General features: G+C 59.0%; 59 protein-coding genes and 1 pseudogene (1 of these 60 only partly in view). 31 read left to right on the top strand and 29 right to left on the bottom strand.

The window, feature by feature from the left end; all coding sequences use genetic code 11:
• Positions 1-1,597: the 5' portion of a bifunctional 5-dehydro-2-deoxygluconokinase/5-dehydro-2-deoxyphosphogluconate aldolase gene (locus tag KI231_RS11790; RefSeq protein ID WP_213028334.1), read on the bottom strand. The gene continues 341 nt to the left of window position 1, outside the view; only the first 1,597 of its 1,938 coding nucleotides appear in the window; its start codon is at positions 1,595-1,597; its stop codon lies beyond the left edge, outside the window.
• Positions 1,598-1,910: 313 nt separating this feature from the next.
• Between KI231_RS11790 and KI231_RS11785 the strand changes: the two genes are divergently transcribed.
• The 5 genes and pseudogenes from KI231_RS11785 to KI231_RS11765 all read left to right on the top strand — a co-directional run bounded on the left by KI231_RS11785 (position 1,911) and on the right by KI231_RS11765 (position 5,792).
• Positions 1,911-2,831 carry a MurR/RpiR family transcriptional regulator gene (locus KI231_RS11785; protein WP_213028333.1) on the top strand — a complete coding sequence of 307 codons (921 nt, stop codon included), beginning with the start codon at positions 1,911-1,913 and terminating at the stop codon, positions 2,829-2,831.
• Positions 2,832-2,892: 61 nt separating this feature from the next.
• Entirely contained in the window at positions 2,893-3,498 is a 606-nt protein-coding gene (locus KI231_RS11780; RefSeq protein ID WP_213028332.1) for a glutathione S-transferase, read from the top strand.
• Positions 3,499-3,500: 2 nt separating this feature from the next.
• Positions 3,501-4,606: pseudogene (locus KI231_RS11775) on the top strand (DNA alkylation repair protein).
• A 161-nt stretch (positions 4,607-4,767) separates the two neighbouring features.
• Positions 4,768-5,088, top strand: a complete 321-nt coding sequence (locus KI231_RS11770; RefSeq protein ID WP_213028331.1) for an isochorismate lyase — start codon at positions 4,768-4,770, stop codon at positions 5,086-5,088.
• A gap of 218 nt (positions 5,089-5,306) precedes the next feature.
• On the top strand, positions 5,307-5,792 hold the full coding sequence (locus KI231_RS11765; RefSeq protein ID WP_213028330.1) for a hypothetical protein: 486 nt from the start codon (positions 5,307-5,309) through the stop codon (positions 5,790-5,792).
• Positions 5,793-5,997: 205 nt separating this feature from the next.
• On the opposite strand, the gene KI231_RS11760 is transcribed toward KI231_RS11765, so the two are convergent.
• A complete protein-coding gene (locus tag KI231_RS11760; protein ID WP_103303397.1) occupies positions 5,998-6,930 on the bottom strand; it encodes a LysR family transcriptional regulator in 933 nt (310 codons plus the stop codon).
• 109 nt (positions 6,931-7,039) lie between these two features.
• Here KI231_RS11760 and KI231_RS11755 point away from each other — a divergent pair, with 109 nt between their 5' ends.
• Genes KI231_RS11755 through KI231_RS11745 form a run of 3 tightly spaced genes read left to right on the top strand, consistent with a single transcriptional unit; the run spans position 7,040 to position 9,383 of the window.
• A complete protein-coding gene (locus tag KI231_RS11755; protein WP_213028329.1) occupies positions 7,040-8,125 on the top strand; it encodes a TauD/TfdA family dioxygenase in 1,086 nt (361 codons plus the stop codon).
• Positions 8,126-8,128: 3 nt separating this feature from the next.
• Positions 8,129-8,887, top strand: coding sequence for a sulfite exporter TauE/SafE family protein (locus KI231_RS11750; protein ID WP_103303395.1), 759 nt, complete (start codon positions 8,129-8,131; stop codon positions 8,885-8,887).
• Positions 8,888-8,903: 16 nt separating this feature from the next.
• Positions 8,904-9,383: a YbaK/prolyl-tRNA synthetase associated domain-containing protein gene (locus tag KI231_RS11745; protein ID WP_150602826.1), complete on the top strand. Its 480-nt coding sequence runs from the start codon at positions 8,904-8,906 to the stop codon at positions 9,381-9,383.
• Positions 9,384-9,393: 10 nt separating this feature from the next.
• On the opposite strand, the gene KI231_RS11740 is transcribed toward KI231_RS11745, so the two are convergent.
• The 8 genes from KI231_RS11740 to KI231_RS11705 all read right to left on the bottom strand — a co-directional run bounded on the left by KI231_RS11740 (position 9,394) and on the right by KI231_RS11705 (position 15,130).
• A complete protein-coding gene (locus KI231_RS11740) occupies positions 9,394-9,561 on the bottom strand; it encodes a hypothetical protein (protein ID WP_213028328.1) in 168 nt (55 codons plus the stop codon).
• 59 nt (positions 9,562-9,620) lie between these two features.
• Positions 9,621-10,277, bottom strand: coding sequence for a DUF2931 family protein (locus tag KI231_RS11735; protein WP_213028327.1), 657 nt, complete (start codon positions 10,275-10,277; stop codon positions 9,621-9,623).
• 32 nt (positions 10,278-10,309) lie between these two features.
• Positions 10,310-10,969: a DUF2931 family protein gene (locus KI231_RS11730; protein ID WP_213028326.1), complete on the bottom strand. Its 660-nt coding sequence runs from the start codon at positions 10,967-10,969 to the stop codon at positions 10,310-10,312.
• An 11-nt stretch (positions 10,970-10,980) separates the two neighbouring features.
• Positions 10,981-11,637 (bottom strand): DUF2931 family protein, encoded by a 657-nt coding sequence (locus KI231_RS11725; RefSeq protein WP_213028325.1) that lies wholly within the window; start codon positions 11,635-11,637, stop codon positions 10,981-10,983.
• A complete protein-coding gene (locus KI231_RS11720; protein WP_213028324.1) occupies positions 11,637-13,178 on the bottom strand; it encodes a phospholipase effector Tle1 domain-containing protein in 1,542 nt (513 codons plus the stop codon). The genes KI231_RS11725 and KI231_RS11720 overlap by 1 nt, the downstream gene beginning before the upstream one ends.
• A 135-nt stretch (positions 13,179-13,313) precedes the next feature.
• On the bottom strand, positions 13,314-13,676 hold the full coding sequence (locus KI231_RS11715) for a DUF6124 family protein (protein ID WP_213028323.1): 363 nt from the start codon (positions 13,674-13,676) through the stop codon (positions 13,314-13,316).
• Between the two features lie 385 nt (positions 13,677-14,061).
• Positions 14,062-14,586: a GIY-YIG nuclease family protein gene (locus KI231_RS11710; protein WP_103303388.1), complete on the bottom strand. Its 525-nt coding sequence runs from the start codon at positions 14,584-14,586 to the stop codon at positions 14,062-14,064.
• Positions 14,587-14,767: 181 nt separating this feature from the next.
• Entirely contained in the window at positions 14,768-15,130 is a 363-nt protein-coding gene (locus tag KI231_RS11705) for a DUF6124 family protein (protein WP_103303387.1), read from the bottom strand.
• Between the two features lie 554 nt (positions 15,131-15,684).
• Between KI231_RS11705 and KI231_RS11700 the strand changes: the two genes are divergently transcribed.
• Positions 15,685-16,158 carry a DUF2059 domain-containing protein gene (locus KI231_RS11700; protein WP_213028322.1) on the top strand — a complete coding sequence of 158 codons (474 nt, stop codon included), beginning with the start codon at positions 15,685-15,687 and terminating at the stop codon, positions 16,156-16,158.
• 151 nt (positions 16,159-16,309) lie between these two features.
• On the opposite strand, the gene KI231_RS11695 is transcribed toward KI231_RS11700, so the two are convergent.
• The 7 genes from KI231_RS11695 to KI231_RS11665 all read right to left on the bottom strand — a co-directional run bounded on the left by KI231_RS11695 (position 16,310) and on the right by KI231_RS11665 (position 21,061).
• The gene (locus KI231_RS11695) at positions 16,310-16,831 is read right to left on the bottom strand and encodes a GNAT family N-acetyltransferase (RefSeq protein WP_213028321.1); all 522 of its coding nucleotides are present in this window, start codon (positions 16,829-16,831) and stop codon (positions 16,310-16,312) included.
• A 141-nt stretch (positions 16,832-16,972) separates the two neighbouring features.
• Entirely contained in the window at positions 16,973-17,452 is a 480-nt protein-coding gene (locus KI231_RS11690) for a GNAT family N-acetyltransferase (RefSeq protein ID WP_213028320.1), read from the bottom strand.
• 13 nt (positions 17,453-17,465) lie between these two features.
• Entirely contained in the window at positions 17,466-17,681 is a 216-nt protein-coding gene (locus KI231_RS11685; protein WP_103303384.1) for a DUF4287 domain-containing protein, read from the bottom strand.
• Positions 17,682-17,788: 107 nt separating this feature from the next.
• Positions 17,789-18,592: a tetratricopeptide repeat protein gene (locus KI231_RS11680; RefSeq protein WP_249412121.1), complete on the bottom strand. Its 804-nt coding sequence runs from the start codon at positions 18,590-18,592 to the stop codon at positions 17,789-17,791.
• Between the two features lie 311 nt (positions 18,593-18,903).
• Complete coding sequence (locus KI231_RS11675) at positions 18,904-19,482, bottom strand: LysE family translocator (protein WP_213028318.1); 579 nt, start codon at positions 19,480-19,482, stop codon at positions 18,904-18,906.
• A 68-nt stretch (positions 19,483-19,550) separates the two neighbouring features.
• Positions 19,551-20,390, bottom strand: a complete 840-nt coding sequence (locus tag KI231_RS11670) for an AraC family transcriptional regulator (protein ID WP_213028317.1) — start codon at positions 20,388-20,390, stop codon at positions 19,551-19,553.
• Positions 20,391-20,506: 116 nt separating this feature from the next.
• Positions 20,507-21,061 (bottom strand): cytochrome b, encoded by a 555-nt coding sequence (locus tag KI231_RS11665; RefSeq protein ID WP_213028316.1) that lies wholly within the window; start codon positions 21,059-21,061, stop codon positions 20,507-20,509.
• Positions 21,062-21,269: 208 nt separating this feature from the next.
• Here KI231_RS11665 and KI231_RS11660 point away from each other — a divergent pair, with 208 nt between their 5' ends.
• Genes KI231_RS11660 through KI231_RS11630 form a run of 7 tightly spaced genes read left to right on the top strand, consistent with a single transcriptional unit; the run spans position 21,270 to position 27,609 of the window.
• The gene (locus tag KI231_RS11660; RefSeq protein WP_213028315.1) at positions 21,270-21,947 is read left to right on the top strand and encodes a thermostable hemolysin; all 678 of its coding nucleotides are present in this window, start codon (positions 21,270-21,272) and stop codon (positions 21,945-21,947) included.
• Positions 21,937-23,418 carry an AMP-binding protein gene (locus KI231_RS11655; protein WP_213028314.1) on the top strand — a complete coding sequence of 494 codons (1,482 nt, stop codon included), beginning with the start codon at positions 21,937-21,939 and terminating at the stop codon, positions 23,416-23,418. The genes KI231_RS11660 and KI231_RS11655 overlap by 11 nt, the downstream gene beginning before the upstream one ends.
• On the top strand, positions 23,415-24,089 hold the full coding sequence (locus tag KI231_RS11650; protein WP_213028313.1) for an iron-containing redox enzyme family protein: 675 nt from the start codon (positions 23,415-23,417) through the stop codon (positions 24,087-24,089). The genes KI231_RS11655 and KI231_RS11650 overlap by 4 nt, the downstream gene beginning before the upstream one ends.
• Positions 24,076-24,885 (top strand): SDR family oxidoreductase, encoded by an 810-nt coding sequence (locus KI231_RS11645; RefSeq protein ID WP_213028312.1) that lies wholly within the window; start codon positions 24,076-24,078, stop codon positions 24,883-24,885. The genes KI231_RS11650 and KI231_RS11645 overlap by 14 nt, the downstream gene beginning before the upstream one ends.
• Positions 24,882-25,526 carry a tetratricopeptide repeat protein gene (locus tag KI231_RS11640; RefSeq protein WP_213028311.1) on the top strand — a complete coding sequence of 215 codons (645 nt, stop codon included), beginning with the start codon at positions 24,882-24,884 and terminating at the stop codon, positions 25,524-25,526. The genes KI231_RS11645 and KI231_RS11640 overlap by 4 nt, the downstream gene beginning before the upstream one ends.
• A gap of 11 nt (positions 25,527-25,537) precedes the next feature.
• Positions 25,538-26,200, top strand: a complete 663-nt coding sequence (locus KI231_RS11635; protein WP_103303375.1) for a response regulator — start codon at positions 25,538-25,540, stop codon at positions 26,198-26,200.
• Positions 26,197-27,609: an ATP-binding protein gene (locus tag KI231_RS11630; protein WP_213028310.1), complete on the top strand. Its 1,413-nt coding sequence runs from the start codon at positions 26,197-26,199 to the stop codon at positions 27,607-27,609. The genes KI231_RS11635 and KI231_RS11630 overlap by 4 nt, the downstream gene beginning before the upstream one ends.
• Positions 27,610-27,630: 21 nt before the next feature.
• Here KI231_RS11630 and arsH read toward each other — a convergent pair whose 3' ends face one another.
• The 4 genes from arsH to KI231_RS11610 form a co-directional block, all read right to left on the bottom strand.
• Positions 27,631-28,329 (bottom strand): arsenical resistance protein ArsH, encoded by a 699-nt coding sequence (gene arsH / locus KI231_RS11625; protein ID WP_103303373.1) that lies wholly within the window; start codon positions 28,327-28,329, stop codon positions 27,631-27,633.
• 12 nt (positions 28,330-28,341) lie between these two features.
• Positions 28,342-28,812 (bottom strand): arsenate reductase ArsC, encoded by a 471-nt coding sequence (locus KI231_RS11620; protein WP_213028309.1) that lies wholly within the window; start codon positions 28,810-28,812, stop codon positions 28,342-28,344.
• Positions 28,813-28,836: 24 nt separating this feature from the next.
• Entirely contained in the window at positions 28,837-29,184 is a 348-nt protein-coding gene (locus KI231_RS11615; RefSeq protein ID WP_213028308.1) for a metalloregulator ArsR/SmtB family transcription factor, read from the bottom strand.
• 195 nt (positions 29,185-29,379) lie between these two features.
• Positions 29,380-30,264, bottom strand: coding sequence for a LysR family transcriptional regulator (locus tag KI231_RS11610; RefSeq protein WP_213028307.1), 885 nt, complete (start codon positions 30,262-30,264; stop codon positions 29,380-29,382).
• A gap of 133 nt (positions 30,265-30,397) precedes the next feature.
• On the opposite strand from KI231_RS11610, the gene KI231_RS11605 reads away from it, so the two are divergent.
• From KI231_RS11605 to KI231_RS11585, 5 genes are all read left to right on the top strand, one after another.
• On the top strand, positions 30,398-32,047 hold the full coding sequence (locus tag KI231_RS11605; RefSeq protein ID WP_213028306.1) for a GMC family oxidoreductase: 1,650 nt from the start codon (positions 30,398-30,400) through the stop codon (positions 32,045-32,047).
• Positions 32,048-32,193: 146 nt separating this feature from the next.
• Positions 32,194-33,816, top strand: a complete 1,623-nt coding sequence (locus tag KI231_RS11600) for an MFS transporter (RefSeq protein ID WP_213028305.1) — start codon at positions 32,194-32,196, stop codon at positions 33,814-33,816.
• 228 nt (positions 33,817-34,044) lie between these two features.
• Positions 34,045-36,264, top strand: coding sequence for a C1 family peptidase (locus KI231_RS11595; RefSeq protein ID WP_213028304.1), 2,220 nt, complete (start codon positions 34,045-34,047; stop codon positions 36,262-36,264).
• A 14-nt stretch (positions 36,265-36,278) separates the two neighbouring features.
• Positions 36,279-36,698 (top strand): hypothetical protein, encoded by a 420-nt coding sequence (locus KI231_RS11590; protein ID WP_103303367.1) that lies wholly within the window; start codon positions 36,279-36,281, stop codon positions 36,696-36,698.
• Positions 36,699-36,839: 141 nt separating this feature from the next.
• Entirely contained in the window at positions 36,840-37,922 is a 1,083-nt protein-coding gene (locus KI231_RS11585; protein WP_103303366.1) for an SGNH/GDSL hydrolase family protein, read from the top strand.
• A 42-nt stretch (positions 37,923-37,964) separates the two neighbouring features.
• Here KI231_RS11585 and KI231_RS11580 read toward each other — a convergent pair whose 3' ends face one another.
• Positions 37,965-38,333 (bottom strand): DUF427 domain-containing protein, encoded by a 369-nt coding sequence (locus KI231_RS11580; RefSeq protein ID WP_103303365.1) that lies wholly within the window; start codon positions 38,331-38,333, stop codon positions 37,965-37,967.
• Between the two features lie 196 nt (positions 38,334-38,529).
• Complete coding sequence (locus tag KI231_RS11575; RefSeq protein ID WP_213028303.1) at positions 38,530-39,936, bottom strand: serralysin family metalloprotease; 1,407 nt, start codon at positions 39,934-39,936, stop codon at positions 38,530-38,532.
• Between the two features lie 278 nt (positions 39,937-40,214).
• Here KI231_RS11575 and KI231_RS11570 point away from each other — a divergent pair, with 278 nt between their 5' ends.
• The 4 genes from KI231_RS11570 (at position 40,215) to KI231_RS11555 (ending at position 43,696) form a co-directional block, all read left to right on the top strand.
• Positions 40,215-42,146: a DNA topoisomerase III gene (locus KI231_RS11570; RefSeq protein ID WP_213028302.1), complete on the top strand. Its 1,932-nt coding sequence runs from the start codon at positions 40,215-40,217 to the stop codon at positions 42,144-42,146.
• Positions 42,147-42,351: 205 nt separating this feature from the next.
• A complete protein-coding gene (locus KI231_RS11565; RefSeq protein ID WP_213028301.1) occupies positions 42,352-42,855 on the top strand; it encodes a GNAT family N-acetyltransferase in 504 nt (167 codons plus the stop codon).
• A gap of 45 nt (positions 42,856-42,900) precedes the next feature.
• Positions 42,901-43,191, top strand: a complete 291-nt coding sequence (locus tag KI231_RS11560) for a hypothetical protein (protein ID WP_158249168.1) — start codon at positions 42,901-42,903, stop codon at positions 43,189-43,191.
• Between the two features lie 175 nt (positions 43,192-43,366).
• Positions 43,367-43,696 carry a hypothetical protein gene (locus KI231_RS11555; protein ID WP_103303361.1) on the top strand — a complete coding sequence of 110 codons (330 nt, stop codon included), beginning with the start codon at positions 43,367-43,369 and terminating at the stop codon, positions 43,694-43,696.
• Positions 43,697-43,924: 228 nt separating this feature from the next.
• Here KI231_RS11555 and cynR read toward each other — a convergent pair whose 3' ends face one another.
• A complete protein-coding gene (cynR, locus tag KI231_RS11550; protein WP_213028300.1) occupies positions 43,925-44,812 on the bottom strand; it encodes a transcriptional regulator CynR in 888 nt (295 codons plus the stop codon).
• Between the two features lie 121 nt (positions 44,813-44,933).
• Here cynR and cynS point away from each other — a divergent pair, with 121 nt between their 5' ends.
• The 3 genes from cynS to KI231_RS11535 all read left to right on the top strand — a co-directional run bounded on the left by cynS (position 44,934) and on the right by KI231_RS11535 (position 46,391).
• Complete coding sequence (gene cynS, locus KI231_RS11545) at positions 44,934-45,401, top strand: cyanase (protein ID WP_103303359.1); 468 nt, start codon at positions 44,934-44,936, stop codon at positions 45,399-45,401.
• A gap of 81 nt (positions 45,402-45,482) precedes the next feature.
• Positions 45,483-45,719 (top strand): DUF2790 domain-containing protein, encoded by a 237-nt coding sequence (locus KI231_RS11540; RefSeq protein WP_213028299.1) that lies wholly within the window; start codon positions 45,483-45,485, stop codon positions 45,717-45,719.
• A 12-nt stretch (positions 45,720-45,731) separates the two neighbouring features.
• Positions 45,732-46,391, top strand: coding sequence for a carbonic anhydrase (locus KI231_RS11535; protein ID WP_213028298.1), 660 nt, complete (start codon positions 45,732-45,734; stop codon positions 46,389-46,391).
• Between the two features lie 155 nt (positions 46,392-46,546).
• Here KI231_RS11535 and KI231_RS11530 read toward each other — a convergent pair whose 3' ends face one another.
• Together KI231_RS11530 and glsB are read right to left on the bottom strand one after the other, a co-directional pair.
• A complete protein-coding gene (locus KI231_RS11530) occupies positions 46,547-48,049 on the bottom strand; it encodes an aldehyde dehydrogenase family protein (protein WP_213028297.1) in 1,503 nt (500 codons plus the stop codon).
• A gap of 201 nt (positions 48,050-48,250) precedes the next feature.
• A complete protein-coding gene (gene glsB / locus KI231_RS11525) occupies positions 48,251-49,159 on the bottom strand; it encodes a glutaminase B (protein ID WP_103303355.1) in 909 nt (302 codons plus the stop codon).
• Between the two features lie 139 nt (positions 49,160-49,298).
• Between glsB and KI231_RS11520 the strand changes: the two genes are divergently transcribed.
• The 3 genes from KI231_RS11520 to KI231_RS11510 all read left to right on the top strand — a co-directional run bounded on the left by KI231_RS11520 (position 49,299) and on the right by KI231_RS11510 (position 53,118).
• Positions 49,299-49,787 carry a GFA family protein gene (locus KI231_RS11520; RefSeq protein WP_213028296.1) on the top strand — a complete coding sequence of 163 codons (489 nt, stop codon included), beginning with the start codon at positions 49,299-49,301 and terminating at the stop codon, positions 49,785-49,787.
• 223 nt (positions 49,788-50,010) lie between these two features.
• Positions 50,011-52,218, top strand: coding sequence for a TonB-dependent siderophore receptor (locus KI231_RS11515; protein ID WP_213028295.1), 2,208 nt, complete (start codon positions 50,011-50,013; stop codon positions 52,216-52,218).
• Between the two features lie 102 nt (positions 52,219-52,320).
• Positions 52,321-53,118: a MipA/OmpV family protein gene (locus tag KI231_RS11510; RefSeq protein WP_213028294.1), complete on the top strand. Its 798-nt coding sequence runs from the start codon at positions 52,321-52,323 to the stop codon at positions 53,116-53,118.
• Positions 53,119-53,377: 259 nt separating this feature from the next.
• Here KI231_RS11510 and KI231_RS11505 read toward each other — a convergent pair whose 3' ends face one another.
• From KI231_RS11505 to KI231_RS11495, 3 genes are all read right to left on the bottom strand, one after another.
• The gene (locus tag KI231_RS11505; protein ID WP_213028293.1) at positions 53,378-54,664 is read right to left on the bottom strand and encodes an ATP-binding protein; all 1,287 of its coding nucleotides are present in this window, start codon (positions 54,662-54,664) and stop codon (positions 53,378-53,380) included.
• Positions 54,665-55,372, bottom strand: coding sequence for a response regulator (locus KI231_RS11500; RefSeq protein ID WP_103303350.1), 708 nt, complete (start codon positions 55,370-55,372; stop codon positions 54,665-54,667).
• Positions 55,373-55,513: 141 nt separating this feature from the next.
• On the bottom strand, positions 55,514-56,116 hold the full coding sequence (locus tag KI231_RS11495) for a MiaE family protein (protein WP_103303349.1): 603 nt from the start codon (positions 56,114-56,116) through the stop codon (positions 55,514-55,516).
• Between the last annotated feature and the right edge of the window lie 87 nt (positions 56,117-56,203).

Genomic DNA, 56,203 nt, shown 5'->3' with positions numbered 1-56,203 from the left:
AGGCGCGATAGAGCACGTCCGGATGGGCCGACGGCAGATCCTTCGGCGGCACAACCTCCAGCAGCAATTCATGCCCGCTGACCTGCGAGGCCTGGTACAAACCCTTGAGCTGCGCCTCCTGCTCCAGCCGCAACATCGGCTCATCGTCAGGATGGAATTGCACCAGGCACTTGATGATTTGCTCCTGCGGCCAGGCAATCAGATTGCTGCCAATCGAACGCCCATGTTCGAACGCCAGCGGCCGTGAGTTCTGCACCTCGACCGGCCGCGCCACCCACCAGCCGCGACCGGTGGCGGCGTTAAGCGAGTCCTGACCGAAACGCTGATCCGCCAGCAACCCGACATCCGCCTCGACACCCTGCTCGCGCAGATCAGCTTCAACGTGCTCCACCGCTTGTATGAACAGTTGCTTCAAAGCGCTGATGCTGGCGAGATCGCGCCCACCCTTCTGCGCCAGCTCGACCAACTGCCAGCGATGATCGAAGGCAAAAATGAACAGCGGTTTCCACTGTTTGCGCGGCACGCTGACCTGATGCAAGCGCTGCAACGTCTCGTCCCGATCCGGCCGGGTGATCGGCACAGGGCTGTTGAACAGATAGTCGAGTTCGGCGCGGGTCGGCATCGCCGGGGCGCAAGCGTGGCGCGACACCACAAGCCCGCCACAGGCATTGGCCAACTGGCAGCAACGCTCATCCGTGGCGTCCTCGATCCAGCCACTGAGGAAACCCGACATAAAGGCATCGCCAGCGCCGAGCACATTCAGCACCTCGACCCGCACGCCGGGATAGATCGCGCCGTCCTCAAGCCGCACCGGAATCACCCCGTGAATCACCGTGCAACCCTGCGGCCCGAGCTTCACCACCAGCGTCGCGTTGCTCAAGCGCCGCACATTGCGCAGCGCGGTGAGCAGATCTTCAGCGCCACCGGCAATCAAAAACTCTTCTTCAGTGCCGACGATCAGATCGAAACGCGGCAGGATCGACTGCACGTGCTGGCTGACATTGCGGTCAGCGACAAACCGCGTCTCGCCATCGGCCTTGCCGGCCAAGCCCCAGAGCACCGGGCGATAGTCGATATCGAGCACACGTCTGACGTTATGTTTTTCGGCGTAATCCAGCGCCTGAATGCTCGCCTTGTAGACGGACTCGGTGGAGAAATGCGTGCCGGTGATCAGCAGCGCCTTGCTGGAAGCAATAAACGCCTCGTTGATGTCCTCGGCGCGCAACGCCATGTCGGCGCAGTTCTCGCGGTAGAACACCAGAGGAAAGGTTTCGCGGTCCTTGAGACCGAGCAGGACCATCGCAGTCAGGCGCTCGGAATCGACCTTGATCGCGCTGACATCACAACCTTCGCGGGCCAGCGACTCGAGCAGAAAACGCCCCATATGATCGTCGCCGACCCGGCTCAACATCGCCGACTTCAAGCCCAACCGCGCCGTGCCGAAGGCAATGTTGGCCGACGAGCCGCCGAGGTATTTGGCGAAGCTGGAAACGTCCTCAAGCCGCGCCCCGACCTGCTGCGCATAGAGGTCGACGCCGAGGCGCCCGAGGCAAATCAGATCCAATTGACGCCCACTGGCAAAACGAGTCTGGCCCATGCTGGCTCCTGTTATTTTTATCAGCCGTGGTTTTCGTCGATACGTCGAAGAAAACACATTGAGTGGACGCAGACTAAAACGCTCCGCCAGCAATAATCAATATTTATTCTAATTATTTTTTACGTGGAATATTTTTTCCAATACACTTTCGTACGGGCGCTCCAGACGCGGTGCATCGATTCAGCATCGACCGCCAACCGTGCAAGCCAAGATTTTATTAGGGCCTACCCTGTAGACTGCGCACAGCCAACCTATTGTCAGGGCCTGCCGCGCATCACCCCAGGCCTATAAGAACAAGCCAGAAGGATTTTTTATGTCCCGCACCGATCAGCCGGCTACCGACGAGCGCCCCGCCGACAGCGACCTCGCCAGCCCCCCGATCAATGCCGAGCGTCTGCTGCAACTGATCACCGAAGAATACGAAGCCCTGCCGCGCCAGCTCAAACGCATCGCCAGCTACATGAGCCAGCAGAGCGACCGGATCATGGTCGACCGCATCAGCGACATCGCCCGCGAGTGCGAAGTGCACCCGTCGGCCATCGTGCGCTTCTCGCAGCGCTTCGGTTTCAGCGGTTTCAGCGAAATGCAGGCGCTGTTCCGCGAGGCCTACACGCACAAAGCCACGCCGGTGCAGAACTACCAGCAACGCATCCGCAGCATGATCGCCAACAAGTCGCAGAAGGCCAGCGCCGGCGACCTCGCCCGCGAATGCGTCGACGCCACCCTCTCCGGCATCGAACGCCTGGGCCAGGAACTCGACGACGCGGCGTTTGAAAAAGCCGTCGATCTGGTGGTCAACGCCGACAACATCTACGTGGTCGGCGTGCGCCGCTCCTTCGCGGTCGCCGACTACCTCGTCTACAACCTGCAACACACCAACAAACGCATCCACCTGGTCTCCGGCCTCGGCGGCAGCTACCGCGAACAAATGCGCAGCGTGCGCGCCAACGACCTCGTCATCGCGATCAGCTTCACCCCGTACGCCAAGGAAACCCAACACTGCCTGCGCATCGCCCAACACCATCAGGCCAAAACCCTGATCCTCACCGACAGCAACCTCTCGCCGCTGGCCAAACGCGCCAACACCGTGCTGCTGGTCAACGAAGGCAGCTCGTTCGCCTTCCGCTCGTTGAGCGCGACGTTGTGTTTATGTCAGGCGTTGTTTATCGCCGTGGCGTATAGGCTCGAACTGAAGGTGGACGAGATTCACGAACAGGTTGGATTCGAGGACTGACAATTCCTTCAAGCTCGGCTAGGTTATGCCTTCCCCCCGGTTCGACTTGAAGGAACGCGTCATGAAACTGATCGGCATGCTGGACTCCCCATACGTGCGCCGCGTGGCGATCTCCGCCAAACGCCTGGGGATCGACCTCGAACACGAGTCGGTCTCGGTGTTTCGCCACTTCGAGCAATTCCAGCAGATCAACCCGGTGGTCAAGGCGCCGACGCTGATCCTCGACGATGGCGTCGTCCTCATGGACTCGACGCTCATTCTCGATTACCTCGAAGCCGTCTCCGGCAAAAGCCTCTTGCCCAAAGAGCTGAGCCAGCGCGCCCACGCCCTGCGCCTGATCGGCCTCAGCCTCGCCGCCTGCGAAAAAGCCGTGCAGCTGTATTACGAACGCAACCTGCGCCCGGCCGACATCCAATACCAACCGTGGGTCGAACGCGTCGAAGGCCAACTCGCCGCCGCGTTTACCGCCTTTGAACACGAACTCGAAAAGACCGGCCTGCCCACCGACGGCACCCTGACCCAGGCCGGCATCAGCCTCGCCGTCGCCTGGAGCTTCACCGACCTCGTCGTCCCCGATCAGATCGATGTGGCGCGCTACCCGCGTATCGCCCAATACACCGCCTACGCCGAAACGCTTGAAGCGTTCGTCAGCACGCCGATGACCTGACCATGAGCGCGACCGAAACCGCCGCACCCGCGCTCAAGGAAATCTTCAACGCCGAACGCCTGCAACACATCGCCACAGAAATGAGCGCCGTGTACCCGGCGTTCAAGGCCAAGGCATTTCTCAAACACGCCAATGAAGGCCTCGCTGATTTATCCGTGATGCAACGCATGGCCCGCGTCAGCGAAAGCCTGCACGCCGTGCTGCCGCTGGACTACGAAGATTCCCTCGACGTGCTGCGCGAACTCGCACCACGGCTCAACAGCGGATTCGTCAGCATGTGCCTGCCGCACTACGTTGCCAGCTACGGCGCGCACGCCTTCGATACCTCAATGCAAGCCCTGAAGTACTTCACCACCTTCGGCTCCTCCGAATTCGCCATCCGCCACTTCCTGCGCAACGACCTCGAACGCTCACTGGAACTGATGCACGACTGGACCCAAGACGAAAACCACCACGTCCGAAGACTCGCCAGCGAAGGCAGCCGCCCTCGCCTGCCGTGGTCGTTCCGCTTGGAACCGGTGCAGGCTGATCCGCAATTGGCCGCAGGGATTCTGGATCGGTTGAAGACGGATGAAAGTTTGTACGTGCGCAAATCCGTGGCGAATCATTTGAATGACGTGACGAAGGTGCATCCGGAGTGGGTGCTGGACACGATTGAAGGTTGGTCGCTGGAAAACAAACACACGGCGTGGATTGCCAAGCATGCGCTGCGGAGTTTGATTAAACAGGGGGATTTGCGGGCGCTGACAGTGATTGGGGCTGGGCGGAAGCCTGAGGTCGAGTTGCTTGATGTGAAAGTTGAGCCGGCGGTGGTGAGGCTGGGGGAAGCGATTACGTTGTCGTTTGTGGTGAAGTCGACGGTGGCGGAAGAGCAACGGTTGGTGATTGATTATGCGATTGACTATGTGAAGGCGAATGGCGGGGTTTCGGCCAAGGTATTTAAATTGAAGACGGTGGTAGTGGCGGGGTTTGGGAGTGTGGTGGTGGGACGGCGCCAGGTGATTAAGGATTTTACGACGCGCAAGCATTTTGTTGGGGGCATGGGGTGAGAGTGATGGTTAATGGGGAGGTGTTGGCAGCTACCGCGTTTAACATCATTGCGGGATGACGCCACAAAGAGATTTAGTGGGTCTGGAAAGGGTTGAACAGGTGCGAAATCGAAGTCGGGCCAGTTTTAGCCCATATTGGGCAGCTATTCACCAAGGACCGCGAACGGTCGGAACAGGACGATGAAGTCCCAAGATTTTTTCAACAAACGGAGTCCCCCACATGGAAGTCATCAATCATTTGCAGCCAGAAGCGTGTGCAGGCATGGAGGAAATCCGGCGCGAGATCGATGCCCTTGATCAGGCTGTCATCCGGCTGTTGGGCAAGCGCTTTCACTACGTACTCGCGGCCTCGAAGTTCAAGACCTCGGCGACTTCAGTTCGTGCGCCAGAGCGGTTCAAAGCCATGCTATTAACTCGACGCGAGTGGGCAGAGGCGGAGGGCCTAAATCCGGATGCAATCGAGAAAATGTACAGCGACCTGGTGAATCACTTCATTGCAGAAGAGATGAAGCACTGGGCTGCTCAACAAGCTGACACGTGAAACCAGTGGCCGGGCTGTCTGCCGTGAGGAGTCGATTTCGGTCAGTCATGACAGGCAGCAATCGGCCAATAGCCGCCCTTTACAAGAAGCTGCTTTCGTCCCAATGCTGCCGGTTGGATCCCCATGGGTTTCGGGCAAATAGCCCAAACGCCTACGGCCTTCCCATGTCGGTATTTGAGAGGGTACCCTGAACACCTTTTAATCTGTGTGGCACCCATATGGGCATCAATTTACTGACCGAATCCATGCTTGGCCACTGGCGTGTTCCATCGGGTGTCTGGCAATGCGAATACCAATTCGGCAGCCGATTGATTTACATCCAACATCGCAATGACGAGCCACCTCGCGCCAGGATCGCCGCCGCGCAACGCGCGGTCAACGCCGCGTGGGATGATTTACCCCAAGTACTGAAGTTCGCCGAACAGCACTGTAAAGCACAGATGCCCGAACTGATGCGGTTGTACGAAACCTACATGCCGGGGGAATCTCCGTTTTTCGTTTACTCGATCCACTTCGAACTCGACAAACCTTACCCTAGTTATGCCATTTCCACGAACCCTTACTTCGATTGGGATCGTATCCTGATCGACGAAGATGAACTGCGCCAGGTTCACAGGGTTTGCATGGAGCAGTATGAGCCAAGACATGACTTTTGGGTTTACGTCAGGCGTGTAGGGTTTCAGCAATTTGAGCTTGGGGATTAGCTTGGCCTCAACTCAACTCAACTCAACTCAACTCCTACCCTGAATCTCCGCTGATAAAGTCAATACTCGGGAGCGTCCGCTTCTGGCCGATTACAGCCATTCGTAAAAGGCCACAATCGGCCAAGCACTCATGACGTCGTCCGGTAAACATCAAAACCCAGGGTGCTCTCGATAGTGAGCGGACAGGGCTGAACGCCCCCTAACCTCATATCAGTGCTGACCCGCGTTTACATTCGAGGCTTTCACCCAAGCCACGGATCATCTCCATCAATGCCTTCACCCGCAGCGGTAAATTTCCGGCCGGGTATACCGCGTGCATCTGTGGGCTCTCACCGCTGCTGGAGGTGAGTTTGTACTCAGGACAAACCCGCAGAAGGCGCCCCGCCTCCACTTCGGGCTCCGCCATCCAGTCCGCCAAGCGGGCGATCCCGACGCCTGCCAGGGCTGCCTGGAATACCGCCAGACCGGAGCTGAAACGAAATTTTGGATGAACCCGAAAGCTGATGGCCTGCTGCTCACTGCGAAAATTCCACTCCTTGAGAATCCGTGGCGCGGTATGCAGGATCAGCGAATGCGAGTCCAGTGCCTCGATGGAGTCGGGTATGCCGTGGCGCGCCAGGTAGCCGGGGCTGGCATACAGATAACGTGAGTAACTCCAGAGCGCAAAGCCGATCAATTCGCTGGATTGTGGAAACGCGCCGCGAATCGAGAAGTCCAGCTTGCTCTTGGCCGGATCGATGATCTCATCGGTGAAAATCACATCGATGTTGACGTCTGGATAACGCTCACAGTACTGCGCGATCAACCGGGGCAATACCCCGTTTCCGAGAATCTCGGGGGCGGAAAAACGGATCCAGCCGGAGGCCAGACCGCTGAGACCGGAGAGGTCTTCATCCACCTCACGTTGCAGATCGAGCATTTTGTACGCGTGGTGCAATAAGCATTCACCCGCTTCGGTCAAGCTCACGGCATTGGACGAGCGATTGAACAACTTGAGCCCCACACTTTCCTCCAGGGCTTGAACGGCGCGGGTCAGTGCGCTGGGGGAGCGCCCCAGAGTCCGTGCCGCGGCGACGAAGCTGCGCTTGCGAGCCACGGTCGCGAAGGCTTCAAGTTCCCCCAACATATTCAATGCCACTCTCCACCTCATTGCATTTTTCACAACGCGGCATTGCAACACAAAAAAGTCCCTTCCGTTAACCTTCCCGTTTAACCCACAAGGATTGGGCAAACAGGAGCGCAAGGACGTGTCGAAGCTGGATAAAGAAATCGGGAAAGTCGCAGCTTGTGTTGATGAAGTCATTCATGAATGGCTGGAAAAAAAATCAGTGACGTCGATTCGACGGGAGATACCGCAAATTCATCTGTCGCTCGAAGAACAACGCACACTTCAGGTCGGTCTGGCATCGCTGGACGTGACCGATAGCGCCTCGGGTATCCGCCACATGCCGGTCCTGGGGCAGTTGCTGGAAAGTATCCTGTGCACCGAGAAAATCCAGCAGCTACGCAACTTTCCAAAGTCCCGTGAAGTGGCGATGATCGTCAGGGGGTTGCCGCTGGACCCGCAATTGCCCGCCACGCCCTATGACCTGGAGCCGGGTATCGAGAACCTGTCGACGCTGGCCGGGGCTATTTTGTCCGTGCTGCAAACGCTGCAAACCCGTCCACTGGCGTACGAGGGTGAAAGCAGCGACACCGTGTTCCGTCACGTTTCGCCCAAGCAAAAGCGAGAGACCGAAAAGAGCTCCTATGGCTCGCGCGCGGATCTGGACATGCATGTCGACAACCCTCACCTGCCTTTGACCTGCGAACCCGTCTCGCAGTTGTCGGCCTGTCCGGAGTACCTGTCCCTGACCGGCCTGCGCTGCGAGCTCGACGTACCGACGCGTATCGTCGCCATTGACGAGGTGCTGGCCATTCTGCCGGCCTGGGTCGAAGAAGAATTGTCACGGCCGAAATTCACCGTTCGCCGGCCGGCCTCCTTCGGCAAACAGGGGAATGTGCTGGAAAACGTCCCCTTGCTGTACAGAGGCGCAACCGATGGCCTGTATTGCCGCTACAACAAAGCGAGTGTCGAAACGACCTGCGCCAATGCGCAGTTTGCTCTCCAACTGTTCGCCGCCGCCGCCAATCATTCCGACGTCGTGCACCACATACTGCTGCAACCAGGCGACATGCTGATCTTCAAGAACCAGCAAACCCTGCATGCCCGGGATGGTTTTACACCCCGCTACGACGGCCGTGATCGCTGGATGTTGCGCGTCTTCGGGGTCAATGATCCGGCACGCGTGGTGCCGCTGGACCCTCATCAACCCTATATAGTCAGAGCCTGATTCATGGTCGATATTGTCATCCTTTGCGTGTTCGCCTTCGCCGCCGGCCTGATTGATGCGGCGGTGGGCGGCGGCGGACTGATCCAGATTCCCGCGCTGTTCAACGTGCTACCTACCGCTCAACCGGCGGCGCTGCTGGGTACCAATAAGGTCGCGGCCGCCTGCGGCACCGCATTCGCGGCCCGGTCCTTCGTGCGCAAGGTGGTGATCGACTGGGGTCTTGTGATCCCCGCTGCCTGCGCGGCTTTTGTCATGGCTTTCTTCGGAGCCGCCACGGTGTCGTTCGTACCCCAGTCGATGATCCGGCCGGCGGTGCTGGTGTTGATTGTATTGATGGCGATCTACACCTTCTGGAAAAAGGATTTCGGCGCCCTGCACAAACCCATGCGCATCGGTACCAAGGAAAAACTGCTGGCGATCGTCATCGGCGGTGCCATCGGTTTCTACGATGGTCTGTTCGGTCCCGGCACTGGCAGCTTCCTGATCTTCCTGTTTATCCGCTGCTTCGCCTTCGACTTTCTCCATGCCTCGGCATCGGCCAAGCTGGTGAACATCGCGACCAACGTAGCGGCACTGATGTTCTTCATTCCGACGGGTAACGTGCTCTACCTGATCGCAATCCCCATGGCGGCATTCAACATCCTGGGCGCGCTCACCGGCACCTGGCTGGCGGTTCATAAAGGCGTGCCCTTTGTCCGGGCTCTCTTCCTGGTGTTGCTGGTGATTCTGATCAGCAAACTGTCCTACGACCTGTTCCTGTAAACCAGAGGAAAACTACATGCATCCCATGTTCGATCGCCTCGTGGCACTACTCGATGCCCGCTCAGCCTCCTACCGGGTGTTGATGCACGATGCCGAGGGCCAGTCGGCGCGCGTCGCCGAAATCCGTGGCACCGAGCCCGGCCAAGGCGCGAAGGCCATGCTTTGCTCCCTCAAGGGTCAGGCCGAACCCTATGCACTGGTGATCCTGCCGGGCGACCAGAAGCTGGACATGAAGAAAGTCGGCGCAGCCCTGGGCGGGAAAAAAGCCGAACTGGTAAAGGCCGAAACCGCCATGGAACTGACCGGGTGCAGGATCGGCGCCATCCCTCCTTTTGTTTTCGATGAGCGGATTCAATTGATAGTCGATCCGGCATTGACCACCCGCTACGCTGAAATAGCCTTCAACGCGGGCCGGCTGGATGCGTCGATGGTGCTCGACACGAAGGACTATCTGGCGATTGCCATGCCTCGATTGCTGGATATCAGCCAAGCCTGAGCAGACGTTTTCACATACGCCGCAAAAAAGGGGGGACGGGTTTATTTTCATTCGTCTTGAAAAACAGATCTTGGAAATAAATCAGTCCGCTTTTGCCCGAACGCGGTTGCTCCTGAGCGGCAGCCATCGGCCAGAAGCGGCTATTCGGGACCCACAGCAATCGGCCAATAGTCGCCATTCACGAAAGGCTCCTTTCGACGCATGGCAGCATGATGCTTAGCTACATTGGTCCACTGCTTACCAGCTTCCGTAAGGGATGCCGAACTTCTCGATATAGCGCTTGGATTTTTCACTAACCGGGTATGCGTAACGTCCTTGATTCTTGCCCTGACTAGGGCCTAACGGTTCGATCTCGGCTTGGGCCTTACCCACTTTGATGGGGCGATGGCACGAGTCCCGAACAAAAATCTGAACAACGCCTCCTGGAGCCAAACCCAAGTAAATAGATGCGCTGTAAACGGCTTGCTCTTCCGGCGTTTCAGGGCACCGCTGATTCACTGATTTCACCATCAACTGCCTCGCATCTTCAGGCACGTCGACCCAAACCTTATACGTCTGCGGTTCAACAATGGATTGCCAACGTACATAAATGCGCTTGGGTAGATCAGCACCAATCACCGCTTTTGAGGCACCGCCCACAGCGTGCCAGCCTCGTGCGGACTCTTTACCGTTTTCTGGTTCCCCACCTGCGGCTGTGCCTCCCCCGGTGCGTCTGAACAACTTGCCGTTTATGTCTTCGACGGCGCTGTCTTCAACCCATACCTTCATGTAATAGGGCTCGGTGAACGCGAGCTCCCACGAGTCAGATTTGGGATCGTTTTTCGCTGACAGAGGATCAGCAGGTTGGCAGCCCGCCATGATTAGCGCGCCCAGCAAGATTACAAGAGTTTTCATTACCAAAACTTCCATTCAGGCAGGTGTCACGGCTACCAACTTCCATATGGAATGCCGAATTTCTGGATGTAGCGCTCAGACTTTTCACTCACGGGATATGCGTAACGCCCTTGGTTCTTGCCCTGACTCGGCCCCAACGGGTCAATCTCGGCTTGGACGCGTGCGACTTTAACCGGGTGATTACACGAATCTCTGACCCAAACCTGCACTACTCCACCGGGGGCTAATCCCAGATAGACCGAACCCATGAATCTAGCTTCTTGATCCGGTGTTTGCGGGCAACGCTGATTGACGGAAGACACCATCAACTGCCTGGCCTCTTCAGGAACATCCACCGAAGCCTGCCACGTCTTCTGTTCCACAATCGATTGCCAACGAACCCAAATACGGACGGGCAGATCTGCCCCCACGACTCTCTTCCCGCTGCCGCCTACCCCTCCCGTCCACCCACGGGCTGACTCTGTGCCATCTTCAGGTTCTCCACCCGCAGCGGTGCCGCTACCAGTTTTGTGGAAAATTTTGCCGGTGATGTCTTGAACAGAACTGTTTTCTACCCAGACTTTCATGTAATCCGGCTCAACAAAGGCCAACTCCCACCACTCGGATTTCGGATCGTTCTTAACCGAAAGTGGATCAGTAGCCTGGCAACCCAAGACCAGAAACATGCACAGCATCGTAATGAGTTGCTTCATTGGGTTACGGTTTACCAACTCCCATACGGAATGCCGTATTTCTCGATATAGAGCTTGGCCTTTTCACTCACTGGATAGGCGTATCGATCACCGTGCTTGCCCTGCTGCGGGCCGAGCGGTTCGATCTCGCCTTGGGCATGGGCAACTTTGATTGGGCGGTGGCACGAGTCTCTGACCCAAGCCTGGAGCACACCGCCGGGAGCTAGCCCCACATACAGTGTCGCCATGTATCGGGCGGTTCTTTCTGGAGTTTCCGAGCAGCGTTGGTGTGTTGACTTCACCATCAACTGCCTCGCTTCTTCCGGAATTTCTATGAAGCCTTTATAGGTTTTTTGCTCTGATATGGACTGCCAACGTACGAAGATCATTCTTGGAAGATCGGCGCCAGACACTGGCATTCCAGAACCACTAACGGCTCCCCAGCCACGCGCAGACTCTGTGCCATCTTCGGGCTCACCTCCGGCGGCTGACTTCCCGCCTACTCTGAAAAACATCATGTTCTTGATATCCAGAACCGAGCTGTCTTCTACCCATACTTTCATGTAATCCGGTTCAACAAACCCTAACTCCCACCAAGGAGATTTAGGGTCATTCGCACCGGTGTCGGAGCTTCCGGTTTGGCATCCCGCCAATAGTAAAACGCCGAGCAAGGCGATCATTGCTTTCATTACCAAAGCTTCCAATCAGGTATGTGTGGGTGTTGTACACGGACAGCGTCTTCTGTCGGAGCATTGATGTATACAGCGTCAATGCCACTTCCATCTGTTCTTCCGAGGGGATGGTTCCAATTAGCGGAGGTATGGATGTATTTGAGCCTCAGCAGCGACTCGTCCTCGAGAGTGGTTTTGTAATCACCCGCGAGAAATCGATCACACAAGGATTGAAGTTCTTCAGGGATTGAGAATTCGTCATCTTCAGGTACGTCGGAGAATTGGACGCCTTTTTCCTTGGCCAGTTGATGCATGACTCTAAGATAGATCCTTGAAAGCTTACCGCTTACCGGGCGTTTTAGTTGAAGAGCGGCGTATACGCGTTTCTGTCCCGGCGACAGCTTTTCCTGGTGCTCCTGCGGGATTTCGAAGGAGGCAGGTGTGACAATTTCCAAAAAGTGAGCGGGCCATCCTTTTGCGATCCACTGAGCTTTAACGCGTGCAGCATCTTGATAGATCGACGTGGTTGAAACATCGATATACCGCGGAACATCAAGTGTTTGCATAGGACTGACCAGCACGCACTCCTCGACTTCGTCGAGGTAGCTGCCGCCGATATCTGAATGGACGCCAGGAAAGGTGTACTCCGGATGGGCTGGCTTCACTCGGCTAAGTGCGAAATTTGCACGACATTCATCTCTGGCTACGAGATGAACAACATCTGGAAAGAACTGGCGATCCAGGTAGAGCTTCACACCAGGAGCGATAGGGCTCTTCACCCGACCAAAATTGGTGAAGCCGGCAATGGAAGGCACCGTATCGAAAAGGCCGATAAATCCCATTTTGATGCCGCTTCCGTAATGGCTATCAAAGCTGCGGCTAAAATCTCGAGCATTTCTGTTCAGCAAATTTCCCAAAGGACCTCGCGTACTCCGCACCACTTCATTTGAGAAGTGCCGTGCTGCCGCAGCTCCACGACTAAAACCAAACGTATCAAAGATCAGAGAGGCGATTTCACTATCGGGATAATCTTGCAGAACCTGTTCAATGGTTCGTTGTATTTGAGTGAAGGACTCTTGCACACGCCCCGCCACCCCCGTATCACCTCGCCCCATGCCGGAACCCAGCAAGTTGTCCTTCTGATTGCTTTCAGTGCCTATACCTTCGACGTAAATTGGGCGCGAGATGTACTTGATAGAGCCATCGCTTTCAGCTTTTTGGGTCTTTTTATACAAAGAATGTAATTTTTTAACGTTGGTGGGGCCGGCCCCATAACTGCTGTCCGGATCCCGCATATACGGCTTGCAGCTAGCCGGAATATCCTCCGGCGCAATCGGATGCTGCGCACCACACAACAATCCAGCCGCCGTGTTATTCGCATTATTCCCAGTGCCATCAAAGAACACGCCAATCCTCAACGCGATGCCGATTTTCTCGGGCTCTGGCGCGGGCTCTTTGCTGTGCTTTTCGTATTCCGCCCAGCGCTGGGCGTGGATGTCGACGGGTTCGGCTTCGGCGTAACGATGGTTTTTCGGGGGGTTGGGAACGTAGCCACTCAATCCTTGATTCCTTGTTCTGATCCTTGAACGGCCGAAAGGGTGCCAGTCGAGGATCAGGGGCGCAAGGCGTGGCCCTTTGCTAGCGCGTGGGGGAAATCGGGTTTGACGAGGGTTGCCCCTCGTCATGTTGGAGGGCTATTTGGGGATTTCGACGTTATCCAGCGCTCGGTTTACCGCGAGTTCGCCGAGCATCACGACTTGGGCGATGCCCAGTGCGGTTTTGCGATGGGAGGTGTCGAGCATGGCGGCGAAGTTGAGGAGCATTTCGCTGGCCGAGCCGAGGGTTTCGCTGGCGTTGGCCAGGAGCGATTCCGTGTCGTACTTCGGGTTGGCGAGGTACATGGGTTCCGGCTCGTTGGTGCTGGCCATGATTTGGTCGGAAGGTTTGAGGTAATGGTCGAGGGCGCGTTCGGCGGCTTCGTGGAATTTCTTGGAGTCGGGGGATTCGTACGGGGATGCGGGGTCGGTTTCTGGTGGGTTCGGCGTTACTTTGAACATAGATGAAGCTCCTAACACATTTGAGGAGGCTTCACCCTTTCGCTACCAAACGAAGGGTGGCGGCCATGCACAGGTTGGTAGACCGGGTGTTAGGATCCGGCGCGCCCTAGGACGCCCTGTACATGACCACCATAAATCCGAAACGAAGAAATTTCGGCGATGGTGGAGCTGTACATCTAACACCGGGCTACCAAACCCGATCACTGTTTTTCAGTGACCGACAAACGATAGAACCCGCGACCTAGACGCACAAGCCGGCGGATTCTGGCGTAGTCGTAGGCGATGGCGCAAGGAATTGTAGGGCATGACCAGCAACGTACGACGCGCATTAAACAAACGCATCGTTTCTTGTTTATAGGCCAGTAGAGGTGTTAGACACTGAGATTCAATGCGTCTCAAAAGAATTCCACTGGTGCGTATCAAGGGCTAGCGCGCAGTAGGGTTCAAAAACGTAAAGCTCAAGCGCATTTTCGATGGCAATTGCTGCCACCTGGAGTGTCTTTAAATAGGATTGGGCCTCTATGAATGAGGTACCGAATAAGGCGTCATCCATTGCCTTCGCGCGCGTCAGTTTGGAGATCGTTCGATCTGGATGCTTAGCCATCGCTATTCGAAAAGCCAGGCTGGCGTCGAAATGTGTTTTACCGAAGACGTGCTGACGAAGCCGACTGACCACACTTCTGGAAATACCCACGTAGATAGGCACCCCGTTGTCGATCAGCACATAGCAACCCGAAAAGTCATGTGCCAGATCGAGCTGTTTTAGCAGCGATTTCGTGCCAACTCTCGGAACCGAAAATGCCTCCATCTCTCGCGGATCAGCCAGAGCGCTTTTCATTCTGCACATGTGGCCGGGCAGTACCGTTGTGGCTAACGCTTCAAATGTGTGCGGGCATTCATGTAATGGCATTCGAAAAAAGCTCGCTCTATAAGTAGATACCAACGCTAGCGCGGCAGATCGGCTCATGACAAGCCATGTAATACACGCCTGTTTGAAACAACATCTGAAACATCACTGATTGAAATACGGCGTATCTGGATAGCTCTCTGCAGCGAAGAGCAAAGGCGATCGCTGCAGAGAGCTCTAATTTCTATTTCGGTAGTTCGACGTTGTCGAGTGCCCGGTTTACCGCGAGTTCGCCGAGCATCACGACTTGGGCGATGCCCAGTGCGGTTTTGCGGTGGGAGTTGTCGAGCGTGGCGGCGAAGTTGAGGAGCATTTCGCTGGCCGAACCGAGGGTTTCGCTGGCGTTGGCCAGGAGCGATTCGGTGTCGTACTTCGGGTTGGCGAGGTACATGGGTTCGGGCTCGTTGGTGCTGGCCATGATTTGGTCGGAGGGTTTGAGGTAGTGGTCGAGGGCGCGTTCGGCGGCTTCGTGGAATTTCTTGGAGTCGGGGGATTCGTAGGGGGATGCGGGGTCGGTTTGTGGCGGGTTCGGCGTTACTTTGAACATGGTGAAACTCCTAGTTGATAAAAGGAGCCTTCACATTCGCTACCAAACGAAGGTGGCGGCCATACGCGGGTTGGTAGACCGGTAACTAGGACCCGGCACACCCGAAGGTGTCCTGCGCATGGCCACCATTGAGCAGTAACCCGACAGGGTCTGCGAACGGTGCGCGATGCGACTAGTTATGGCGGGCTACCAAACCCGATCACTGTTTTTCAGTGACCGACAAACGATAGAACCCGCGACCTAGACGCACAAGCCGGCGGATTCTGGCGTAGTCGTAGGCGATGGCGCAAGACGTTGTAGGGCGCGTGTGGTGTTTTGATGTTTCGTTTAAACAACCTGACTCTCTGCTGTTTATTTCGCTCGTTTTTTGACGTCGTGCCGGTCAGCGCCCTTCGCAAGCAAGCACTTCTCCCTAGGGTTTTGGTGTCTTCAGAAATGCCTGAAGTCCGCATAGAATGACGCCCCCTGCACTTCTGCAGCCTTGCGATGGAACGCAGTTATTCGAACATGCGCCAGGCAATCGGCCTCTTCAAATGGAACAAGGACAAAAGCTCATGGGTTTGAGAACGGCAGCTCTGGTTTCATTGCTTGCAACGTCAATGAGCGCCTGCGGAGGGAGCAAGGAAAAGGCCAGGGAGTTGACCGAGTTGGGGACCTTCAGGGAGGACTACGACACGCTCGTCCAGAACGCGATGCAAGCTTACTCGCCACGTTACTCGATGGTGATGGACGAAGAAATTCGCAAGGTCGTGGAAGACTACATCCCGTTCGAAAAAATCAAAGACCTGCGGATCGAGGCCTATGCGGCTCACTTGCAGGCGGATGAACTCGATGCGGCGATTCGTGCCCATGACCATCCCGAACAAGCCCAGAGCACTTTTGCCGACACGCCCGAAGGCCGCGGCTTTTCGGACAAAATCTTCGACGCGGATGAAGCTGCCCAGCAAGCGTTCCAAAACGAATTCAAGGAACGTGATCCTGCAATCGTTAAAAAGCTGGATGCGATGAATAAGAAGTTTGATCACTGAGCGTTCCCGGATGGTTCGTTCCGGGAGTGATTGGGCGGACGCCATCGCGGGCAAGCCCGCTCCCACAGGGATTGGGGGCTGATTTTGGATTGTGGGTGATTGGGCGGGCGTCGTTGCGCGCAGGTGCACTGCTTTTATGCCGGCAGAATTTTCAGGGTGTATTTCGTTGGATTCGAAACACCAGACTGGGGGCTTTGCCCGGCACGTCGTCGAGCAGTCCGAAGCGGCGCAGGCCGATTTTCTCCAGCACCTTTATCGACGCGGCGTGATCAGGCCTGACCAGGCCGAACACTTCGAGTAATCCGAGGTGATCGAAGGCATGGGTCAACGCTGCTTGCCCCGCTTCGGTCGCATAGCCGTGGCCCCACGCTTCGACGGCGAAGCGATAGCCGAGGTTGATCACCGATTTCCCCAAATAGTCATGCGTCGCGATGCCGGCGAATCCGAGGATTTGGTCAGGGGATTGGGCGCTGGTGATTGTCCACCAGCCATAGCCGTGGGTAGCCCAGTGCTTGATCCAGCGCTCAAGCAACGCCTCAGCCTGGGCGAGGTCGGTCATGGGCCCGGCAGGGTTGAACAGGTTGGTCTGCGGGTCGCCGAAAATGGCGAAAACGGCGGGTAGGTCGGCGAGTTGCGGTTGCCGGTATATCAGGCGGGATTTGGTGGCAGACATGATCAAAAACCTTGTTGGAAGATTCTCGGAAACACAGGTTGGCTCGGCGGGCGCCATCGCGAGCAGGCTCACTCCTACAAGTGCCGGGCTGGACGGACGCCATCGCGGGCAAGCCTGGCTCCCACAGGTTTCGTGGGTTGCTCAGGTTTTGTGGCGTGTCATGTGAATCAGCGCTGATCGCCTGCCACCCGGCGCGGGGCGTTCTTCGATGGCGAACGGGACGAAGCCGAGTTTCGGGTAGAGCAACAATCCTGCGGTGTTTTCGTTGAAGCAGGAGAGTTGCATTTCGTTGGCCTGATACTTTTCAAAGCCCACTGCGGTCATGGTTTCGATGATGTATCGGGCCACGCCTTTGCCACGGGCACTTGGCGCGACGATGACATTGCCGATGCAGCAGATGCCGTTGTGTTCGGCGCGGTAGAAATTGGCGAAGCCGACGACTGATCCATCCGCCTCGAAAATGCTCGAGTCGAAACGTTGGCTGATCGCTGTGTGCAGTTGCTCTTCCGTCAGCGGGAAGTGCGCTTTCGGGAACATGAAAAACAGCTCTTGTTCGCCTTGGGGAAAGCTGCAGACGGTTTTGACGTCTTCGGCGAGCACGGGTCGGTGGGTGAAGTTCATCGCTGCCCTGCCCTCACTTTTTGCTGGCTGCCAGATGATGCGCGACCAGTGCGTTGGCATGGCCGTGGCCCATGCCGTGTTCGTCCTTGAGCCACGCCACCAGTTCCATGTGTTTCTTGTCGGTGATGCTGGCGAGCAGGTTCAGCCAGTGGTCGATGGGCTGGCCGTACTTCTTTTCGATGGAGGGGAAGTACGACGCCGGGCCTTTTACTTTGTTGTCTTCGCTCATGCTGCAAGCTCCCTGGGATCGCGACGGAGGGTCGGCGGACGCTCCTTGTCGGCAAGCCATAGAGTGGACGCGAGAGGCAAATCCGGCAAGTGGCCCGGGTTGTTCGCTTACTTCGAAATGAGTTCTGCCATTCTCTGCAGATCCGTCTTGCCGTCGGTCATGACGGTCGACCTGATCCAGTAGGTTTTCTGCTCCGGCGGCAGGATTGGCTCGGCAGGGAATCGGTAATCAGCGTAGCCCTGCAATACCTTTTGGTCGACAGCGCTATTCCCGGAGCTTTGCACCAGTGAGATCGTCGGCACCGGCACACCGGGGATGCCTTCCAGTTGCACCGTCACCGGTTGGCTGTCGCGTGTGGTCATTCGCTCTTTCTTCAAGGTTTCTTCGATGGCCAGTGCCCTGTTTCTCAAACGATAGCGCACGTCGCTTTCAAAGATTTCGTTGTAGCGCGCTTGTTGCGCGGTGGTCATCGTTACGCCTCGGGAGCGCAGGCGTTGCAGGCTACTCAAGGCGCTGTCGACGCCATTGGCACTGCTGAGGTAATACTTCAGCGCGCCTTGCAGATCCTGCGGGCCACCTTTGCCGAACTCGAAGAACTCGGCCACTTTGAACTCCGCGTCGGCATGGCCGGGATTGACCACCGAGCGCTGATAGAAGTCCCGGGCAGCCACCAGATCGACGGGCCCGCCCACGCCGTTTTCGGCCATGGCGCCCAGTCGGCTATAGACGCTGGGGTCTCTGCCGACCATCGACTCGTAAAGACCTCTGGCCTTGGGAAAGTCCTGCGCCACGCCGTGACCATGCTCGTACATCAAGCCGAGCACCACTGCGCAGTTGACGTACTGGGTGCTGAGATAACGAATTTCCTCGACTTCTCTGGCGCTGATCGATGGTTGTTTGTAGATGGACACACAACGAGCGTCGGGGAGCTGATTCTTTGAGGATTGGAGCTGGGGTTCGCCAAGGGTTTTGCACCCGGAGATGAGTGCCGTAAGCGCGAGTAACGTGACAACCTTGTTCATGACTGCTTCCATTGAAATCGTGCTGACTGCATCGGCAGGCTTGCTCAAAAGCTGAAGCTTCGATTACTCAAACTTTGCACAAAACCCTGTAGGAGTGAGCCTGCTCGCGATGGCGTCTGTTCAGTTGGTATCAATATTGACTGAACCACCGCTATCGCGAGCAGGCGAAGGCCTACAGGGGTTTTGCGTGCGATCAAAGATCAGCTGTGCAGGATCGCAGTCGCGGATGAGACCACCAATAGCACGGCGAGGGTCCGGTTCAGCCAGCGCAGCTGCGCCGGGTTACTCAGCCATCTCGCCGCCCCTCGGCCGAGCAGCGCCCAGATCGCGAGGCAGGGCAGCGATACCACGAAGAACACCAGACACAGCGCATTCAACCCCTGCCCTTGCGCGGTGAACACGCTGATCACGGCAATCGCCATGAACCATGATTTGGGGTTGACCCATTGCAGCAGTGCAGCGCCGATCAAGCCCATCTCAGCCTTTTCTTCCCCGGCGGCGGCATCGATGTCGGTGACCGGGGCCGTGAAGATCTGCCATGCCAACCACAGCATCCAGCACAGTCCGAGCCCGCTGATGATCGGACGCACACCGGGCAGCATCAACGTGCTGGCCCCCGCTCCGGCGACCCATACAAGCGAAGCGGCACCCACGCCCGCGCCCAGAATAATCGGCAGACATGGCCGCCAGCCGCGTCGGGCGCTGGTGCTGAGGACGATCAGGTTGGTCGGGCCCGGGGTGATGGAGGCGACGAAGGCGAAGAGAATGAATGCAAGCATGGCACGGCCCTTTAGGAAGTCAGGGCGTACTGTGGCGGTTGCGGTGTGCGGCGGTCTTGAACGTTTGTTCAGCGGCGGATGATGCCTGTGGCGCGCTGTTGATAGGCGCCCGGGGTGATGCCATAGGCGCGCACAAACCAGCGGCCCAAATGGCTTTGGTCAGAGAAACCGAGTCTGCTGGCGACGTCCACCGGTTGCACACCGGCAGCGAGCATCTGTCGGCCACGACTGAGGCGCAACTGGATCAGCCAGGCATGCGGCGCCAAACCATAGGCAGCCTTGAACGCACGGGTCAGGCGGAAGCGGTCGGTGCCGCAGACCTCTGCCAGGGTTTGCAGACTGATGTCCTGTTCGTGATAGGCCATCAGGTAATCCCGGGCTTGTCGGGCGATCAAGGGTGCGCGGGTTGCCGTTGTGGGTTGCGGCCGTCGGTACAAATGGCTGGCGAGGCGTTCCAGGAAAGAATCCAGCGCGACGTCCCGCACCATGCGCACATCCTGCTGATGCAGCGCATTGAAGGCAAACAGGGTTGCGCGGGCCAGTTCTGGATCGTCGTTGAGCACGCTGCCGATACCCGGCAAACCGCTGCCGAAACGGCCCAGGTGCAAACCGTCCAGCGCCTGTTCCAGCCACGTGGGTTGCAGGTAGAGCATGCGATAGGTGAAACCGTCGGGACTCGGCGCATCACCGTCGTGGATGTCGCCGGGTTCGAGCATGAAGACCTTGCCCGGCGTGCTGTCATGCCGCGCCCGGCGGCTGTTGAAGCGCTGCACGCCTTGCTCGGTGAAACCGATCAGGTAGGTTTCGTGCCAGTGCGGATCGTACGCGTGCGCGTGCCCGGCGAAATGCGCATGCAGGGTTTCAATGCCGGTTTCCCGGTCGTGGGTGAGGTTGATCCAGTTGCTCATGGCTTGCTACAGAGTGGTGGGCTGGGGCTAGTAACCCACAGTTGGCCTCGTGCGGCTAGAAGGTTTGTGCAACGTTCGTCAGGCCAACCGCCTCTCTTGCCTGCACTTTCGGCGGTTCAGCGGATGTCCGTGCGGCCGGGCAACATGCGCACGAGGGTGTTGTCGCGCACCCAATAGTGGTGGAACAAGCCTGCCGCCGCATGCAGGCCGATCAGCCAGTAGCCGGTGCTGCCGATCAATTCATGCCAGTACTTGAGGCGTTTGGCGAAATCCGCATCGATGGCGACAGGCGCAGGCACATGAAAGCCAAAGTACGGGAACGGCTTGTCGCCGGCGGCGAGCATCAGCCAGGCGAGGACCGGCGTAGCGATCATCAAGCCATAGAGGGCCAGATGCGTCAGGTGCGCGATGCCGGTCTGCCAGGCGGGAGGCTTGGGGGAGATCGGTGGGCGCGGAGTCAGGCGACCGAGCAGGCGGACCCACACCAGGGCGAAGATGCTCGCACCGAACAGGCCGTGGAAGCCCATCAGCAGGCCTCGCGCTTCGCTGCCCTTGGGCATGTAGCCTTTGATTTCAACGCAGGCGTAAACACCTACGAACAGCACCAGCATCAGCCAGTGCATCGTGATCGAGAGTTTTCCATAACGGCTTGCGGCATTGTCGCGGGTCATAAGTAGCGCCTCGTGATTGTCGTGAGTGACGGTCGATGGCGTCGACGGTCACGTTCCTTTGGCCGGGCTGACCGACGGTGTCACCCTGCCCGGCGAGTCTTAAGACAGTCTGAAGATTGGCCGGCAGATTAACCTTTTTTCACCTTCAGACTTCGTTAAGAAATGGCTCGGATACTTCGCTCAAATCCATGAGGGAGGCGTTCTGCCCATGCCCGATTTCGACTGGAACATCCCCCTGCCCCTGCATTTCGGCCAGACCGAAACGCCGCAGATGACACTGACCCATGCCTTGCCGGACGACGCCCATCGAACGTCATTTGAGGCGTTTATCCAGCAACGCTTTCGTAAAGCTCACGGCGCCGACATCCGCCACTTCATGCCCGAACTGTTCGGCATGCACAACAGCGACGGTGAACTGTGTGCGGTGGCCGGTGTACGCCGCGCGCATCTGGAGCCGTTGTTTCTGGAGCGCTATCTGGATGAGCCGATCGAGCCGCTGATCAGCGCGGCAGCAGATCGCGCGGTGGATCGCGCAGCGATTGTCGAGGTCGGCAACCTTGCGGCCAGCGACACCGGCAGTGCGCGCCTGAGCATCATCGCTATCACCTATTTGCTGGCCATGGGTGGTCTGGAGTGGGTGACGTTTACCGGCAATATCGGGTTGGTCAACAGCTTCCATCGTTTAGGTCTGAAACCGGTGACATTGTGCGCCGCCGACCCGGAGCGACTGGGTGACGAGCGTCAACATTGGGGCAGTTATTACGAAAGCAAACCTTGGGTTCACGTCGGCAACATTCGCGCCGGGTTTATCCATTTGCGCAATATCGGACTGTTTAACCGGCTGGGATTGCCGACTTCGATTGAAGGAGCTTTCCATGTCGCTTGAACTGCAACGCTTTCAGGAAACCTTGCGCAGCCATGCCGGGCGCAATGACAACGCCACCGCCCTGTGGGACGACACCCTAAAGCTGGATTACACGACCTTGTACGCCGAGGTGCTGTATCGCCAGGAGCGTTTGCGCGACGAGCACGTGCAAGTGGTCGCACTGGCGCTGGATAACGGGGTCGACGCGATGCTCTGGGATCTCGCCGTGCTGTTCGAAGGCCTGACCTGTGTGACGCTGCCGCCGTTTTTCAGCCCGGCGCAACGCGCCCATTGTCTGGAGCTGAGCCAGGCTGAACGGGTGATTGCCGAGCCGGAGCTGGAAGCTGAATTGCTCGGTGCCGGTTACGTGAAGAATGGCGAGTTCTGGTGCCGAATCTTCAGCGGCCCGAGCCGCCTGCCCGCTGGCACCGCCAAACTGACGTTTACCTCCGGCACCACCGGCACACCGAAAGGCGTTTGCCTGAGTGCCGACAGTTTGTTGCGGGTGGCGCGTGAGCTGGATCAGGCCAGCGAACCGACCGGCCCGCAGCATCATCTGGCGTTGTTGCCGCTGGCGATTCTGCTGGAGAACCTCGGTTGTTATGCGGCGCTGTATGCCGGTGCGAAGCTGAGTCTGCCGAGCCAGAGAACCCTCGGCATTCAGGGCGCCAGCGGTGTCGACATTCCACGCCTGCTCGGCTATCTGGCCATCCGCGCGCCGGAGAGTCTGATTCTGGTGCCGCAGCTGTTACTGATGCTGGTCAGCGCTGCTGAGCAGAAAGCCTTCGACCCACAAAATCTGCGCTTCGCCGCGGTCGGTGGCGCACGGGTGTCCGAAGATCTGCTGCACCGCGCGCAACGTGTCGGCCTGCCGGTTTATGAAGGTTATGGCTTGTCCGAATGCTCATCGGTGGTATGCCTCAATCGCCCCGGCGCACGGCGTCCGGGCAGTGTTGGCCGGCCGTTGCCGCATGTTGAAGTAAGGCTGGCCGAGGACGGCGAAGTGCTGATCAAGGGCTCGCCGCTGCTGGGTTATCTGGGCGATGCGCCGTATGCCGAAGAGTGGTGGCCGAGCGGCGATCTGGGCGAGTTCGATCCGGAAGGTTTTCTCTACCTCAAGGGCCGCAAAAAGCATCAGTTCGTCACCAGTTTCGGGCGCAACGTCAACCCGGAATGGGTCGAGTCCGAGCTGACCCAGCGCCGCCACATTGCCCAGGCGTTCGTCTATGGCGAGGCGATGCCACACAACCACGCCCTGCTCTGGCCGCATCGCGCCGATTGCAGCGACGCGGAACTGGCCGCCGCCGTCGCCGAAGCCAATGAGGCGCTGCCCGATTACGCCCAGGTGCATCGCTGGACACGTCTACCCCACCCCTTCAGCGCCGCCAATGGCCTGCTCACCGCCAATGGCCGCCCGCGCCGCGAAGCCATCGTCGCGCACTACCACGCCCAACTGACCGAATCCGCCGTCTCCGAGGAATCCGCATCATGAATTTTTTCGACACCCTGCAAGAAGCCACACAGCAGGAACGCCACGAGTTGTTCAACCTGCCGATTATTCTGGATGCCCTGCAAGGCAAGGTCAGTCTTGCAAGCTATCGGGCATTTCTCGCCCAGGCCTATTACCACGTGCGCCACACGGTGCCGTTGATGATGGCTTGCGGCGCGCGCTTGCCGACACGTCTGGAGTGGTTGCGCAAAGCGGTGTGCGAGTACATCGAAGACGAATACGGCCATGAGCAGTGGGTGTTAAACGATATCGCCGCGTGCGGTGGTGACCGCGACGCCGTGCGCGATGGTCAGCCGTCGCTGTCGATCGAGTTGATGGTCAGCTTCCTCTACGACCTGATCGCCCGGGGCAATCCGGTAGGCCTGTTCGGTATGGTCAACGTGCTTGAAGGCACCAGCATTGCCTTGGCCACCCATGCAGCGGGCAGCATTCGTGAGCGTCTGGCGCTGCCGGAAACGGCGTTCAGCTATTTGAGTTCCCATGGCTCGCTGGACATCGAGCACATGCAGACCTACCGCCGCCTGATGAACAGGCTGGAAGACCCGCAAGATCAGGCGGCGGTCATTCATGCCTCGAAAGTCGTCTATCGCCTGTACACCGACATGTTCCGTGGCTTGCCGCGTGACGCGGAGGCTCAACATGCAGCTGCGTGACGCGCGTGTGGTGTTGACCGGCGCCAGTGGCGGCATCGGCATGGCCATCGCCAGTGCCTTGTGCGTTGCCGGCGCCCAGGTATTGGCCGTGGCCCGGCATCAGGAGGCGCTGCTGCCGCTGCTGGAGCGTTATCCGCAAAATCTGTGCTGGGTCGGCGCCGACCTGACCTTCCTCAGCGACCGGCGCAAAGTGCTGGCCGCCGCCGAAGCCATCGGCGGCATCAACCTGCTGATCAACGCGGCCGGGGTCAATCACTTCGCCATGCTCGAACAGCTCGATGACAGCGACATCAACGCGATGCTCGCGGTGAACATCAGTGCGCCGATCTGCCTGACCAAACTGCTGTTGCCACTGCTCAAGCAGGCCGACAGCGCCATGGTGGTCAACGTCGGCTCGACCTATGGCTCGATCGGCTACCCCGGTTACGCCAGCTACTGCGCGACCAAATTTGCCCTGCGCGGGTTTTCCGAAGCGCTGCGTCGAGAGTTGGCCGATACCCGTGTCAGCGTCCTCTATGTCGCGCCCCGGGCCACCCGCACGTCGATGAACAGCGCCGCTGCGCAAGCCTTGAACGATGCCTTGAAATCCAACGTCGATGACCCGCAAACCGTGGCCTCGGCGGTGATTCACGCAATTGCCGGCGACCGTCGCGATCTGTATCTGGGCTGGCCAGAACGTTTCTTCGTGCGCCTCAACAATCTGCTTCCACACCTGGTTGATCGTGGTCTGCGCAAGCAGTTGCCGCTGATCCGCCGCCTCAGCGAAAAAACCGACAACGAGACCCCCAAGCCATGAAAAAAGTCTTCGCATGCCTGCTGCTCGGTGCCCTCAGTCAAAGCGTCTGGGCGCTGGATGCGGCTGATCAACAGCGCCTGAGCGGCATCCAGCAGAACTGGGCGCACATCCAATATGAAGTGGCGGAAAAACAGCGCGCCGCCGCGTTTGAACAACTGTCTGCCGATACCAACGCCTTCACCACGCAACGCCCGAACGTGGCTGAAGCCTGGATCTGGAAAGGCATTGTCACCAGCAGTTGGGCAGGTGCCGAGGGCGGGCTCGGTGCCTTGGGCAAAGCCAAGGAAGCCAAGGCTGATCTGGAAAAATCCCTGACCCTCGATCCCAAAGCCCTGCAAGGCTCGGCCTACACCAGCCTCGCCGCGCTGTATGACCGGGTACCGGGCTGGCCAATCGGTTTCGGTGACAGCGACAAGGCCGAGCAACTGCTCAAACAGGCATTGCAACTCAATCCCGACGGCATCGACAGCCTGTACTTCTGGGGCGATCACCTCTACCGTGAAAAACGCTACGCTGAAGCCAAACAGGCGCTGCAAAAAGCCCTGCAAGCGGCACCGCGCCCTGGCCGCGAGAGTGCCGACGCCGGGCGCCGCAAAGAAATCGCCGCCCTGCTGGTGGACGTCAACAAGAACCTCGACTGACAGGAGTCCGTGTGCGTTTACTACTGATTGAGGATGATGTGGCGCTCGGTGAAGGCATTCATCAGGCATTGGGCCGCGAAGGCTACACCGTCGATTGGCTCAGGGACGGCAGCAGCGCGCTACATGCGCTGCTCAGTGAAACCTTCGACGTAGCGGTGCTCGATCTCGGTCTGCCGCGCATGGATGGCCTCGACGTGCTGCGGCGTCTGCGCGACAGCGGTTCGAATCTGCCGGTGCTGATCCTCACCGCCCGCGATGCTACCGAAGACCGCATCGCCGGGCTGGATGCCGGCGCCGACGACTATCTGGTCAAACCCTTCGATCTGGCCGAACTCAAAGCGCGTTTGCGCGCGCTGTTGCGGCGCAGTGCCGGACGCGCTCAGGCGCTGATCGAGCACGCCGGAATCAGTCTCAACCCCGGCACCCAGCAGGTCAGTTATCAAGGCCAGCCCGTGGCGCTGACGCCCAAGGAATATCAGCTGTTGCATGAACTGCTCTCGCCGCCGGGCCGGGTGATGACCCGCGATCAACTGATTCAGTTGCTCTACGGCTGGAATGAAGAAGCGGAAAGCAACACCCTGGAAGTGCACATCCATCACCTGCGCAAGAAGTTCAGCACTGACCTGATCCGTACCATCCGTGGCGTGGGTTATCTGGTGGAGGAGCGCCGATGACCTCGATCCGCCGTCGCACGCTGACGCTGATCATCGGCCTGTTGCTGGCCGGCCTGGCAGTGCTCAGTACGTTCAATCTGCATGACAGCAACCACGAAATCGCCGAAGTCTACGATGCGCAACTGGCGCAGAACGCCCGACTGCTGCAAGGCGTGATGCGCATGCCGATGGCGAGTACCGAGCACACGCAGTTGTATCAGGCGTTCAATCAGGCCCTCGGCGAAGCCAAGCCACGGGTGGATGGCCATCCTTACGAAAGCAAAATCGCCTTTCAGGTGTGGAATCCCAAAGGCGAAGTGTTGGTACACACCGCCAGTGCGCCCTCCTTCACCGCCCCGCCCACCCTGCCCGGCTTCAGTGACGTGGTGGATTTGAAAGGTCGGCAATGGCGCGCATTTCTGCTGGAAGACAAACAGAACGGCCTGCGCATCTGGGTCGGCGAGCGTGACGATGTGCGCGCCGATCTGGTTGACCGCATCGTTCGCCACACGCTGTGGCCGAACGTGTTGGGCAGTCTGATGCTGGCGGCGATGGTCTGGCTCGCCATTGGCTGGGGGCTCAAGCCACTGGCGAACATGGCCGCAACCCTGCGCGCACGTCACAGTGGATCACTGGAGCCGTTACAACTGACACCGTTACCCAGCGAACTTGAACCGATGCAGGCCGCGCTCAACCGAATGCTCGCGCAGATCCAGGAAGTGCTCGGTCGCGAACGCCGCTTCATCGCCGACGCGGCCCACGAAATGCGCACCCCGCTGGCGGTGCTGCGGGTGCATGCGCAAAACCTGCTGGAAGCCGGTACCGAACAGGAACGCCGCGACTCGCTGGCTTTTCTGATCGCTGGCGTCGACCGTACCAGCCGCCTCGTCAACCAGTTACTGACCATGGCGCGCCTGGAACCCAAACCTGATCCGCCGCCGCTGCAACGTATCGATCTCAGCGACACCGTGCGCAACAGCCTCGTGCAACTGACGCCGTGGCTGCTGAGCAAGCGTCTGGAACTGGCCTTCGAAGACAGTGCCAAACCGTTCCACGTCATGGCCAGTGTTGCCGCCATCGACATTGCCCTGAACAACCTGATAACCAACGCTGCGAACTTTTCCCCGGAGCACGGTGTGATCACCGTGACACTGAGGCAAGCCGATGGCTTCTGCCATTTGAGCGTCGAAGACCAGGGGCCGGGCATTGATGAGGCGGATCGGGCACGGTTGTTTGAACGGTTCTACAGCCGTGGCAACGTGCAGGGGGCGGGATTGGGGCTGACCATCGTCAACACCATCGCAACGCGCTTGGGTGGGCGGATTACGCTGATCAATCGCGCCGAGGGCGGATTGCGGGCGACGTTGTCGATCCCTGACGGAGGGCCGCGCCCTTCGGCGCAGCGCAGCACCCGCGAGCCACCGCCCTAGCTGAAACGCGTAACTGTAGCTTCAAATCGACCGCTGATTGACCCGCGCCATCAGTTGCTCGGCGCTTTCCTTGCGCTCCGAATAGCGATCGACCAGAAACTCCTGACGGTCGCGCAGCAGCACGGTGAACTTCACCAGTTCTTCCATCACATCGACGACACGGTCGTAGAACGGCGACGGTTTCATCCGCCCGGCATCGTCGAATTCCATGTAGGCCTTCGGTACCGAAGACTGGTTGGGGATGGTGAACATGCGCATCCAGCGGCCCAGTACGCGCAGTTGATTGACCACGTTGAAGGACTGCGAGCCGCCACAGACCTGCATCACCGCCAGGGTTTTGCCCTGGGTCGGGCGAACCGCGCCAAGCTCCAGCGGAATCCAGTCGATCTGCGCCTTGAACACCGCCGACATAGCACCGTGACGCTCCGGCGAACACCAGACCTGGCCTTCCGACCACAGCACCAGATCGCGCAGCTCCTGCACTTTCGGGTGGTCGACGGGGACATCGTCAGGCAATGGCAGACCGGACGGATTGAAGATGCGCGTCTCGGCGCCGAAATGCTCCAGCAGCCGTGCGGCCTCTTCCACCAACAAGCGGCTGAATGAGCGTTCGCGAGTTGATCCGTAGAGCAACAGAATGCGCGGTTTGTGCTCACCCGAAGTTGAGGTTTTCAAGCCTTCGAACAGGCTGGGGTCAAGATTGGGCAGATGTTCTGACATATGTCCTCCGGCTTAGAGTGAGCCGATACGATCCAGCTCACGCTGGAGCTCAGCACGACTGAGCGTTTTGAAAGGAAGGCCGAGAAAGGTTGCACAGCGGCGCTCGATGTTCGCCAGCGTGGCACGGAACGCCGCATCCACCGTGACATCGTCGCCGATCACAGCGGACGGATCTTCCAGCCCCCAATGGGATTTGAGGGCCGGGCCGAAGTACACGGGACAGCTTTCACCGGCGGCCTTGTCGCACACGGTAATGACAATGTCGGGCGGGTTGTTTTCAAAGGCGTCATTGCCTTTGCTGTACAAGCCATCGGTAGAGATGCCGGCCTGTTGCAGCGTGGCAAGACTGCGCGGCAGCACCTGGCCTTTGGGGAAACTTCCGGAGCTCACCGCCTCGAATCCCGGGCGCGCCAAGTGATTGAACATGGCTTCGGAAAGAATGCTGCGGCAACTGTTGGCCGTGCACATGAACAAGACTCGCATTGGAAAATTCCTGGCAATTGGGGTTCAGCAGCACGCAGCTTCGCGGACGGGACGGCTATCCATGTGCCGCAGGCGCGAAGCGTTGTCCTTGAGCCAGTCGGCGTTGGCCTTCGACGTCACCTGCAGGATCTGGTGAACCCAGTCCGGCAGATCTGGATTGAGCCGGTAATAAACCCACTGACCCTGACGACGATCCAGCAGCAAGCCATTGCTGCGCAGTTGCGCGAGGTGGCGGCTGATTTTCGGTTGGCTGTCGTCGAGAGCGCACATCAGCTCGCAGACACAGAGTTCGCCTTGATCGGCGATCAGCAGGGTGGCGCGGACGCGGGTTTCGTCGGCCAGGCTTTTGAAGACTTCGGGGGGCGTGATCATCAGGGGTGCGCCGTACATATGGACCGCCGAATATACGGATATCCATATATTATTCAAGCCCGGATTTGCCCGACACCGAAGCATCCTGTGGGAGCTGGCTTGCCAGCGATAGCGGAGGATCAGTCGATGCAGATGTTGGATGTCAGTCCGTCATCGCGGGCAAGCCCGCTCCCACAGGTTTTGATGCAGCTAGCACTATCCGCGTAACAGGCCCTGCTCTGCTTCGCACAGGCCAACGACATAATCCCAGACCACCCGCAGCCGCACCGACTTGTGCAACTCGCGCCGCGTGCTGATCCAGTAACTGCGCTCGATGCTTTCATCCGGCAGCAGCGCGACCAGATCCGGATCGGCAGCCGCCATGTAGCACGGCAACACCGCAATGCCCAATCCCGAGCGCGCTGCTTCCTGCTGGGCGATGACGCTGGTGCTGTGAAACACAACGCGAGGGCTGCGGCAGAAGCTGTTGAGGAACATCAGTTCCTGGCTGAACAGCAGATCATCGACATAGCCGATCCACGCATGCCGCCCGAGGTCTTCGCGGCTGCGCAGCGGTGGTGCGTTGTCGAGATACCTTTGGCTGGCGTAGAGCGCCAAGCGGTAGTCGGTGAGTTTGCGTGTGACCAGCATGTCCGCCGCCGGACGTTCCAGATGAATGCTGATCTCCGCCTCGCGGTTGAGAATGCTGACAAAACGCGGCACCGCGACCAGTTCCACTTCCAGCCCCGGATAGCGTTCAAACAGGCCGATCATGCGGCTGGCGAGAAATTTGACGCCGAGCCCTTCAGTCACGCCGACGCGGATCTTGCCCAGTGGGGCGGTGGATTGAGTGATTTCTTCCTGGGCCAGCAGCGCGACGTTTTCCATGGCTTCGGCGTGTTTGAGCAGCGCCTCCCCCGCCGGGGTCATTTCGTAGCCTTGGGCGTGCTGGACGAACAGCGCGGTGCCGAGGCTTTTTTCGATGGCCTCGATGTGGCGGGCGACGGTGGCGTGAGTGGTGTTCAGGCGGCGGGCGGCGGTGAGCAGGCGACCGCTGCGTTGCAGTTCGAGAAAAAACCGCAGGTCGTTCCAGTCGAACATGGGGTGTCCTTGTCAGCTATGGTCAGTCAAGGCTGTTTAAAAACGCACAGCGGCTGCGCAAAAACTAACATTCTTTTGACGAAATCTAACAACTAGAGTGTCCGACAATAAAAACAAAAAGCGAGGTCAGGGAATGCAGACTTCCCTTGATGAATACGATTACATCGTGGTCGGCGCCGGCCCTGCCGGGTGCCTGCTGGCCAATCGATTGTCGGCCGATCCGCAGCAGCGCGTGTTGCTGCTCGAAGCCGGCGGACGCGACAACTATGCGTGGATTCACATCCCCGTCGGCTATCTGTTCTGCATCGGCAACCCGCGCACCGACTGGTGCTTCAAGACCGAAGCGCAATCCGGCCTGCAAGGTCGCGCCCTGAGCTATCCGCGCGGCAAAGTGCTCGGTGGCTGTTCCTCCATCAACGGCATGATCTACATGCGCGGCCAGGCTGGCGACTACGACGGCTGGGCAGCCGAGGGCAATCCGGGCTGGACCTGGAACGATGTTCTGCCCTTGTTCAAACAAAGCGAAAACCACTTTGCCGGCGCCGCCGAATTTCACGGCGCCAAGGGCGAGTGGCGGGTCGAGCAACAGCGTTTGTCGTGGCCGATTCTGGACGCGTTTCGCAGTGCGGCCGAACAGAGCGGCATCGCCAGCATCGACGACTTCAATCAGGGCGACAACGAAGGTTGCGGCTACTTTCAGGTCAACCAGAAGGCCGGCGTGCGCTGGAACGCGGCGAAGGCGTTTCTCAAACCCGTGCGCAATCGCGCCAATCTGACGGTGTTGACCGGGGTTGAGGTGGATCGCGTGCTGCTGGAGGACGGTCGCGCATCGAAAGTCAGCGCCCGCCACGAAGGCCAGGTGAAACGCTTCAAGGCGCGCAAGGAGATTGTGTTGTGCGCCGGTTCTGTCGGCTCGCCGAGCATTTTGCAGCGCTCGGGGATCGGCCCGCGGCCACTGCTGGAACGCCTCGGTATCGGCGTGATTCATGAACTGCCGGGGGTCGGCGGCAATCTGCAGGATCACCTGCAACTGCGACTGATCTACAAACTGGAAAACGCCCGCACCCTCAACCAGATCGCCGGCAGCGTGTGGGGCAAGATGGGCATGGGCCTGCGTTATCTGTACGACCGCAGCGGGCCGTTGTCGATGGCGCCGAGTCAGTTGGGTGCGTTTGCCCGCTCCGGGCCGGAGCAGACTTCCGCCAATCTGGAATACCACGTGCAGCCGTTGTCGCTGGAGCGTTTTGGCGAGCCGTTGCACAGCTTCCCGGCGTTCACTGCTTCGGTGTGCGATCTGCGTCCGCAGAGCCGGGGGCGCATAGAAATCCGCTCGGCGGATCCGCAAGCAGCGCCGCTGATTCAGCCCAACTATTTAAGCCATCCCGAAGACCTGCGCGTGGCCGCCGATGCGATTCGTCTGACCCGGCGCATCGTCAGCGCGCCGGCCCTGCACGCGTTCAAACCGGTCGAGTATTTACCCGGGGACAGCCTGCAAAGCGAAGCGCAACTGCATGAAGCAGCGGCCAGAATCGGCACGACGATTTTTCACCCGGTCGGCACCTGTCGCATGGGCAATGACGGCGACGCGGTGGTCGATGCGCAGTTGCGTGTGCACGGGGTTCCCGGGCTGCGCATCGCCGACGCCTCGATCATGCCGCGCATCACCTCGGGCAACACCTGCTCGCCTACGCTGATGATTGCCGAAAAAGCGGCGCAACTGATCCTGGCTGGACCTGTACACAGTCCCAATGTGGGAGCGGGCTTGCCCGCGATGACGGTATGACATTCAACATCGAAGTTGGCTGACCCACCGCAATCGCGGGCAAGCCCGCTCCCACAGGTTTTTACGACAGACCAAAGGCATCGCGCATCACCCGGACACGCAACACCAGTGGAACAACAAAAACAATCACTGTGAGGGATACCGATATGTCAGAACACGCTCAACCGCTGGACGCCGTGCACAGCACGGATACCAGCCCGGATACACGCAAAGTCATCTTCGCTTCATCACTGGGCACAGTGTTCGAGTGGTATGACTTCTTCCTCTACGGCGCCCTTGCGGCGGTGATCAGCAAGCAGTTTTTCGCCGGGGTCAACGACACCACGGCGTTCATCTTTGCGCTGATGGCGTTCGCCGCAGGCTTTATCGTGCGGCCGTTCGGGGCACTGGTGTTCGGTCGGTTGGGGGACATGATCGGGCGTAAATACACCTTTCTCGCAACGATAATCCTGATGGGGGTAGCGACGTTCTGCGTCGGCCTGTTGCCGACCTACGCCAGCATCGGCATCGCCGCACCAATCATTTTGGTGGTGTTGCGCATGCTTCAGGGCCTGGCCCTCGGCGGTGAATACGGCGGTGCCGCGACTTATGTGGCGGAACACGCGCCGATCGGCAAGCGCGGCTTCCACACCAGCTGGATTCAGTCCACCGCGACCCTCGGCCTGCTGCTGTCGCTGCTGGTGGTGCTCGGTTGCCGTTACTTTACTGGCGACCAATTTGAAGTGTGGGGTTGGCGGATTCCGTTCCTGCTGTCGATTGTGCTGCTGGGCATTTCCACCTGGATTCGCCTGAGCCTGCACGAATCGCCGGCGTATCTGAAGATGAAAGAGGAAGGCAAAACCTCGAAGGCGCCGATCCGCGAATCCTTCGGCAAATGGGAAAACCTCAAAGTGGTGCTGATCGCCCTGTTCAGCATCAACGCCGGGCAAGCGGTGACCTTCTACGCAGCGCAGTTCTATGTGCTGTTCTTCCTCACCCAGTTCCTGAAAATGGACCCGGCGGTGGCCAACACGTTGTTGATCATCAGTGTGGTGATCGGTGCGCCGTTCTTCATTTTCTTCGGCTGGCTGTCGGACAAGGTCGGACGCAAACCGGTGCTGATGCTTGGCCTGTTGCTGGCGACGGCGCTGTACTTCCCGATCTTCAAATCCCTGGCGCATTACGCCAACCCGGCGATCGATCAGGCCAGCCGTCAGGCACCGATCACCGTGCTGGCGGACCCGGCCACCTGCACGTTCCAGTTCGACCCGGTGGGCAAAGCCAAATTCGACAGCCCATGCGACAAGGTCAAAACCTTCTTGGTCAAGCAAGGCCTGCCCTACTCCAGCGCCGCCGCGCCGGCCGGCAGCGCTGTGCAAGTCAGCGTGGGCGATGTGAAACTCGACGGCTTCGACGAAGCGGCCTTGCGCGGCGCGATCACCCTCGCCGGCTACCCGCAACAGGCCGATTTGCAGCAGATCAACAAACCGATGATCGTCGCGCTGATTGTGGCGCTGATCATCATCTCCGCCATGTGCTACGGCCCGCTGGCCGCGCTGATGGTCGAGCTGTTCCCGACGCGTATTCGCTACACCTCGATGTCCCTGCCGTACCACATTGGCAACGGCTGGTTTGGCGGTTTTCTGCCGACCGTGTCGTTTGCGCTGGTGGTGTACACCGGGGATATTTTTTATGGGCTGTGGTACCCGGTGTTGATTACCGGGGTGAGCCTGGTGGTGGGAATGATCTGTCTGCGTGAGACGAAGAATATCGATCTGGACAAGAACTGAACCCCTGATCGGACATTGAATTCAGTGGTGAGAGGCTGGCTCTCTCACCACTGAAACAGTCAGATGCCGCCGACACCGCCAGCGTCCCCAATGCCGGCAAAAACTTCTCTCGCTATGCCCTTTGCATTGGCAAAATCTCGTCTACGATAAACCACACACAAAAGCCCTGCGACGCAGAAAAGCGTTCGTGACGTGGGGGATCATGCCTCTTGGATTGAGGACACTCCCATGCCTGCTACACGTTTTTCCTTGCCCGATTCCACCATTACGCTCGACGCCCGGCCGGACCGCCTCGACCTCCGTGACCGGATCTTCACCGCCCGTGTGCAATCACTGCCGGCATCTTTCCCATCGGACAAGGACGTCACCGAAAAACTGGCCGATTACCTGAATAGGCAAATGGTGCTCTTTCAGGGAAAAGAAGGCGCCTGCACCGGGTTCGGTCTCTCAGCGGTCATCAACTATCTGTTGTGGCGGCGGGACGCTGAATCGGTGCAAACCAGCCCACGTCAGCTCTACCACCTGGCCAAACTGTATGACGAATGGCCTGGCGAAGACTATTCGGGTTCCAGTTGTCGCGGAGCCTTGAAGGGCTGGCACAAACACGGCGTCTGCGAAAAAAGCCTGTGGCCTTACTCCGTTGCCCCCGACGGCAGCGTGCCGGCATTCGAGGCCCCTGCCGCCAATTGGGCTGAAGATGCGGTGACGCGCCCCTTGGGCGTCTATTACCGGGTCGAAAAGGACGACATCACCGCCATGATGGCAGCGCTGTATGAAACCGGCGCACTTTACGTTTCAGCCACGGTGCATGAAGGCTGGGCGATCAGCTCCAAGGGTGAAGCCAAGGCCTTTCAAAGTACCGCGCAATTGCCTGTCATCAGATGGAAGCCAAAAGCCAAAGGTGGACATGCATTTGCCTTGATCGGCTACACCCATGAAGGTTTCATCGTACAGAACTCCTGGTCCACTCAATGGGGATTCTCGGGTTTCGCGATCCTGACGTACGAAGACTGGCTGGCCAACGGCACTGACGCCTGGGCCGTCGCACTGGGGGTGCCGATCAAGCACGGTGCGGCTTCACGTAATGCAAAACCTTCCAAAAACCAAAGTGATGAGCAATCAGTATTTCGCAATGCCTTGCCGCAATCGAGCGCCAAACGCGATGGGGTCTCTCTGCTGTCCGCCGACTCGCGCCAACCGGATCGCAAGGGTCCACCGGCATTGACCACGGATCAGGCTTACGGGCTGACCGTGGTCATGGAAAACAATGGCAGCATCGGCCCGCGCCTGACCGATGTTGAAAACGTTCGTGCGGGCGTGGCACGGATTGTTCGCCAGGCGCCCAAGGCCTGGTATGACAACCTGCCAGCCGCGCAAAAGCCGAAGGTGCTGCGCATCGCTGTGTTTTCCCACGGGGGAATCAATTCGGAAAAGGACTCCATCAGCCGCATTTGTGCGATGGCGCCCTATTTCCTCGAGAACGGGATTTATCCGCTCTTTGTCACTTGGCGCACCGGGATTCTGGAAACCCTGGCAGATATCGTCAAAGACACCTTCCCCGGCTTGTTTCCAGAGTCCGGGGGGTTTGGCGACATCTTGAAAGTGATCAAGGACAAAGCCGTTGAGGGACTCGACCGCACAGTGGAAATGGTCACGAAAAAACTCGGCGGCGACCAATGGAGCCAGATGAAACAAAACGCGGAAGCCGCCTCAATCGCGAGCTTCACCCCACGCGGCTTGCTGGAAATGGCCGACAATCTGAAAAAACTGGTAGGGGATCTGGGCGCCACTCGCGTCGAATTGCACTTGATTGGCCACTCGGCAGGCTCGCTGATCAATGGTCATCTGATTCAATTGCTCTGGGCACGGGGCTTGCCCATTGCCACTTCGACGCTGCTGGCACCGGCCTGCACGCTCGACTTCGCCAATCGCACTTATCGCAAAGTCATCGAAAACGGCGGCCTTGAGCGCGAAAACTTCCATTTGCACATCATGTCCGACAAACGCGAACAGGCCGATAACGTCATTCGTGTTTACAACAAGTCATTGCTTTATCTCGTCTCCCGTTCCTATGAAGAGTTGCAGCGCATGCCGCTGCTGGGCATGGCCAAAAGTCTCGACGGCGCGTACCTGGACTTCAGCAAGCCCGATGCTTGCGAATGGAACATTGCCGCTCAGGACATGACGCTGCAATGGAACAACTTCTACTGGAACAACAATATTCCTTCAGGCTTCGCCGCCACGGGCAACGGCCTCGCCGCCAGCTTCGCAAAGACTCTGCACATCTATAACGATGCGAAAATGACCTACGGGCCGAACATCAAGGCCGATACGTCCCACGGTGGCTTTGACAATGACTTGACCGCCATGACGAGAACCTTGAAGACGATCCTCAAGCTCGGCCCCGATGAGGCTCTGCATCAGCCGCTGATCGACCTCAATTACTGAGTCTGGAGAATCACGTGCCAGCCACCCGGATCGCGCCTCTGGGCGCTCAAGAACTGTTGCATACCGTCGACATCCAGGCGAACGATCCCTGGTGCCCGACACCGGTCATGTTGATCGCCGGCGAACGCTATTTTTTCCGCGCCAGTGGAGTCTGGCTCGACTGGCGACAGATACACGATCCCAATGGTGCAGCGGTGGCACATCTCAAGCCGTTCGAGCGTTTACTGCGTTGCAAGGCGCAAGACGCCACGTGGTTCACACTGATCGGCTCGATCGATAAGAATCCACAGAGCCTCTTCGCCATCGGTGATGGCCTGCGCTGGCCGGTCGGCTGGGTGGCAACGACATCCGGTCAACTCAGGTGTTTCGCCAACGATGTAAGGCCAATGTATTTCAACAACCATGGCGCGATCAGCCTGCAAATCTGGCGTTGACCCCACGGCACCTGTCGCGCCGCCGAAGTGCTGAAAAGTCTGGACGTAGCAGCACCTTCAAGACGTCGTTCGGACTCAATGACAGGAACCCGCGAACTGTCGGTTCCCGTGCGTTTTATCCGATAAAAAAGGACTGCCGACATGAACTACGAAAGTGAAGATGCATTAGCGAAAATCAATCTGGCGATCTGGCAACACGATCAGCCGGCACAAAAAGTGGCACCGGGTGCCGCTGCAGGATTTTTCTTCGGTTCCAATGGCGTGGACGTCGTGGCACAGGGTGACTCCTGGTTCGACTATTTGCCCGGCGTGGACATCATCAAGTGGCTGAAATTGACGTCCGGTTACAAGATCAAGAGCTTCGCCACAGGCGGCGACACCTTGGAAAACATGGTGTACGGCACAGAGATCAAGGAAGGCTCGTGGACACGCAAACCGGTGGAGTTGGCCGATGTGCTGGCTGAAATCAAAAGCACCAAACCGGCGTTTTTTCTGTTCTCCGCCGGTGGCAATGACATCGCCGGCGATGAGTTTGCGTCTTTCCTGAACCACGCTGATTCCTCGCCCCCGTCCTTGCTGCGCACCAATTACGTCAACGACACCATCGACCGGGTGTTTCGCGGCAGTTACGAAGACATGATCAAGCGTGTCAAAGCCGTCAGCCCCAAAACCAAAATCATTTTCCACGGTTACGGCCGCGCCATTCCCACGGGAAAAGGCGTGGTCAATTTCGGTAACTATCGATTCATCGGGCCGTGGATTCGCCCGTCTCTGACGCGCAAGAACATCATGGACCCGCAGATACAACGCAAGATCGTCGCGGACTTCATCGACCAGTTCAATGACATGCTCAAATCCGTCGCCGATAGCAATACAGATGTCCACTACCTGGATTTGCGCGACCTGATCAAAGACGAAGACTGGATCAACGAACTGCACCTCAATGCCCTTGCCTACAAACGCATGGCCGCTGTCTTCGAGAAGAAGATGGATTCGCTGCTTACGCCAAAACTCGCGGCCGTCCTGAGCGAAGCCAAAGCCAATGCACTGGCGTCATTCCAGCAGCTCGATCAATCGCTGGCGGCCTCGCAATCAACCCTGCCGGCCCCTGCTCAGGCACAATGGGTTGCCGCGCCACCGCCGCCTGTGGTCAAGCACACCAATCGCACCCGCAAAGCGACAACGACCAAAGCCAAACCCGCCGCCAAGCGTAAAGGCAAATAACCCCAGGCCCGCCACCGCTCACGCAGTGGCGGGCTGTTCCCTTCAAGTTTCAGCCTTGATCACCTCAAACTTCACCTGATCCGGATAAAACGCCACGTAATCACGGATCGCTGTCACCGACACTTTCGGATTCTCGTAAGTCCACACCGCATTCGCACCCTCATGCCCCGGTATCTGCAGACTGAAGTAGTTGGCATCGCCCTTGTATGGGCAATAACTGGTGTGGTCGGTACGGGCGAAATATTTTTCGTCGATGTCTTCGCGAGGGACGTAGTACACCGGCGGGTAGTTGGCCTCGTTGAGCACCAGTACGTGGGAAGAGGCGGCAACCTGAATGCCGTGGAACTTCACCAACAGACAACCTGGGAGTTCTTCGAGGGAGATGACGGGGCTGGGGCCGGAGCTTTTCATGGGTTTCTCCAAGGACATGAACGAACTGTGGCGAGGGAGCTTGCTCCCGCTGGGCTGCGAAGCGGCCCCAAAATCAACAATCGCGGTGTGTCAGGTATAACGCGAATTTCGATTTTGCGACGGCTTCGCCGCCGAGCGGGAGCAAGCTCCCTCGCCACAGGAGGCATGCATGCCCTGAATCTACAGAGTCAGCAAATCACGCAACAATGTCTGTCGCCACCGCCTGCCCCACCACACCCACGGCAAAATCAACCTGCCCCTGCCCCGTCAGGTCGACCAGCAGCCCGGTCTGACCGTGCTGCGCGTAGTACGTCAGGATCGCATCGCCAGCATGGCCGGTGAAATTACTGACGAAGTTCAGCGTAGCCGCACCCGTTGCAAACTCGGCAATGCCCGACAGGTCGATCTTGTCCAGGCCGCTTTTGAAATCCATGATCCAGTCCGGCTGGTTGTTGGTCGAGTCGCTGGCCGCGCCGAACACGAAAGTGTCTGCACCCTCGCCGCCCCACAGCACATCCGCGCCGCCACCGCCGTAAAGGATGTCGTTGCCGGCACCGCCGAACAGATGGTTGATCGCCGAATTGCCGATCAGCAGGTCATTGCCCGAACCGCCCACCGCATTCTCCACGGTCACACCGTAAGCAATCGAAACGTTGCCCACCAGGCCGCCGACATCGGAGAACGAGCCTTCATTGAGGTTGATCTTCTGGTTCTGGGTGAAACCGGAGAAATTCAGGGTGTCATCACCGCCACCGTCCCACACCGAGAACACCAGTTTCGACGACGCCGACGTGGCGCTGTAGAAATCGCGCCCGGCGTTGGAACCGAAACCGTAGGTGGTGTTATCGGCGCGAGTCTCATAGTTGGCGTCGTAGAGTTTCTGCACCGCAACAATATCGTCCAGCAACGGCGCCGACGCGTACGCACCGCTGCCATCCTTGCTGAAGTTCTGGTCGGTGTTGGCTTCGCTCCAGTAGCTCATCAGGCTGTAGCCACGGGTATCTTCAGCGTATTTGGCGTCGTTGTAGGTCGGGCTGCCATTGCCGGCGTTGTAGGCGCCCGGGTGTGACAGGCCGAGGGTGTGACCGATTTCGTGGGTCAGGGTCTGGCGCCCGTAGTTGTTGGTGCCAGGGGTTTTGTTGACCTGATATTGATCGTTGATCAGATACCACGACTGACCGTCGTAGCTGCCGCCACTCGGCAGGTAAGCAAACGCGGCACCACCGGTGCTCACGTCGTAGTTGCCGAAGGTCATGTGGCCGTCGCCGCCCTTGCCTTCAGTGAACGTGACCTTGGCCACATCGGCCCAGGATTGCATGGCCAACACGGCTTGCGCCTTTTGCAGGGCGCTGAACTCGCTGAAGTTGCCGAGTTTCGGGTTGTAGTTCGCGGGTTTCTCGGTCAGGAAGGTGTAGCTGAGGTCGATTTTGCCGTCAGCATTCTTGTCGCCCCACGCCAGGTTCTTGCGCAGGATTTCGTCAGCGGCCTGATCGGCGGTGAACGACGGTTTGCCATTGACCAGCCCGACACCACGGTCATACAAGTGGCTGAAGGTGTTGATTTCATCGTAGGCGCTGCTGGTTTTCGCTTTGGCTTGAGCCATGGTGGACTTCCTTGTTTCTGAGTAGTCAGTGTCGACAGACCACGGCGATCTCCTGGCGAGATCGTCCTGTCACTCGCGTTTGTGAATCGCCAAAAAACCTGACACAGCTGCAAACCGGGTACTAATCAATTTCTCAATAGTGCTGTGCGGTGCCCCCGAATTACCCGTCATTTCCCGCAACTCTTTTTATCTGTATATCCATACAGATAAAAGTTGCCCGTGGCGCCAACTCCGGCCATTCTGTGCACCTCTGCGGACATTGATCGACGATGGTGGTTATGCGGCTGTACCTCTGTGAAAAACCTTCCCAGGCCAAAGACATTGCGGCCGTGCTCGGCGCCAGACGTCGCGGCGACGGCTGCTGGCTGGGAACGGACGTCACGGTGACCTGGTGCATCGGCCACCTGCTGGAAACTGCACCGCCGGATGCCTACGACGCCCGCTACAAGCGCTGGGTGCTGGCGGATCTGCCGATCATTCCGGACAAATGGAAAATGACCGTCAAGCCGCGCACTGCCATCCAGTACAAAGCGGTGAAACGCCTGCTCGGCGAGGCCAGCGAACTGATCATCGCCACCGACGCCGACCGTGAGGGCGAAATGATCGCCCGGGAACTGGTCGAGCACTGCCGCTATCGCGGGCCGATCCGCCGGTTGTGGTTATCGGCGCTCGACGAGGCGTCGATCCGCAAAGCGCTCGCTGCACTGAAACCGGGCGCAGAGACCTTCAGCCTGTATCACTCGGCACTCGGCCGCTCCAGGGCGGACTGGCTGATCGGCATGAACATGAGTCGCCTGTTCACCCTTCTCGGCCGGCAGTCGGGTTATCAAGGTGTGTTGCCGGTCGGTCGGGTACAGACGCCGACATTGCGGCTGGTGGTGGATCGTGATCGCAGCATCGCCGATTTCGTGCCGGTGCCATTTTGGGCGATCGATGTGGAATTGCTGCATGAAGGGACGCCGTTTACCGCGCAGTGGCGGGCGCCTTCGGATGCTTGTGACGATCAGGAGCGCTGCCTGAATCAGGCACTGGCGCAACAAGCGGCAGCGGCCATCAGCAGTGCCGCCAGTGCGCGAGTAGTGAAACTGCGAACCGAGCGGATGCGCGAAGTGGCGCCCCTGCCCTTCGATCTCGGCACCTTGCAGGAAGTCTGCTCGAAGAAACTCGGCCTTGGCGCGCAGGAGACCCTCGACATCGCCCAGGCGCTTTATGAAACCTACAAAGTTGTCACCTATCCGCGCAGCGATTGCGGTTTTCTGCCCCTGAGTCAGCACAGCGAGGCACCGGGGATTCTCGCGGCGCTGCGGCAGGCCGACCCAAGCCTTGAGGCGTTGAACGGTTTTCTTGACCCGCAGCGCCGTTCCCGGGCATGGAACGACGCCAAGGTCAGCGCGCACCACGGCATCATCCCCACCGCCGCCGCGAAAAATCTTGAGCGCCTGAGCGGCAAGCACCGTGCGGTTTACACATTGATCCGCGCGCGTTATCTGGCGCAGTTTCTGCCCAACCACGAATACGATCGCACCCAGGCCGATTTCGATTGCGCCGGTGAAGCCCTGCGCGCAGTCGGCAAGCAGATCATTGAACCGGGCTGGAAACGCGCCTTGCCCGAGGCTCTCGCCCCCGCCAAGGGGCGTGAGTCTCCAGCGCCACAAACATTGCCGACACTGAGCCAGGGCATCGAGTGCGCCGTCGCCGGGGTGAAGCTCAAGGATTTGTGGACGCAACCGCCCAAGCCCTACACCGAGGGTGATCTGATCAAGGCGATGAAGAACGTCGCCAAACTGGTCGAGGATCCACTGCTCAAACAGAAACTCAAGGACACCACCGGCATCGGCACCGAAGCCACCCGTGCGTCGATCATTCAGGGTTTGCTGGATCGCGGCTATCTGGTGAAAAACGGCAAGGCCTTGGCGGCAACGCCTGCTGCTTTCAGCCTGATCGACGCCGTGCCCCGTGCGATTGCCGACCCGGGCACCACGGCGATCTGGGAACAGGCACTGGACATGGTGCAGAGCGGCGAGATGAGCCTGGAAGAGTTCGTTACCAAACAGGCAGCGTGGATGAGCAAGCAAGTCACCCGCTGCTCCGGCCTGAGCCTGACCATCAGCGGCCCACCGCCTGCCGGCAAAGCGGCTGCACCGTGGAAGAAGAAACGCAAATCGACCCGTAGCAAAACTACCGGCACAACCAAACGCACCGCCAGGTAGCGACGACGTATCCTGTGACAAATGGAATTCTGTGGCAAAGGGGATTCTGTGGCGAGGGGATTTATCCCCGATGGGCTGCGAAGCGGCCCCAGCTTTCCTCCACCTACGGGGCCGCTTCGTGCCCCATCGGGGCTGTGCGACGTTTCGCTAAATCCCCTCGCCACAGGTGTTGTAACGGGTTCATCACCGCCGGGAGTTAATCCAAATGCCCACCATCGAACTACACCCCGCCCAACGCGATGAACTGCAAACCATTGAAAACCTGATGCAGTTCTACATGTACGACTTCAGCCAATGGCTGCCCCTGAAGCTGGCCGAGCATGGTTTCTTCAGCATCCAGCCCAAGGACGATTACTGGCGCCATCCGGCAACCAGACCCTTCCTGATTCGCGTCGACGGCGAACTCGCCGGTTTCGTCACCGTAGACGACACAACCCACATCGCCGGCGCCGAGCACAACATTGGGTACTTCTTCCTCACGCGGCGCTTTCGTGGCCAAGGCGTCGCGCAGTTTGTCGTCTCTGCCCTCTTGAGCAAAATCCCCGGTCAGTGGCAAATTTTCCATATCGACGCCAACCGGCCTGCACAGCGCTTCTGGGCCGGGCTGATCCCTGCATTGAGCGGCGGCGAATTCACTCAGCAGCAGTGTGAAGTGGACGGTTATCCGTGCACGTTCTACGTTCTGTGTGCGCCCTTTTCCGTTGCCTGAACGGATCCTTTCTCATTCCAGAACTGCTTTGTCCGACAATATGTAGTGCTCAAAAATAATCACTACAAAACCGTTGACGGCGTCGTTTTGCTTTTGCATGATGAAGACGTTCCCCGATCGGGAACATTTGGTAACACGCTTGAGCAAACTCGTCTGACCGCCGAGTTGTTTTTTCCGGATACACGCTGCCCACAAGGCAGATTGAAGAAGCTGACCTGGCCCGAACGTCCAGTACAAGGACGAGAAGCGCTGGCGAAAATTCTCAAGACGCTTGTGGTCGACACTGAAAATGTCGTCAAGGAGCCTCCCGGTTTTCGCTGCTTCTCCTCGTTGTGACGCTATTGCGTAGCAGTTATTCAACACGACTACATGCAACAGACGCATGACCCCGTACTTATCACGGGCGACCGCTGACGTCCTGGTTTCGGTGCCAGGGATCAACTAACCGATGGGCTACCTGTATTAGCGAATCAACTTTGAAAGATCACCAGACTGGTCAAGGGGCAACATCATGAATCTGAACAATCAACCTACTATCGAAGAACTGGCTCGTATGTTCGCTGCGCAAAAAGACAGCCACGACAGCCATATTCTGTGGATCAGCAAGTCGGGTCAGGTGCATATCGACTGCCTGGCGCCTCATGCGGGTGAAGAAGAATTCGACCGCAACAACCAGAACCTGCTGGCCCGCCTGAAAATGTACCGTCGCGGCCACGGTTATGTCGGCAAGAAAGCCGCAGCCGATAAAGACTTCATCGGTAATGTGCTGCAGACGCTGAAACAGGCGTGGGACTCGATGCAGAATAAAAACGAAGTACGGGTGATTGATCGGTTCTGCTGAGTTAGTAATTAAATAATTGAAAGGCCTGCTTCCTTAAAGGAAGCAGGCCTTTTTTTGTTCGCTTGCATTGTTTGGCGTGAGTGGAATTGTAGCCCCTCACCCCAGCCCTCTCCCGAGGGAGAGGGAGCCGATTTGCGCTGCGTTCAAATTTTAGTTCGGCTCAAAACTTTCAGGTCGTCGTAAATCGCACAAACACCTCGGTCAGTCCCCTCTCCCTCTGGGAGAGGGTCAGGGTGAGGGGCTCTCAATGCCCAACACCAAATCCACAAATGCCACCGCCGCCGCACTGTGGTAATTATTGCGCCGCCGCAACAACGCCGCCCCACGCTGCGGCGCCTCACTCTCGACCCGCAACCGGCGCAACGCCCGATCCTCTGTCGCGATCGCTTCCGGCAACATCGTCGCCATCGGCGAACACCGCACCACCTCCAGCAACGTACTCACCGAGTTCACTTCGATCCGCACCTGCGGCGTAATCCCGTGCTGACGGAAATACTCATCCACCGATAACCGCGTAATGAAGTCCGGTGCCAGCAAAGCGAAATCCAACTGCGCCAGGTCTTCCGGCATCAACACTGACGTGCTGTCGTACAACGGATGCTCGCGCCCGACCATTACCGCCAATGTCTCGACAAACGCCGGAATGCACTCGATGTCCGGATTGCGCACCGGTGTGAAGGCGATCGCAATGTCCAGCGAGTCATCCGCCAGTCCCGCCTCGATGTCGTCCATCGACAACTCGAAGATCTCCAGGTGAATCCCCGGAAAGCGCGCAACATAATCGCGCACCAGCGGCCCGACCAGATACGCCATAAACGTTGGCGTCATCGCCAGACGCAAGGTGCCCCGGGACAAATCCTTCACGTCATGCAACGCCCGCTTGCCCGCCTCCAGCTCCACCAGCACCCGCCGCGCGCATTCGATATAAGCCTCGCCGGCATCGGTCGGCTTGACCGTGCGCGAGGTGCGATCAAACAGGTTTACTCCCAGGGTTTCCTCCAATTGGCGAATCTGTTGCGACAAGGTCGGCTGAGACACATGCAACGCCTCGGCCGCACGGGTGAAGCCGCCGTGATCGGCCACGGCCAGCAGATAACGCAAATGTCGCAACAGCATGGGGATCACCATCTATAGGCAGGACTTATGCGCAGCATTGTATATGGGTCTTGGACGCTATGGATCAATCGGCAGAAGATGAATCCCACACAGCAAGCCAACCCCTGAAAGGAGTGACACCATGCAACAGTCCCACGCCTACAACGACACCAGCCTGGCCCTGACCACCCGCATTCTCGATGCCAAGGCACGCAAAGATCTGTCGTGGCAGGCTCTCGCTGACGACACCGGCCTCAGCCTGGCCTTCGTCACCGCCGCCCTGCTCGGCCAACATCCGCTGCCGGCAAACGCCGCCGAAGTGGTCGGCGACAAGCTTGAGCTGGACGCCGCCGACGTCGCCGCCCTGCAAATCATCCCGCTGCGTGGCAGCCTCAGCGGTGTGCCGACCGACCCGACCATCTACCGTTTCCACGAGATGATCCAGATCTACGGCACCACCCTCAAGGCGCTGGTTCACGAGCAATTCGGCGACGGCATCATCAGCGCGATCAACTTCAAACTGGACATCAAGAAAGTCGAAGACCCGGAAGGCGGCTCCCGCGCCGTGGTCACCCTCGACGGCAAGTTCCTGCCACTGCGTCCGTTCTGATCCATCCCGGCCCGCACCTCGCGTGCGGGCCATCCAACCCCCAATTGCACATCGTCACCACCTGCGTCTGGAGGCTGCTCCATGCATAAAATTCTGTTGACCCTGGCCCTGCTAGGCGGCTTTTGCGCCCACGCATTTGCCGCTGATGAGGCCGTCGCCTACCGCTACGGCATGCAACTGGACGTTGCGCAAGTGCTGAGCATTACCCCGGTTGCCGACGTCTGTGGCGTGGTTCCGGTGGAAATGACTTACCTGGACAGCCAGGGCGGCAAACACATTCTGCAATTCAGCGAATTCGGCAGCGGTTGCTCGAACTGAGAGGACAACACCATGAAAAACCTGATTGATGGCTTCCTGAAATTCCAGAACGAAGCGTTCCCGCAACGCACCGAACTGTTCAAGCATCTGGCGACCACCCAGCAGCCTGGCACCTTGTTCATTACCTGTTCCGACAGCCGTGTGGTGCCGGAACTGCTGACCCAGCAAGAACCCGGTGAGCTGTTCGTGATCCGCAACGCCGGCAATATCGTGCCGTCCTACAGCCCGCATCCGGGCGGTGTTTCGGCGACGGTGGAATATGCTGTGGCGGTACTGGGCGTGACCGACATCGTGATCTGCGGCCATTCGGACTGTGGCGCAATGACCGCGATTGCCCAGTGCAAATGCATGGATCACCTGCCGGCCGTCAGCGGCTGGCTGCAGCATGCCGAATCGGCAAAAGTGGTGAATGAAGCACGGCCGCATGCCAATGACGCGGCGAAGTTGAGTTCGATGGTGCGTGAAAACGTGATCGCGCAACTGGCGAACATCCAGACCCACCCGAGCGTGCGCCTGGCCCAGGAAAAAGGCCTGCTGAATCTGCATGGCTGGGTGTACGACATCGAGACTGGCTCGATCGATGCACTGTCTTCGGATCGCCGCACTTTTGTGTCGCTGGCCGAGCAACCGACGACGTGCGCCATTCAGGCAAACACCAGCGCAGCCGCCTGATACAAATCCGCTGAGGTGAAAAAGAACTTGTGGCGAGGGGATTTATCCCCGATGGACTGCGCAGCAGGCCCAATCTCTTGGGGCCGCTGCGCGCGCCATCGGGGATAAATCCCCTCGCCACAGGACCGGTGTGGATCAACCAGGATGAGGCATTTTCAGCGTTTTACGGTGAGGTCGATCTGGCTCATGCGGCTGCGTACCGTGAACACGCCATCGCCAGACAGAATCGCACTGCGCGCAAACAACCGCCCGCTCTCCCAGTTCGAAAGCCCCAGCTCCGGCTTGTTCAGCGCGTACTGTCCGTCGACCCAGCGGGTAATGCCATTGCCCACGAACGGCGCGTTGACCGCGTTGTAGAAGCGTTCCTGAACCTGCGCATCTTCGCTGATCAGCGACACGGTGAATTGCGGGCTGTAGCGGTTGAACAGCGCAATCGCCTGATCCAGATCGTCGACGATCATCAGACTGACCTCCGGGGTCTCTTCCCATTCCCACTCACGGCCAAGGTCAGATTCCGCCAGTGGCTCGGCCAGTGCTTCGGTCTGATAACCCTCGGCGCGGTAGACCTCGACTGTTGCGTTCTGCCACTCGCTCGGCAGGTAACTTTGACTGCCTTCAACGATGTGCAATTTACAGCCCTGCCCGCGTGCGCTACCCGCTTGCTTCAGCGCATCGAGGAACAGCGGCAGCAATTCTGCAGCGCGGTCGCGCTGAATCAGGCAGACGTTCAACGTGTTGCAGACCTTGCGATCCAATGAGTTGCGCACCACCGCGGCAAAGCGTTTGGCGTCGGCATCACGATCAGCAATCAACCACGCCCCACCGGTGCCGTGCAGGCTGACCGCCGTCCCTGCCTGCTGAGCGATGCTGCCCAACTGACTGACCGCGCGCCCCGATCCACGGGCCACCGCCAACGACAGACGCCGATCAGCGAACATCGCCCAACCGGCCGCGTGATTGACGCTTTCGACCAGCGACACCGCACCCGCCGGCAAACCGGCCGCTGCCAGCGCCGGGTTCAGCGCATGCTTGACGATGGCTTGCGCGGTGCCCAGTGCATCGCTGCCAATCCGTAGCACCGCCGTGTTACCAGTGCGCAAAACGCCGGCCGCGTCGGCAAACACGTTCGGGCGACCTTCGAAGACAAACGCGACGATGCCCAGCGGCGACACCACTTGCTCGACCTTCCAGCCCTCGTGTTCAACGCTGCTGATGACTTTGCCGCGCGTTGCCGGGGCATCGCGCCACGCCCGCAGGCCGGCGATCATGTCGCCGCGCATGCGCTCATCGGCGAGCAGACGCGTGGTGGAGCGTCCGCGCGCCTTGGCCCGCTCGATATCGGCGAGGTTGGCGGCGGCGATCTGCGCCCAGCAATCGGGCGTTTCCAGACGCTGCGCAAACAGATCGAAGAACTGACTGATCGCCTCGTCGGACACCGCCGACAACGCAGCAAACGCCGCAGCGGCGCGCTCGATGGCCACTGACGCCGCTTGTTGATCCGCCACCGGAATCAGCAACAGCTCGCCACTCACCTGCTCCACCAACAGGTGGTCACCGGGCTGAAAGCGCGCCGCCAGTTCGGGGCTGACCACGGTCACGCGGTTACCAGCGAAAGGGATCGGCGTGCCAGCGACTAGACGTTCGAGCGCAAGAGACATGAAACGGATTCACCATGCAGAGGGCGGCCGGAAAATGTATAGGAATTTTCGCTGAAAAACACCTTCCGCAAACACCTCGCCCCCTGTGGGAGCTGGCTTGCCAGCGATGAGGCCGGCACATCCAGCATTAATATAGCCAGCCCCACCGCCATCGCTGGCAAGCCAGCTCCCACAGGGTTTTGCAGTGTATGGATGATCGGATCAGAACACTGACCAGCCAATCCGCGAACTGAGCATCTCCAGCGCCGCCATCCCCGCCAGTGAGTTCCCCGCAGCGTTCAACTCCGGCGACCACACGCACACCGTGAACTGCCCCGGCACCACTGCGACGATGCCGCCGCCGACGCCACTCTTGCCCGGCAGACCGACGCGATAAGCGAAGTTGCCCGCCTCGTCGTACAGGCCACTGGTGGCCATGATCGAGTTGACTTGCTGGGTCTGGCGGCGCGTGAGGATCTGCTCGCCGCTGTGTTTGCAGTAACCGTCATTGGCCAGGAAACAGAACGCCCGGGCCAGATCGATGCAGTTCATGCGCAGCGCGCAGTGGCTGAAATAACTGCGCAGCACCGATTCGACATCGTTGTGAAAGTTACCGAAGGATTGCATCAGGTAAGCCATCGCCGCGTTGCGCGCGCGGTGCTGGTATTCGGAATCGGCGACTTTGCCGTCGATCATGATCTGCGGGTTACCCGACAGGCGCCGGACGAAATCGCGCATCGACAGGGTTGGCGCGGCAAAGCGCGACTGGTTGATGTCGCAGATCACCAGCGCGCCGGCATTGATAAAGGGATTACGCGGGCGTCCGCGCTCGAATTCCAGTTGCACCAGCGAGTTGAACGGCTGACCGGACGGTTCATGACCGAGGCGTTCCCAGATCGCCTCGCCGGAATGCTCGATGGCCTGCACCAGGCTGAACACCTTGGAAATACTCTGCACCGAGAACGGTGTCTCGGCGTCGCCCGCGCAGTACATCTCACCGTCGTTGCCGTACACGGCGATGCCCAGCTGATTGGCCGGCACGGTGCCGAGGGCGGGAATGTAGTCAGCCACTTTGCCCTGCCCGATCAGGGGCCGGACAGCGTCAAGGATCTCGTTCAACAGCGCTTGCATGCCGGGTTCCGAAGTCTCGCCCCATGGGATTGCGGGGACACTGGGGCTAGACGCTGCCGGCGCCTGTCGCATCACACCGGCAGGCGTCGCGCAAAATGCTCTAGGCTCAAACGCACCCCCCTGCTAACGGAGAGCACCCATGCACCTCGAAGGCTCCTGCCATTGCGGCGCGGTTTCGTTCAGCCTCACCAGCGCCCACCCCTACCCTTATCAACGCTGCTACTGCTCGATCTGCCGCAAGACTCAGGGCGGTGGCGGCTATGCGATCAACCTCGGCGGCGACGCGAGCAGCCTCAAGGTGCGCGGACGCAAACACATCAGCATCTACCACGCGCGCATGAAGTACGAAGGCGAAAAACGCGCTCATCGCAGCACCGCCGAGCGGCATTTCTGCTCGTTGTGCGGCAGTGCTCTATGGCTGTTCAGCCCGGAGTGGCCGGAACTGATCCACCCGTTCGCCTCGGCCATCGACACGCCGTTGCCGGTGCCACCGGAATACACCCATTTGATGCTCGGTTCAAAAGCACCATGGGTCGAAGTCGAGGCCAAGCCCGGGGATCAACAGTTCGAGGTCTATCCAGAAGAATCCATCGCGCAATGGCACGAACGCCTCGGTTTGACCCGATAGATAATCTTCAGCATTCCTCGCCCCCTGTGGGAGCTGGCTTGCCAGCGATAGCGGTGGAACAGTCAACATTGATTTTGAATAGGTGGCCGTCATCGCTGGCAAGCCAGCTCCCACAAGATTTTTGCCAGCTTTTAGCGCTTTGCAGTTCCCTTTTTCCTCACTCGTTCGGTTAACCCCTCAGAAGCACTTCAACTACCGATCGATTCGATGCAAAGGGATCTCCATGTCGCACGTCCGTTTTCGTTTTGCCTTGTGCCCGCTTGCGGCCGCTCTGCTGAGCCTTTCTTCCCACGCGGCTGAAACGCCGGCAAAAAACGACCAGGTTTTGCAGTTGGGCGCGACCAATATTTCCGCCCAGGGCCTCGGCGCCACCACCGAAGATACCCGCTCCTACACCACCGGCGCGATGTCTTCGGCCACCGGCCTGCCGCTGTCGATCCGCGAAACCCCGCAATCGGTGACGGTGATCACCCGCCAGCAAATGGATGATCGCGGCGTGCAGAGCGTCGGCGATGCACTGCGCAACACCCCCGGCATTTCGACGCAAAAATACGACAGCGACCGCACCGAGTTCTCCGCACGCGGTCTGGCCATAACCAACTTCCAGTACGACGGCATCAACATTCCCTACGACGGCGTCTACGGTGAAAACCCCAACAACGGCGACGACGCAGCAAGCATCGATCGTATCGAAATCATCAAAGGCGCGACCGGCCTGATGACCGGCTCCGGCGACCCATCGGCCACGGTCAACCTGATCCGCAAGAAACCCACCAAGGAATTCAAAGCCTCGATCAGCGGCACCATCGGCTCGTGGGACGCCTACCGCACCGTCGGTGATATCTCCGGTTCGCTGACCGATTCCGGCAATGTGCGCGGGCGCTTTATCGGTGCGTATTCGGACAAGAATTCCTACCTCGATCACTACAGCCAGCGCAAAGACCTGTTCTACGGCATCCTCGAAGCCGACCTCAGCGACGACACCCTGCTGACCTTCGGCGTCGACAAGTCCAGCACCACCCCACGCGGCAGTTCGTGGACCGGTAACCCGGTGTACTTCGCCGATGGCGGGCGCACCGATTTCCCGCGTCACTTCAACTCCGCCGCGGACTGGAGCCGTCGCGACTTCGACAACATCACCTACTTCGCCTCGCTCGAACAGGCGCTGGCCAATGACTGGAAGTTCAAGGTCACGCTCGATCAGAAAACCACCGATCACGACACGCGCCTGGCCTCGGCCAGCGGCGGCAACCCGAATCGTGCCAGCGGCGAAGGCATGTTCCTGTACTGGGGACGCTGGGAAGGCCATCGCGTGCAGAACACCGCTGACGTCAATGTCTCCGGCCCGTTCACCTTGGGCGGTCGCGAGCATGAGCTGATTGCCGGCGTGATGACCTCGCACTCGCGCCAGACCGGTGCGACCTACGACACCAGCGCCTTCTCGCAAGTGCCGGGCAGCATCTACGACTGGGACGGTAATCTGCCGAAACAGGACTTCCCGAAGAACGGCAAATACGAGCGCACCCAGAGCCAGAACGGCGTGTACCTGGCCACGCGCCTGCACCCGACCGACGATCTTTCGGTGATCCTCGGCAGCCGCTTGAGCACCTTCAAGTACAACGAAGACTACCGCTACAACCCGGGCGCCGGCCTCGACGACACTCACGCCAGTTACAAGGAACACGGCGTTGTCACGCCTTACGCCGGGGTGATTTATGACCTCGACGACACCTACTCGCTGTACGCCAGTTACACCAGCATCTACCAGCCGCAGACCTACAAGGACAGCAACGGTTCGACCCTCGCGCCGGTCGAGGGCGACAGCTACGAAGCGGGCCTGAAAGCGGCGTACTTCGACGGTCGCCTGAATGCCAGCCTGGCGTTCTTCCGCATCGAGCAGGATGGCGTCGCCGAATCGATCGGCACCAACGCGGTGACCAACGAAGGCATCTACAAAGCCATCGACGGCGCCACCACCAAAGGTGTTGAACTGGAACTGGCCGGTGAGCTGGCCGACGGCTGGAATGTCTCCGCCGGCTATACCTATGCGCGCACCCGTGACGCCGATGAACAGCGCATCTACGGTTATCCGCTGTCGACCACCAAGCCTGAACATACCGTGCGCACCTTCACCACCTATCGCCTGCCGGGCATGCTCGACAAAGTCACCGTCGGCGGCGGCGTGAGCTGGCAGAGCGCGTTTTACGGCAAGATCTACAGCGCGCCGGCCGGCGATTACACAAGCATCAAACAAGGCGGCTACACCCTCGTCGACCTGATGACGCGTTATCAGTACGACGAGCACTTGAGCTTCACCGTCAATGCCAATAACGTCTTCGACAAACGCTACCTGACCGGGCTGGGCAACTTCGACACAACGTTCTACGGCGAGCCGCGCAACCTGATGCTCACCACCAAATGGGACTTCTGATCGCGGCTTAACAGTCTTTGACAGTTTCCCGACAAAGCTGCCAAAGATTGCCGCTCGCCACCCGCCTAGCATGGGCGCATCCACATTCTCCTCGGGTGCCCCATGCTGATGTCGTTTCGCACGTTTTCGTTGTCTCTGACTTCCCTTTGTCTACTGGTGCCCGACGCTGCGCTACGCGCCGAAGACTGGCACACCACCCTGCGCGCCGGCGCGGTTAATGCTCCGCGCTACAGCGGCAGCGATGAGCGGGTGACGGCGCCGCTGGTGGCTGTCGAAGTGGTCAGTCCGCAGGGTTTCTTTCTCGACAGCAACCGAGGGCTGGGCTGGGGCTTTGACGAAGAGGATTTCGGTCTCAGCGTTTACGTCGGCGCCAGCGATGTGCGCAAGGATCGCAAGACCGGGTTCAAGGGTTCCGACGAACTGAACGGCATGGGCTCGATCAAGTCGCGCCCAGTGCTGGGCGTGGACGGCCGCTATCACATGGGGCCTATCATTCTCGGCGCGAGTTTCGAGCATGCGCTGGAAAAGGACGACGATGACCACGACACCGGCTCATCGTGGAATCGCCTGAAACTGAGCATCAACCTGCCACTGTATGAGGGCCGTTTCGGCAAGGTGACCGGCGGATTGAACAGCCAGTTCGGCGACAGCGATTACCTGCGCACCTGGTATGGCGTGAGTACGGCACAGGCTTCGCGCAGTCAGTACCGGGCTTATGAACCGAAAGCCGGATTGATCAGTCGCGGCGCGGACCTGACCTGGACGTTGCCGATTGATGAGCGCTGGAGCGTGTCGTCAGTGCTGGCGGTGCAGTACCTGAGCCATGAAGCGGCAGACAGCCCGATTGTCGAACGGCGGTTGCAGACTTCATTGGCTGGGCAGGTTGAGTACACCTTCTGAGTGTGCGGTGGGACTGATGGCCCCATCGCTGGCAAGCCAGCTCCCACAGGGTTTTGCGGGGTTGTCGGGGAAGTAGTTACACCTGTGGGTATTGGCTGGGCAGGTTGAGTACACCTTCTGAGTGTGCGGTGGGACTGATGGCCTCATCGCTGGCAAGCCAGCTCCCACAGGGTTTTGCGGGGTTGTCGGGGAAGTAGTTACACCACAAAACCTGTGGGAGCTGGCTTGCCAGCGATGGCGTCGGCCATGCCAACACAAGTCAATCCAGATGCGCCCAGGTCATCCGAAACGACGCCCCACCCCAAGGCGAATCACCGACCTCCACTTGCCCGCCATGGGACTGCGACACCCGTCGCACCAAGGCCAGCCCCAATCCGAACCCACCAGTGCGCCGGTCGCGGCTCGCATCCAGGCGCGAGAACGGTTCGAAAATCTTCTCCCGCCCGTGCACCGGCACGCCCGGCCCATCGTCATTGACCTGCACCTCGTAGTAATCGCCATTGCGCACCAGCGTGACTTCCACTCGTTGCTCGGCATAACGAATCGCATTGCGCAGCAAATTGATCACCGCACGGGCCATGAACCTTGGTTCGATGCGTACCGTTTCGAGCCGGCAATCGCCGATCGACAACTGTACCCCCGCCGCCTCCGCCTCCAGCGCCACACTACCAACCACGCTATCGAGCCAATTGCCCGCCTGAATATTTTCACGTTTGATCACCGTCGCACCGCGCTCAAGACTGGCGTAAGTCAGCAACTCCGAGACCATTTCTTCCAGTTCGCCAAGGTCGGCGTACATGTCGGCGATCAATTCGCGATTCTGACTCGGGTCAGATTGTTGTTTGAGCTGATCAAGTTCGAACGACAGCCGCGCAATCGGCGTACGCAGTTCATGAGAGACCGCATTGGTCAGTTCGCGCTGATTGGCGATCAGACTCTCGATGCGCGCCGCCATCAGGTTGAAGTGCTCGGCCAGGTCGCGGATGTTCGAACGTTTCGACAACTGGATACGCGCCGACAGATCGTTATCGCCAAAACGCTCGGCGGCCAGGCGCAGTTTTTCCAGATCACGCCAGTGCGGGCGCACCCAGAAAAACAGGACGATACCGATCAGTACCGCGAGCATCCCGTAAGCCGCCGAGATATAGAACGGCATCAGGCTCGGTTCCGGCGGCAGCTTGATGCTGAGCACCTGCGGACCGCCGTCGATGTTGCTGATGAACTGCGTGTAGTTGTCGCGGATCACCAGAAGATTCTGCATCAGCTGGGCTTTTTCCTCGGCATTCAGGGCCAGTTGATCGGCCTCGACCAGTTTCAGTGTCAGCCCGTAATGCGGGCGCAAGGTTTCCAGTTGCTGCTCGCGATCCGTGCCCTGACGCCCGCGCAAATGATCCACCAGCGACCACGCCTGACCGCGCACCGCTTCACGGTTGTAGGCCTGCATCTGATTGTCGAGCAACGCGTTGAAGGTGTGTTCGACGGTTTGCAGGGCCAACACCAGCCCCACCGTCATCACCAGAAACAGCCCGAGGAATAACCGCAGCATCTACAACTCCCACGCAAACGGATTGAACAGATAACCCTTGCCCCACACGGTCTTGATGCACACCGGCTCGCGAGGATTGTCCTTGAGTTTGTTGCGCAACTTGCTGATGTACACGTCGACGCTGCGGTTCAGGCCATCGAAGGCGATGCCGCGCATGCGGTTGAGGATGTCATCGCGCGACAGCGTATTGCCGGCGGCACTGGCCAGCAGCCACAGCAACTCGAATTCCATGGTGGTCATTTCGATGATCTCGCCCGCCAGGCGCACTTCACGGCAACTGCGGTCGATGCTCAACTGACCGAACTCGAGAAAACTGACCACGCCACTGTCCGGCACCTGCCGCCGCTGCAAGGCGCGCAACCGGGCCAGCAACACCGGCGGTTTGATCGGTTTGATCACGTAGTCATCGGCACCGGACTCCAAGCCGAGAATATGGTCGAGGTCGTCTTCCTTGGCCGTGAGAATCACGATCGGCGTGTCTGACACGCTACGAATCTCCCGACACACGTGCAGGCCACTCTGCCCCGGCAACATCAGGTCGAGCACCACGACTTTGGGTTTGAACTCCAGAAAAGCGGCCACCGCCAGATCCCCGCGATGCACCGTGCGCACCTCGTAGCCGTGTTGTTCGAGGAAGTGCGCGATCAACGCGGCAAGGCGTTCATCGTCTTCCACCAGCAGGACTTTGCCAAAACCCAGGTTATCCATAACGACCATCTGCCAACCATCTGTGAAGTGGGCGACATTATGGCGGCATTCGCGGGCGAGGCGTTTATCGCAGGCAGCAAAAACCGGCCACGGGGGCCGGTTTTCGGTGATGTTTCATACTCTTAAGAGTTTTTAACAATCTCAGGCAGGCACGCCGCTGTGGAAGCGGAACTCCTCGTCCGGGGACTCGATCAAGTCCTGCTCGGTGGTGCGAACTCTGTCGATCACCTGGGCGATGTCTTTGGCGTCCCCGTATTGGTAGGCCAGTTTCAGATAGCCCTGAAAGTGCCGCGCCTCGCTTTTCAGCAAACCGAAGTAGAACTTGCCGAGATCTTCGTCCAGATGCGGCACCAGTGCTTCGAACCGCTCGCAACTGCGCGCCTCGATAAACGCCCCCACCACTAGCGTGTCCACCAGTTTCACCGGCTCGTGGCTGCGCACCACTTTGCGCAGGCCTGACGCGTAGCGCCCGGCATGTAACTGACGCAGCTCGATCTTGCGGCGTTTCATGATGCGCATGACTTGTTCGTGGTGCACCAGTTCTTCCCGGGCCAGACGCGACATCATATTGATCAGGTCAACGTGGGAGTGGTACTTGGCTATCAGGCTCAGGGCGGTGCTGGCAGCCTTGAACTCGCAGTTCTTGTGGTCGATCAGCAGGGTTTCCTGATCGGCCAGTGCCGCCTGGACCCAGGCGTCGGGTGTGCGGCAGCCAAGGAATTCGTGGATTTCGGGAAGGATCATGGGGCTCACGGTAAAGGTGTTCGAGCGAAGGGCGCCGATTATACCGGCCTGCCCACAGACCACCAGCGGCTGGCGTTGATATGCATC

It is taken from the genome of Pseudomonas sp. Seg1 (assembly GCF_018326005.1).
In the GTDB taxonomy this organism is placed as follows: domain Bacteria; phylum Pseudomonadota; class Gammaproteobacteria; order Pseudomonadales; family Pseudomonadaceae; genus Aquipseudomonas.
Note: the sequence above shows the minus strand (reverse complement) of the source record. Positions and strands in the feature narration are given on the sequence as shown.

Excerpts from the sequence above, each read along its gene's own strand:
- KI231_RS11500 (WP_103303350.1), bottom strand. The coding sequence starts at position 55,372 with ATGGATAACCTGGGTTTTGGCAAAGTCCTGCTGGTGGAAGACGATGAA.
- KI231_RS11540 (WP_213028299.1), top strand. The coding sequence starts at position 45,483 with ATGCATAAAATTCTGTTGACCCTGGCCCTGCTAGGCGGCTTTTGCGCC.
- KI231_RS11655 (WP_213028314.1), top strand. The coding sequence starts at position 21,937 with ATGTCGCTTGAACTGCAACGCTTTCAGGAAACCTTGCGCAGCCATGCC.
- KI231_RS11510 (WP_213028294.1), top strand. The coding sequence starts at position 52,321 with ATGCTGATGTCGTTTCGCACGTTTTCGTTGTCTCTGACTTCCCTTTGT.
- KI231_RS11685 (WP_103303384.1), bottom strand. The coding sequence starts at position 17,681 with ATGAGCGAAGACAACAAAGTAAAAGGCCCGGCGTCGTACTTCCCCTCC.
- KI231_RS11530 (WP_213028297.1), bottom strand. The coding sequence starts at position 48,049 with ATGTCTCTTGCGCTCGAACGTCTAGTCGCTGGCACGCCGATCCCTTTC.
- KI231_RS11535 (WP_213028298.1), top strand. The coding sequence starts at position 45,732 with ATGAAAAACCTGATTGATGGCTTCCTGAAATTCCAGAACGAAGCGTTC.
- KI231_RS11750 (WP_103303395.1), top strand. The coding sequence starts at position 8,129 with ATGGTCGATATTGTCATCCTTTGCGTGTTCGCCTTCGCCGCCGGCCTG.
- KI231_RS11675 (WP_213028318.1), bottom strand. The coding sequence starts at position 19,482 with ATGCTTGCATTCATTCTCTTCGCCTTCGTCGCCTCCATCACCCCGGGC.
- cynS (WP_103303359.1), top strand. The coding sequence starts at position 44,934 with ATGCAACAGTCCCACGCCTACAACGACACCAGCCTGGCCCTGACCACC.
- KI231_RS11640 (WP_213028311.1), top strand. The coding sequence starts at position 24,882 with ATGAAAAAAGTCTTCGCATGCCTGCTGCTCGGTGCCCTCAGTCAAAGC.
- KI231_RS11765 (WP_213028330.1), top strand. The coding sequence starts at position 5,307 with ATGGGCATCAATTTACTGACCGAATCCATGCTTGGCCACTGGCGTGTT.
- KI231_RS11770 (WP_213028331.1), top strand. The coding sequence starts at position 4,768 with ATGGAAGTCATCAATCATTTGCAGCCAGAAGCGTGTGCAGGCATGGAG.
- arsH (WP_103303373.1), bottom strand. The coding sequence starts at position 28,329 with ATGTCAGAACATCTGCCCAATCTTGACCCCAGCCTGTTCGAAGGCTTG.
- KI231_RS11570 (WP_213028302.1), top strand. The coding sequence starts at position 40,215 with ATGCGGCTGTACCTCTGTGAAAAACCTTCCCAGGCCAAAGACATTGCG.
- KI231_RS11600 (WP_213028305.1), top strand. The coding sequence starts at position 32,194 with ATGTCAGAACACGCTCAACCGCTGGACGCCGTGCACAGCACGGATACC.
- KI231_RS11645 (WP_213028312.1), top strand. The coding sequence starts at position 24,076 with ATGCAGCTGCGTGACGCGCGTGTGGTGTTGACCGGCGCCAGTGGCGGC.
- KI231_RS11605 (WP_213028306.1), top strand. The coding sequence starts at position 30,398 with ATGCAGACTTCCCTTGATGAATACGATTACATCGTGGTCGGCGCCGGC.
- KI231_RS11690 (WP_213028320.1), bottom strand. The coding sequence starts at position 17,452 with ATGAACTTCACCCACCGACCCGTGCTCGCCGAAGACGTCAAAACCGTC.
- KI231_RS11715 (WP_213028323.1), bottom strand. The coding sequence starts at position 13,676 with ATGTTCAAAGTAACGCCGAACCCACCAGAAACCGACCCCGCATCCCCG.
- KI231_RS11700 (WP_213028322.1), top strand. The coding sequence starts at position 15,685 with ATGGGTTTGAGAACGGCAGCTCTGGTTTCATTGCTTGCAACGTCAATG.
- KI231_RS11575 (WP_213028303.1), bottom strand. The coding sequence starts at position 39,936 with ATGGCTCAAGCCAAAGCGAAAACCAGCAGCGCCTACGATGAAATCAAC.
- KI231_RS11495 (WP_103303349.1), bottom strand. The coding sequence starts at position 56,116 with ATGATCCTTCCCGAAATCCACGAATTCCTTGGCTGCCGCACACCCGAC.
- KI231_RS11745 (WP_150602826.1), top strand. The coding sequence starts at position 8,904 with ATGCATCCCATGTTCGATCGCCTCGTGGCACTACTCGATGCCCGCTCA.
- KI231_RS11515 (WP_213028295.1), top strand. The coding sequence starts at position 50,011 with ATGTCGCACGTCCGTTTTCGTTTTGCCTTGTGCCCGCTTGCGGCCGCT.
- KI231_RS11695 (WP_213028321.1), bottom strand. The coding sequence starts at position 16,831 with ATGTCTGCCACCAAATCCCGCCTGATATACCGGCAACCGCAACTCGCC.
- cynR (WP_213028300.1), bottom strand. The coding sequence starts at position 44,812 with ATGCTGTTGCGACATTTGCGTTATCTGCTGGCCGTGGCCGATCACGGC.
- KI231_RS11555 (WP_103303361.1), top strand. The coding sequence starts at position 43,367 with ATGAATCTGAACAATCAACCTACTATCGAAGAACTGGCTCGTATGTTC.
- KI231_RS11665 (WP_213028316.1), bottom strand. The coding sequence starts at position 21,061 with ATGACCCGCGACAATGCCGCAAGCCGTTATGGAAAACTCTCGATCACG.
- KI231_RS11595 (WP_213028304.1), top strand. The coding sequence starts at position 34,045 with ATGCCTGCTACACGTTTTTCCTTGCCCGATTCCACCATTACGCTCGAC.
- KI231_RS11780 (WP_213028332.1), top strand. The coding sequence starts at position 2,893 with ATGAAACTGATCGGCATGCTGGACTCCCCATACGTGCGCCGCGTGGCG.
- KI231_RS11580 (WP_103303365.1), bottom strand. The coding sequence starts at position 38,333 with ATGAAAAGCTCCGGCCCCAGCCCCGTCATCTCCCTCGAAGAACTCCCA.
- KI231_RS11710 (WP_103303388.1), bottom strand. The coding sequence starts at position 14,586 with ATGCCATTACATGAATGCCCGCACACATTTGAAGCGTTAGCCACAACG.
- KI231_RS11585 (WP_103303366.1), top strand. The coding sequence starts at position 36,840 with ATGAACTACGAAAGTGAAGATGCATTAGCGAAAATCAATCTGGCGATC.
- KI231_RS11705 (WP_103303387.1), bottom strand. The coding sequence starts at position 15,130 with ATGTTCAAAGTAACGCCGAACCCGCCACAAACCGACCCCGCATCCCCC.
- KI231_RS11630 (WP_213028310.1), top strand. The coding sequence starts at position 26,197 with ATGACCTCGATCCGCCGTCGCACGCTGACGCTGATCATCGGCCTGTTG.
- KI231_RS11740 (WP_213028328.1), bottom strand. The coding sequence starts at position 9,561 with ATGGCGACTATTGGCCGATTGCTGTGGGTCCCGAATAGCCGCTTCTGG.
- KI231_RS11650 (WP_213028313.1), top strand. The coding sequence starts at position 23,415 with ATGAATTTTTTCGACACCCTGCAAGAAGCCACACAGCAGGAACGCCAC.
- glsB (WP_103303355.1), bottom strand. The coding sequence starts at position 49,159 with ATGCAAGCGCTGTTGAACGAGATCCTTGACGCTGTCCGGCCCCTGATC.
- KI231_RS11615 (WP_213028308.1), bottom strand. The coding sequence starts at position 29,184 with ATGATCACGCCCCCCGAAGTCTTCAAAAGCCTGGCCGACGAAACCCGC.
- KI231_RS11725 (WP_213028325.1), bottom strand. The coding sequence starts at position 11,637 with ATGAAAGCAATGATCGCCTTGCTCGGCGTTTTACTATTGGCGGGATGC.
- KI231_RS11620 (WP_213028309.1), bottom strand. The coding sequence starts at position 28,812 with ATGCGAGTCTTGTTCATGTGCACGGCCAACAGTTGCCGCAGCATTCTT.
- KI231_RS11520 (WP_213028296.1), top strand. The coding sequence starts at position 49,299 with ATGCACCTCGAAGGCTCCTGCCATTGCGGCGCGGTTTCGTTCAGCCTC.
- KI231_RS11505 (WP_213028293.1), bottom strand. The coding sequence starts at position 54,664 with ATGCTGCGGTTATTCCTCGGGCTGTTTCTGGTGATGACGGTGGGGCTG.
- KI231_RS11785 (WP_213028333.1), top strand. The coding sequence starts at position 1,911 with ATGTCCCGCACCGATCAGCCGGCTACCGACGAGCGCCCCGCCGACAGC.
- KI231_RS11735 (WP_213028327.1), bottom strand. The coding sequence starts at position 10,277 with ATGAAAACTCTTGTAATCTTGCTGGGCGCGCTAATCATGGCGGGCTGC.
- KI231_RS11565 (WP_213028301.1), top strand. The coding sequence starts at position 42,352 with ATGCCCACCATCGAACTACACCCCGCCCAACGCGATGAACTGCAAACC.
- KI231_RS11670 (WP_213028317.1), bottom strand. The coding sequence starts at position 20,390 with ATGAGCAACTGGATCAACCTCACCCACGACCGGGAAACCGGCATTGAA.
- KI231_RS11610 (WP_213028307.1), bottom strand. The coding sequence starts at position 30,264 with ATGTTCGACTGGAACGACCTGCGGTTTTTTCTCGAACTGCAACGCAGC.
- KI231_RS11660 (WP_213028315.1), top strand. The coding sequence starts at position 21,270 with ATGCCCGATTTCGACTGGAACATCCCCCTGCCCCTGCATTTCGGCCAG.
- KI231_RS11730 (WP_213028326.1), bottom strand. The coding sequence starts at position 10,969 with ATGAAGCAACTCATTACGATGCTGTGCATGTTTCTGGTCTTGGGTTGC.